Raw genomic sequence first — 57,671 nt, 5'->3', positions numbered from 1 at the left:
GCCATCGCCGCACTGCGTGTAGTAGTAATCATTGATCACCAGCAGGTATTCCTTTTCCAGATCCAACGGCTCGCCGCCGATCAGCACATTGTTCACGCGGTAGTCGCCGTTCTCATAGGAACCATCTACTCCTAAGAACATTCCCTGGCTGTCTTCCGAGACTTTGCTTTCTTTCGACAGATCGATCTGATAGCTCAGATTTCCGCCGATCATGAAGCCGCCGCATTCTTCCGGAGACTTCCGTGCCCCCATCTCCAGGCAGTCGACAATCTGCTGTCCGGTTGCCTTGATTTCCGTCACATGGGTATACCACGGGAAGACCGTGAGCACGCTGGTATAAGTCACATCTCCTGCCAGGATATCTGCGCGGATTGATCCGCCATTGAGCAAAGACAGATCTGCCGGCTCAAACCCATCCAGATTGCTGGATGCCCAGACATAGCCATCGGTCAGGAAGTCTGCCATATTGCAGTCACGGGTTCTGACCAGCCGCACGCTGCTGTCCGATGGATCATAGATCTTCAGATCATAATCCGTATGTCCGACCACTTCCGCCAGATATGCATACTGATCTTCTACTGCAGAAACTTCCGAAGCCATGTTCTGATAAGCTTCGCTGCTCTTCTCCTCATCCGTGATCGTATCAATCAGATGGCTCTCTGCTGCACTGATCTTTCCATCCGCAACCGTCAGCTTCAGGCAGCCGATATTCTCCAGCTTGGTGCCGGTGCTGGTCAGAAGAACTTCCTCGCCATCTTTGTTCTCAATCTGTTCGCCTGCAATGACGGAATGCGCATGACCGTCCAGGAACACATCGATTCCATCTGTATTCTCGATAATTTCCGGACTGGACCAGCCATCCGTGACACCCTCATCGCCGATATGCCCCATGACGATGACATAATCCGCTTCGGTTCTTGCCTGATCAACCGTCTTCTGAATATAGGCATAGAAGTCTTCCGGAGTATCCGCATTGAACGTGTACTTATACGTCTGTCCGTCATCTTCCATGAAGTACGTCGGAGTTCCCTTGGAGATCGACTCCGGAGTATCCAGACCGACAAACGCGATCTTCACGTCGCTTCCGTCCACTTCAAAGTCCTTTACTTCATAGCCTTTGCTTAAGACGAAGTTTCCATCCATATCTGTGAAATTTGCACAGATATACTCGAGACCAGGATGATTCTTCACCTCATCCAGGAACGTATCCACGCCGAAATCAAACTCATGATTGCCCGGTACACACAGATCATAGCCAAGCTTCTCCATCAGATCCATGGACGCAGTGCCATCCGACAGCGTGTCGAACACTGCTCCCTGAATGGAATCGCCATTGTCTACCAGAAGAACTCCAGCCGCCTGTGCCTGTGCCTCTGCCCGGACTGCCGCAATGCCGGCATAGCCAAGCGAAGAAGAAGTTCCGGTCAGACCGGCATTGTCCGAAATTCCTCCATGCACATCATTCGTGTAAAGCACGATGATGTCAGAAGAACCGGCACCGATGTCCCCGAAGGTCGTACCTGCCGCCCGCACCGGCTGCAGACATAATCCGAAAGCCGCAGACAGCGCCAGCAGAAAACCAGCAAATCGTTTCATTATCTTTTCCTCCCATACAGAAATCACTGCAGGCAGAACAGATTTCTTCTCCTTTCTCTATGATGTATGTATTTCTGCACTGCAATTCTGTAAGTTCAGTATAGTTCTTTGTACAGATTTTACAATTGTCCGATCGAGACAGAAAACGCTATCTGTACAGATAGCGCTCAGTTCGTATTCTTCGGTTTGATTCTCAATGGCTTGATCCGCTTCAGCACCAGTCCGGCAATGTATCCGGTCAGAATTCCAGCCGGAATGGATCCTAAGAAAAGATAAGGAAGCAGCACGGCAATTCCTGGCTGCATATAGAACAGCATGACTACGAACANCTGACCGACGGAATGCGCGATCGACATCAGCACCGACGTGAACATCAGCGAGGAATTCAGCCGGTCCAGAAGAATCAGCACCAGGCTCGAAAGCAGCACGCCGCCCGCACTGATCCAGAACGTGCTCCCGAAAATCGTTCCTCTTAACAGATTTCCGATGACTACCCGCATGATGTTGACGATGATCATATCCTTCACGCCAAGCAGGCGGATCGTGATCAGCGCAACAATATTCGCCAGTCCGATTCTCAGCACGCCGATGATCGGTCCGATATAGATGGACTCCACCAGGTTCAGCACGATCGCCATCGCACTGAGCAGAGCCAGATAGGTGAAATGGCGGTTCTTATCGATCGTCATTGTGCAGCCGACTCCTCCGGATAGATGATGATGTTATTCGGCAGGCAGGTGATCGGAATCGGATCATCCACCGATGCCCAGCCCATGCTTGCGCAGATATGGTTCGGGCATTTCTCATTGATGACTCTCCACTTGCCGTCCTTGACTTCCACCTGCAGTCCGCCAGTATCTCCGTCTACGGTATAAATCGCGTCCACATTCGGATCAAATTCCTGAACGATCGTATTTCCGTGCTGGATCGCGACCTTCGTCCCCGATGATTCTGCGGGAGTATTCCGGTTCAGCACGACCAGTGCAATCAGAGCTCCTGCCGCAATCAGGATCAGTATCCACAGTTCTTTTTTCTTCATAGTGAACGCATTATATCATCTCTCCACAAGGGAAACAATGATCGAGCTTCCCCTGAATCAATGCTCGTTTTCTGCCTTCAGAATCGCATCCATGCCCTCTGCATAGCCTGCCCAGCCATGGCCTTTGATCTGGGTGAGGCAATAAGGAGCCTCATAGGAAATATGGCGGAAATCCTCCCGGCTGCTGATATCGGTGATATGAACCTCCACCACCGGAACCGGTGCAATTGCTTTTACCGCATCTGCCAGCGCAATGCTGGTATGCGTATAAGCACCCGGATTGATCACCACTCCGAGCATATGCGAAAAGTAAGCCTCCTGGATCCAGTCCACCAGATCTCCCTCATGATTGGACTGGCGGCAGTCTGCTTCAATGCCTCTCTTCCCGGCTTCTTCTTTCAGAAAGGCAACCAGATCCTCATAGCTCCCTTTCCCATACAGATTCTTTTCCCGGATACCGAGCATATTCAGATTCGGCCCATTCAGAACCATGATCTTCTTCATCTGTCAAAGCACTTCCTTCTCTCGGTAGACTGAATCATCTTCTGCTTCATGCCTTCCGTATCTTCCTCATCAATCATCTTCCGGAACATCTGCAGCTCCCTCTCGAACGCATCAATCTCGGCAATCAGATAATCCTTGTTCAGGATGAACAGCTCCGGCCACATATTCTCATTGATCTTCGCAATCCTGGTCAGATCCCGGAACGAGTCTCCGGTATACTGCGCCAGATGCGTACTGTCATTCGCATTCATCAGGCAGACCGCAATCACATGCGTCAGCTGCGACAGATAGCCGATCATCTGATCATGTTCTTCCGGGCTCAGCACCGCAATATGATGGAACTGCAGAATCTCAGCTAGCTGCTTTGCTGTTTCGATTGCCGATTCCGTATTCTCCTTCGTCGGCACAATCAGAAAATTTGCCTGACGGAAGCGGTTCGCATCACTGTACGCAATTCCTCTGAACTCTCTTCCAGCCATCGGATGGCAGGCAAAATACTCCACATCCTTCCGGAGAATCCGATTCACTGCTTCGATGACCTTTCTCTTGACGCCAGTCACATCCGTGATCAGACAACCCGGCTTCAGTTCCTGCTGGTGCTCTTTGATCCACGAAACAAACACATGCGGATAAAGCGCAAAGATCACCAGATCACTTCCCCGTACCAGCGAAGGATCCGTGCTTCCTTCCTCAATCCATTCTTTCTTTCTTGCATACGCAACGGCTTCAGGGTCTGCATCAATGCCTCTCACCCTGTAACCCTCTCTGGCCAGACCTTCCGCGTAGCTGCCGCCCAGCAAACCAAGACCGACAATCGTAATGACCGTATTCTGTGTGATCATAGCTGTTCCACCTTCGCGCCAGCTTTCTTCAGATCCTTAAAGAAATCAGGATAGCTCTTGCTGACGGCTTCTGCTCCCTCTATTGTAACCGGAGAATCTGCATTGCATGCAAGAACCGCAAGCGCCATCACGATCCGATGATCATTATGACCATTCAGAACGACACCTCCGGAGATCTTCGTCTTCCCGGAGATCTCAGCAGAGTCTTCCTCACTGTGCATGACTGCTCCGAGCTTCGTCAGTTCTTCTTCCATAGCGTCAATCCGATCGCTTTCCTTGATTCTTAAACGTCCGGCATGAATGAACTTCGTCACTCCTTCTGCCTGCGTCGCTGCGGCAAACAATACCGGTCCGAGATCCGGGCAGTTTTCCAGATCAATCACCGTTCCATGCAGAACAGAAGGTTCAGCGATTACAAGACCATCCATTTCCTTCAGACTTCCGCCCATCTTCCTCAGAATGTCCAGCATCGCATGATCCCCCTGCATGCTCTCCAGATTGATACCATGAATACATACCGGTTTTCCGGAAATCACGCCGAGTGCTTCAAAGAATGCCGCCTGGGAATCATCACCTTCTACCGTGCGCTCTGAAGGACGATAGCGCTGATTTCCGGGAATCCGGATCTCGAGTCCTTCATCATGAATCGTGATTCCGGATCCCTTCAGGATCTGCTCCGTGAGCAGCACATAAGAACGGGACTCATAAGGAGGAATGATCCGGATCACGGAGTCCTTCTCCGCGAGCGGCAGCGTGAACAGCAGGCCGGTGATGAACTGCGAAGAGACATCTCCCTTCAGCACATACTCCCCGCCCGGCACAGGTCCCTGCACCCGCAGGAATTCGTCCTTCTTTTCAAACAGCAGTCCTTTTTCACGGAACAGTTCCTCATAGACGGACTGAGGCCGCTGCATCAGCTTGCCATGCCCGGTGAATGTCACGACCTTTCCGGTCATCGCCGCAAGCGGAATCAGAAACCGCAGCGTGCTGCCCGATTCCCCGCAGTCAAGCACAGATCCCTCATACGAAGACCAGTCTCTGATTCCGGTGATATGAAGTCCGTCTGCCGCTTTCTCAGATCCTGCTCCGAGGGCCTTCAGACACCGCAGCGTCGCTTCGGTATCCTGGTTGTCTGCCACATGATGCAGAACGGAAGTTCCTTCTGCTAATGCAGCAGAGATCAGCACCCGATGCGACAGCGACTTGCTCGCCGGGATTGTCACTTCCCCTTCAGAAGTTCTTCCGGGGAAAATCTTCACTCTCATCGGATGCTTCTCCCGACCGCTTCTGCAACCTTCTTCGCACTAGTTACCAGATGTGCGAACTTTTCCGGTTTCAGAGACTGCGCACCATCCGACATTGCCTGATCCGGATGGTTATGGCACTCGATGATCAGACCGTCGCAGCCTGCCGCAATCGCCGCCAGCGATACCGGCTCGATCAGCTTCCAGTCGCCGGAAGAATGAGATGGATCAATTACGATCGGAAGATGCGTCCTCTCCCGGAGAATCGGCACCACGGCAAGATCCATCGTATTGCGCGTGTACTTCTCATACGTGCGGATGCCACGCTCACAGAAGATGACATTCGGGTTGCCGCTGGACATGATGTACTCTGCACTCATGATCCATTCCTCGATCGTTGCCGACATGCCCCGCTTCAGCAGCACCGGTTTCTTCGTATGTCCGACTGCCTTGAGCAGATCGAAGTTCTGCATGTTTCTGGCACCGATCTGCAGCACATCCACATATTCCACGAATTCATCGAGCTTATCTGCAGACATGATCTCCGAGACAATCGGCATTCCGTTCTTCTGTCCTGCTTCATAGAGATCCAGGATGCCTTCATGGCCGAGACCCTGGAAGGAATACGGAGACGTACGCGGCTTATAAGCCCCGCCCCTCAGCACTTTCGCTCCTGCTTCATGGACTTCTTCGGCAATCTCTTCGACTTCCTTTTTTCCTTCGACTGCGCATGGTCCTGCCATCAGCACGATCGGCTGTCCGTTTCCGATCCTGATGCCATGGCCCAGATCCACAATCGTATCCTGAGGATGGAACATGCGGTTGGCAAGCTTGTAAGGAGCCTGCACACGCTGCACATTCTCAACCCATTCGTTTGCCTGGATCAGACGTTCATCCAGTCTTGTCGTATCTCCGACCAATCCCCATACATTCCAGTTTTCTCCCTGGATGATGCTGACCTGCAGTCCTCTGTCTTCGAACTGCTTATGCAGCTTATCAATTTCTCCCTGCGGTGCGTTCTTCTTCAGGGTGATGATCATAATGTTTCCTCCATTGCCTTTCTGATCTGTTTCAAAGTATCTCCGACCGAGCCTGAATTCTCAATTCTGACATCTGCATAGCGTTCATAATAAGGTCTTCGTTCTTGATAGAGCGACAGAATATGTTCCCGATCAGAAGAAAGCGGGCGATCGCTCGATCCGTACAGCAGATCCACAGGACGGTCCAGCCAGAGAATCAGTCCATTCTCGGCTAATGCCTGCATGTTTTCCTTCCGCTTGATGACTCCGCCTCCGCAGGAGATCACACTCCCCATAGCTTCTTTCAGCGAATAGCAGAGACTGCTTTCGAGGTCTCGGAAATACGTCTCTCCGCGTTCCTGGAAGCAGGTGCAGATCTTCATGCCCATCTCTGCTTCAATCACTTCATCCATCTCGATCCGCTTCTTTCCGGTTTCTTCGGCCAGCAGTTCTGCAATCGTCGTCTTGCCGGAAGTCGGCATGCCGATGAGCACGACGCTTCTTCTCTGATCATACAGAGACTTCATGCATGCAAGGATCTCTGCTTCCGGAATATGCTTGTCTGCAAACCAGCGATCAGCAGCTGCCGCCTGGCGGACGAGCATCTCGAAACCCCCGCAGGTCACGCATCCCTTCAGCTTCGCTTCAAACAGGAACTTCGTCCGCAGCGGATTGGCAATCACATCCACGGCATACTTCAGATGGTCAAATACCGAAGGATCCGCCGGCATCAGTTCATCATGCGGCTTCATGCCAAGCGGAGTCGCATTGATCAGGCACGCATACTCCGAGGCATGATCAAGCAGTTCCTGCATCGTGATGGATCCGGGACTGTGCTTGCGGCTCGTCACGCAGAAGTCTGCGCCAAGCTGCTTCAGTGCACACCGGATCGCCTTGGATACTCCCCCATCGCCGATCACGGCAGTCTTTCCGTTCTTCACATCAATGCCATGAGCCATGATCATATCCCGGAAGCCTTCGACATCCGTATTGTGACCGATCAGCCTGCCGTTCTGATTCACGATGGTATTCACTGCTCCGGCTTCCTGTGCAAGCGGATCAAGCTCATCCAGATACGGAATGACTTTCTGTTTGTAAGGGATGGTCACATTCAGACCATCGAATTCTTTCTTTTCCAGAAACGGTCCGAGTTCTTCTTCCTTCAGCTCGATCAGCGAATAGCAGTCCTGCTTCAGAAAGAAGGAATGAATTTCCGGTGACCAGGAATGACCAAGCGGATAGCCAATCAGTCCGAGTTTCATCATTCTTCTCCTTTCAGCCACTGCCGGCCATGGGCCGATGCAAGCATATCGGCCAGCGTGATGGCAGTCATTGCATCCACGACCGCTCTTGCCCGATGGATAATTGCCGGATCATGTCTTCCGTGAATCTCAATTTCCGTATTCTCCATCGTTCTGAAATTCACGGTTTCCTGCTTTCTTGCGATCGAAGGCGTCGGCTTGATCACCGTCCGGAAGCGGATCGGCATGCCATTGGTGATACCACCGTTGATACCGCCATTATGGTTGGTCTTCGTCACGACCTTTCCTTCTCTGATCTCAAAGGCATCATTTGCCTGGCTGCCATAGAGTTCTGCAAACCGGAAACCTTCTCCGAATTCCACGCCCTTGACAGCAGGAATGGAGAACATCGCTGCAGACAGATCACTCTCCGCAGAACAAAACTCCGGCTCGCCGATGCCTGCCTCCATGCCGAGGACCACCGTCTCGAGAATGCCGCCGACTGAATCAAGCGACTCTGCAGCCTTGCGGATCTCCTGCTGCATCTTCTCTCCGGTTGATTCATTCAGTACCGCAAAGGCTCTGCCGTTCAGAAGTTCCATCTGTTCCTTCAGAGATCCTTCTGAAAACGAATCATCTTCAATGCCATGGAGCGAAGCAATATGGGTTGCGATCAGAATGCCGTGACCTGCCAGCATCTGTCTCAGGATCGAGCCCGCTGCCACAATCGGTGCCGTCAGCCTGCCGCTGAAATGACCGCCCCCTCTGGTGTCCTGGAAGCCGTGATAGCGCATCTCTGCGGTATAGTCTGCATGTCCCGGACGAGCAAGATTCTCGAGCGACGAATAGTCTTTCGAACGGACATTCGTATTGGCAATCAGAATTGCCAGCGGCGTTCCTTCCGTAACTCCGTCTTTCACTCCTGAAAGAAACTGCACTTCGTCTGCTTCATGTCTGCCTGTGGAAATCGCACCGACCGCTCTACGCTTGTCCATGTCCTGCTTCAGCTGCTCTTCATCAATGCGGAAGCCGGAAGGAAGTCCATCGATCACGCATCCGATTGCCGGCCCATGTGATTCTCCGAACAGCGTAACGGTCACTTCATTGCCGAATGTATTCTTCATAGTCCGATTCCCTCCCGGATCTCTTCCTGATTCCATTTCTCGAGATGGCCTTTGCCGAGCTCATCGACCTGAACGATCGTGATCGTATCATGATCTGCTTTCTTGTCATTCTGCACGAGCTGACAGATTTCCTCACGATCTGCATCGCAGGACTGCGGCAGATTCAGCCGGGTGAGCACTGCTGATAATCTCTGCTTCAGTTCTGGATTTTTCAGAATCGTCATCATGCCCATGCCGACACATTCCCCATGCAGATAGCGGTTCATCTCGTAGTAGCTTTCATATGCATGTCCGTAGGTATGTCCGAAGTTCAGCAGCATCCGTTCGCCGTTTTCTTCTTCGTCGTGTTCCACGACCTTGCGCTTGACTTCCAGGGAGCGATAGATGATTTCATCGAGGTGATCCATATAATCATCGTGTTCAAACAGAGCAAACAGTCCAGGATCATGCGTCATGCCCATCTTCACTGCTTCGGCCATGCCTTCCGACAGAAGCCGCGGGCTAAGCGACGAAAGTACCTCCGGATCTGCCAGCACCACCGACGGCTGCCAGAATGCACCGACGCAGTTCTTGATGCCATCGAGATCCACTGCCGTCTTCCCGCCGATCGAGCTGTCAACGATCGACAGCATCGTCGTCGGAATATTCACCCAGCGGATTCCTCTCTTATAGGAAGCTGCGCAGAATCCGGCCAGATCTCCGACTACTCCGCCGCCCAGTGCAATCACGACATCCTTTCTGGACACATTCTCTTCCAGCATCCTGGAAAGAATCCCGGACCACTGGGCGATGCTCTTGGACTCCTCGCCATGCGGCACCACGATCATAGGCGATTGCGGATACTGCTGCTGCAGCAGGTTCCGCCATTTCTCCGGAACCCCGGTATCGCTGATCAGCACCGGCTGTCCGCATTCGCCGATCACTTCCTTCGCCCTTGCAAGAACCCCATGTTCCAGAATAATCGGATAATTTCTCTGTCTGGTATGTACTTCAATCTCCATCGTTCGATCTCCCCTGAAAAGAAAAACCACAGGACATTATCCTGTGGTTCAGATTACTGTGTTCTCTTTACCATTCAGATAATGCCTTCACGCAAAACGGGCCATTATCTGAATGACCCTGACTATCTAAAGGTAAAGTAATAGTAACCGTGCATCGTTCTCATAAATATACCGGGAATATCTTACCTCTCCCGAAGCAGGATGTAAAGAGCTGAAAATCAAATGAAAATTATTTCAATATTGTGAATCTGCTGCCCGGTAGCACCCGAGAATCTTCAGATCCAGACTGTGTTCCTTCAGTTTCAGCAGTGCCGTTTTCACAAACGGATCATTGCGATTGCCCTGGAAATCCAGATAGAACCGGTAATGGAAAGGCTCCGAAGGAATCGGCCGCGACTCCAGCTTCGTCACGTTGATATCCGCATAGCTCAGAATCCCGAGCGCATGATATAGCGCACCCGGCTCATGATTCACCGTCAGGATAATCGAGATTTTCGTGCCATCCTCCGGTTCTTCATGAATCGCGCTCATGAGCAGGAATCTCGTCATGTTCGTATGGCTGTCCTGCACATCTTTCTGCAAGGATACCAGCTGATAGTATTCCGCCGCCCGGCACGAACCAAGGGCAGCCTTGGAATGATCGCCGCACTCTGCCACATGATGAACAGCTGCAGAAGTATCCTGCCAGGCAATTGCCTGAATTCCCGGATGAGCTTCAAAGAACCCGCTGCACTGGCTCAGTGCTTCCGGATGGCTGTATACTTCCCGGATCTCTTCGATCTTCGTTCCCGGAACCGCAATCAGATCCTCTCTGATCGGAACAACGGTCTCTCCGACCGCATGAACGTCATGGCTCTGAAACAAGTCATACGTTCTCGCAATGACGCCGGTCGTCGTATTCTCCACCGGCAGCATCCCGTAGTCGAGCACGCCTTTCTCGCAATCTGCGAGAATCTCCGGGAAGCTGCGGTACCCGCAAAGCTCGATGTCTCTTCCTGCAAAATATTTCATCACAGCGATCTCGCTGAACGTTCCGTGATTCCCCTGATACCCGACTCTGACTGTCATTGTGCATCTCCTGTTTCTGAAGCTGGTATAATTCTAATATGCGCCGCAAGTCCGTTCAAGAATCGATCCTTTCGCTCAGCCGCTGGCTTGTGCCGGTCCTGTTCGTGCTGCCATTTCTGCCGGATCGTTTCATTTCCTTCAACTATACCGGGCTCATCAATGATCTCCGATACCGTTCTCTGTTCTTTCTGTGCGAAGTTCCTTGCGGCATCATCGAATTCCTGCTGCTGTATCAGGCGGGTTCAGGCCTCATTCCTCACTGGGGAAGACAATGTCTCTTTTCTCTCTGCCTGATGGTCCTGATGGTATTCACCCCATATCAGAAAGAGGAGAGCACGCTCTCCTCGCTTCATCTGATGCTGGCATGGTGTTTCATGATCCTGCTGAACTGGATGCTTTATCAGACAGGATGGGATCATCCGAAGATCCGCATGCCTTACCTCATCGGGTCCTTTCTTGCCGCAATGATTTCCCTGACAAGCAATTCCATCTGCGGGCTGGCAGAGGTTATTTATGCATGCATGGTAAATCACTGCCTCAGGATCCTTGTCCTGGAACGAACCTGAATTCAGAACTTCCCGCTTCGGACCGTACTTCCATGAGACGTTCCCGAAGAGTCTGAGTTCCGGGAAGGCTTTTCGATCTTCCGCCGGGATACCGTCGTATTCACAAACTGATCCGACTGTCCTCTGAGCGCCAGACTGCCGGCACAATAAGCAGCTGCTGAACGATTCATGGCAACCGACTTCATGCGTTGCTTCAGGATCAGGCAGACTCCGAGGGAGATTCCTGCAGAAATCGCAAACATCAGAAGAATTCCTGTCCAGAGCGGACGTTTCACCGGATGATTCTCTGAAGCCAGGCTCAGATAGCGATCGCACTCCGAGAGATAATCATTGAATCCCGATGCCCACTGGTCCTCCTTCAGATCATCCAGAAACTTCGCTTCCAGCTGATCCAGTCCATAGGAGGTAAACGCATAGTCTGCCTTCGGACCATTCGTCAGCAATGCATATTCCCTCTCCTCCATGCTCAGCAGGAGCAGAATTCCATTCCGATCCGTTCCTTCTCCCAGACCATAACGCTCTTGATAGAGCTCATCCGCCATTTCCTCGACTTCGCCGCCTGAAAGGGAAGGCAGCGTCACAATATAAACTCCGAACTGATAGCGTTCCGAGATGTTTCCGGCATAGTCTTCAAGGGAAGCCAGCTGGCTTTCGCTCAGGAGGCCGGCCTCATCGAAGACATGCATGCCTGCAGCCGGAAGCGGCAGAATCAGGAATACGAATCCTGCCAGAATCATCATCAGCATCTTCTTCATCTGCATCGCCTCCTACCTCAGAAACAGCAGCGACAGGATCGCTGTCAGAGAGAATGTCAGTCCTGCAAAGGTTCCCCAGAACTTCGTCGGACTGATCGAAAGATCGCCGACCATCTTTCCCGTCTGGCCATTCATCATGAACAGATAGTCCTTCCCATTCCACTTCGTATTCAGAATCCATACCGGCAGCAGCGCATAATGAACTTTTCCGCGCTGCAGATGGATGGTTTCAGAAATCCGGGAATAGGAAGAGTAGCCCGTCACGGTCCGTGCCAGTGCATCGGAAAGCGAATTGGTGCAGCGCTGGTCCGCCCGCTTTTCGCATTCTTCTGCAGGAACATCGAACTTATCGGCAAGATAGCCTGGCAGATAGGCATTCGAGAAAGGCTTCAGATCTTCATAGTGGAACGGCTCCACTGATTCCATGTAGTCATCCTGCATCTTCCTGGATCCATCTGAGGGAATCTTCTCAAACGGCAGACTGCCGCTTCGGAAGACGTCATAATGGTCAGTTTCCGTGATTTCATAATCTCCCTGCGTATAGGTTCTGACCCTTCTGCCTTCATAACGGGCGGAGCCTTCTGCAGTTCCGTCAAAAAGCCAGAATGGCACATAGACTCCCTGCACCTTGCTGATATGGTTCCCAGCCGTGAATGCACCCGGCAGAAAAGGCCTTCCCCGGTAATGCTGGCGCAGAGCATTTTCCGCCTCCTTGCGGGCCATCTTGAATGGAATCACATAGTCCGGCTTCAGTCCTCCCGCAAACTGGCCCGGCACGATCGTCGGATTGCCGCAGTACGGGCAGCAGGAAGCAGCCGTCGTCTCATCTGTGACAAGTTCCGCGCCGCAGGATGGGCAGCTGTATGCACGCATGCCGGATGTCTCCGGCCCCCATTCTGTCATTCCGGAAGTATCCCAGCCTGCACTTTCCATGGCTTCTGCTGCTTTTTCATTCTTTTCCGCATACAATGCCTCTATTTCTGAAGGCTCATATGCACATCCGCAGTAGTCGCACTCCAGCTTTCCGGAAGCACCGCTGTAATGCAGCGGTCCGCCGCAGGCAGGACACTGATAGTTTGTAATCTGTGATGCCACCTGGATCCCTCCTTTCTTACATGCTGCGTTCTGCTCCGCACGCCTCGCAGAATTTTCCCTGGTTGACTTTTCCGCAATACGGACAGGTCCAGGAAGGATTTCCAGCCTCTGGCGCTGAAGAAGGAGCGACCGGCTGAGGAACTGCTGCAGAACTTCCTGGCTGTGTGCTCAATGCCTTCCGGATCTCTTCCGCCATCTCTTCGTAATGGCGATAGCGAGGGCTTTCTGAAAGCACATTTCCGGAAAATCTTCTTCCGTTTTCCTGGAACGTCACTTCCTGCTGATTGAGATCGAACTCCATCTCGCTGAAATACGGATTGCTGACATAAATGGTCATTCTGAAATCATAGCTGTATTCATATCTAGGAGGATTGAAGCTGACGCTCTTGTCTCCTACCTTCCTGAACATCTCCCGCTTTGATTCGTCCACGGAAAGATTTGTTCCGGTCACATCAGACAGATTCAGAATGTCCGGATTATCCTTTTCAAGATCCGCGGCAGAAGTCACTGCAAAGGTCCTCGCCGCAGAATCTATCAGCACTTTCTTTCCTTCTCCGATCACGCGATCCGGATGGAAGTTCCTGACCTTCTCCTTGTTCTGTTCCCGCCATTCCAGCTGCTTTCTGATCTCTTCCACGGTTTCATTCTTCCGATCGCGGAACCATGGCGAAAGCTTTGATGCACAATCCTTGCATAGATTTCCATCCGCAAGTTTCCGGTTTCCGAGAAGTCCGATTTTTTCTCCGCAGATATCGCAGTATTTCTTGTCAAATAATCCCATCGCTATTCTCCCCACTTTCCTTCATAAATTACCGGCTGACTGCTGCCACACGGATATGCTTCAATCGCATCCAGATATCCGTCTGTTTGCGGAATGCTTTCCCGCCGGAACAGAAGCCGGGAATACGGTCCGATTTCTCCATCATCCATGGGCAGAATCTCACCGGTTTCAATCACATACCGGACATTCCAGATCCCGATTTCTTTTCCGTCTTCCATGATCTTCACCGTGTCATCTTCAAAGATCAGCTGATCAGAGGAATCAGAATCCTGCTTCACCCAGGTGTAATCAGGCAAGCTCTGATTCCATTCTTTCACCATTCCCGGCCCATCCAGGATGAATGGCTTTGCGCATCCGGTGCTGACAGTCAGAAACAGTCCGGCCAGCATTCCCTTCAGAACGTTCTTGTCAGGTCTTAATGTATGCATTGTTTCAGTCATGAAGCTTGAAACCGCATTCCGGGCAGAACTTCGGCGGGGCAGAAGGATCTTTGATCTTCGCACCGCAGCTCGGGCAATTCGTCAATGCCTCCGGTTTCTTCGTTCCGCACTCCATGCAGAACTTTCCGGTATTCACTGCTCCGCACTGCGGGCATTTCCAGCCATCCTGCAGAACCGGTTTCGGAGTGCCGCATTCCGGGCAGAATTTACCGGAAGCCGTACTGCCGCACTTCGGGCACGTCCAGCTGTCTGAAGACGCTGCTGGTGCAGGTGCGGCCTGCTGCTGTGCAGCGCCCTGCCGGAACAGCTCCGCTGCATTGACTCCTCCGGCTGCTGCAGCCATGTTCACTCCCATGAAGCCCATCGCGGCGCCATTGGCATTTTTCGCCGCATCCTGCATTGCCTGCGCTTGTGCACCGACCAGCGTCGCAGCAGCGAGATTCTGATTCGTATAGGCAGCATTTCTCTGCATCTGCTTGATCATCTGCTCATCTTCTTCATCTGCCTTCACTGACGAAACCCCGAAGGAAACAATCTCCAGGCCGCGCAGCTGCTTCCACTTCTTCGTCAGCACTTCGTTGAGGGCTTCCGAAAGCTCGGTCGTATGCCCAGGCAGTGCAGAATAGCGGATTCCTTCTTCAGAGATCTTCGCGAAGGCAGGCTGCAATGCGGTCAGCAGTTCGCTCTTCAGCTGTCCGTCAATCTGGTCCCTGGTATAATCCTCCGAAACATTTGCGCAGACATTCGTATAGAACAGGACCGGATCCGCAATCCTGTAGCTGTACTCCCCGAAGCACTTGACCGAGATATCAAGATCAATTCCTGCCCGCTGATCCACCACCCGATACGGAACCGGATTCGGCGTTCCGTATTTATTTCCGGTGATTTCCTTGGTATTGAAGAAATAGATGCGCTGGTCTTTCGGTGCTTCGCCGCCGAACGTGAATCGTCTGCCGATGTTTGCAAAGGTATCCTTGACCGCATTGCCAAGATCACCGGTAAACAGGGAAGGCTCAGTGCCGGAATCGTAGACGAACTCTCCTGGCTGGGCGCAGATTTCCGTAACCTGCCCCTGATCTACCAGCAGCATGCACTGGCCATCCGCCACCGCGATCACGGATCCATTCGTGATGATGTTCTCATTGCCCTTGTAATTTGACGATCTGCCAGACACGCGCTTCTTTCCCTTTGTCACAAGAACATTGTTCGGAAGCGACTCGCAATAGAAATAGTCCTTCCAGGAATCTGCCAGAACTCCGCCTGCTGCGCCGATTGCCGCCTGAATTAATCCCATACCCTTTTCTCCTCTCTTTCTCTTTCGGGTAACACTTGATGATCCACCGGCATGCGTATGCCGGAAAGAATACTGGAATACTCATAGAGGTTCCAGGCATTCCCATTCTGTTTCAGAGTCACCGGACGCGGCGAATCCGCTCCGGCCGTAGCAATGAAGAATTTCCTGTATCCTGCTTCGGCAGGATGCGTATCTTCAGTCAGTTCAATCGCATACGGAACCGCACTGATCTGAATTTTCATGATCTGCCTCCATCCGTGACTACGATTCTTCCTTCCACTTCTGCATTGAGTCCCTGATGCGTCGTCATGTATTCTTCAATGATGTGGTTCAGCGATACCGCCACCAGCCGAGGTTCCATATTCCTGCTTACTTCTTTCAGACTGACTGAGAACACCTGATCGAAATTCCGGAGATGATAGTCCTGCAGACCGATGGAGAATTCATCCTGATCGCGGATTTCTGCTCCATGGAAACGGAACTCCTCCAGAACCCTCTTTCTGCGATCCCATAGAATCCGCATTCCCCGGGAATACTGATAGAATTCCGTATGACCGCTCCATGCTTCATCACGGAAGACATAGGAAACCATCCGCCTCAGCTGTTCTCCTTTTACCTTCAGCATCCACAGGCCGTCGTCAAACGGCGTGTTCTCCTTCATATCCTGAAACGTGACAATCGGTCCGAGCTCTTCTTTGCGAATCGAACCAGAGCCAAGCACCATCAGATCAAAGGAGCTGCCTGCCTGCAGAAGATCTGCATACAGATTTCCGAGCTCGGTCTCCTGATTCCTCGAAGGATGTGTCAGCTTGCGTTCAAACGTCGTGATGACCCTGGAATACTTCGCATCTGTAGCACTCTGATACCGATTCAGAAGTTCCTGCATGGCCTCGTCCGGCACCGCCGTTTCCTCATTGATCGGCACACACTCCCATTTCATGTCAGCAATGCTGTTGGTATCCGTATCGCAGATCAGATCAAATCTTCCGATCTGGCCAGTGCCATGCCCGGCTTGGGCAATCCAGATTCCATTCACGAACTCCGGATGTTCCATGCTGGTGTGCGAATGCCCGCCGATAATCAGATCCACGCCATACTGCGGATCCAGCCGCTCGGCAAGTTCGCGGTCTTTCTCAATGCCAATGTGCGTGAGCAGCACCGTCAGATCAATATCGACCGTTCGATAGCTGTCCAGAATCAGTTCAATCTCATGGACTGCCTGTTCCACATCCACAAACGTTCCGACCAGCTTATCCTGACGCGTGACCCGGATCACTTCTTCCGTCAGCAATCCGATGAACAGAATCTTCATTCCATTCACTTCCTTGATGAGATAAGGAAGAAACAGTCTGCTGCTGTTCAGCGTTACGTAGAGATTCGCATTGATGATCGGGAAATTAGCACACTTCTCCAGAAACAATAGATGCGACAATCCGTAATCTACTTCATGATTGCCGATCGTCATCACATCAGGGTTCAGCTGATTGATCAGATCAATCGTGGAAATGCCACGGTATTCCTGATCGATGATCGACCCCTGGAACACATCTCCGGCAATTGCATACAGCACGTTCCGATCCCGTTTCCGCGACTCCTTCACATACCCTGAAAGCAATGCCAGTCCGCCCGTCTTTCTGCCATCCCTGATACCTGGAAGGAAGTCGCCGTGCATGTCATTGCTATGAAGAATTGTCAGGTGTTTTGTTTCCATGCCTCTCCTCCCATTCCATACGCTCCATCCGAAATCCGAATCCATTGGTCTGAATCCATGTCATAGTGATAGATCCGCTGCAAGGAATCCGTGCTCACGGCATACCATTCGATGACAGTCCATCTGTCCCTCCTCATTTCGCCGACTGTGACGATCCGGCAGGTCTGCCCATCAATCACTTCCTCCGGCTCAGAAAAATCCACGCTCCTCTGATCGTTCTGCGCAAGCGCATCCCGGAAGGAAGAATCATCCATATCATAAAGGGCATCAAAGAATGCCTGGTCCATCACGGATCCGCCTGGCTCTTCAGAATCCCTGGTCAGAAAAAATCCTTCATAATCCGCAAGCCCGAACACATCAGGACCGCTGAGGTAGGTAAGGAAAATACTGTTCAGATCGCTGCGCTGGAATCCGTATACCGGGGAATCATATCCTGGTTCGTTTTCTTTCGACGAAGCATAGATCAATCCTTCCGTGCTGACTCCGATCCGTTCCAGCCTGCCTTCATGAGAAGATTCCTGGCCATGATTGCTGCAGTACTCCTGCACATTCCCATCTTCATCAATGCTCAGCGAACCAGACCATGAATCCCAGGAATCTTCCCAGGTCTCTGCAAGAGAAACCGGAATGCTGAAAGGATGAATCTCATCCGCCAGGTCCACCCGGCTTCCATCCTGTCTGACCCCATAGATTCTTCCGTCATCAGGATCTGCCTCCAGVCTCAGAATGTCATTGTGACCATAGAGCGGTCCGCCGCAGATATAGATCCCATACTTCATGCACCGGAACACATCGACGTATTCCACCGTATGGTCCTTCGTCAATAGAAACAGATACGGGATTCCGGAATCCGGTGCATCCTTCTGAAACACCAGATCGGTATATCTGCCGTAGCACCCCTCAACCTTATACTTCTTGTTGTACTCAAACCTATAGAGGGCCTTTGGCTTTCTGCTTCCGAATTCGGAGGAATACCAGATTTCCACGATTCCATCCGGCCTGCAGGAAGCATGGATAAACCCGGCTTCCGCTTCTTCTGCCTGGCAGACCCAGTCCATATCCGGGAAGCATTCCTGTTCCGCCCACATTCCTGCACCAGTGCTGTACACAGGGAGATATGCCCCGATGGTTCCATCTTCATCCAGATAGATCGACAGCAGATAGCGATTCCGGTCATAAGCCATTGCAAGCGTCTCTGCTCTTCTCAGCAGCATCTCGGCAATTCCCTGCTCGCTGTAATCCGGTTCAAACAGCGTGATCTCATCCTGGCAGAGCGCTGCTTCCCGTTCCAGCTCCCGGAAAAAGCGATCGGAAGAAATCCCTGCATACTCATCCAGCACCTCGGATACGGTCATTTCCTGATCTCTGCTGAAATCGAAGAAATAGCTGTAGTGGCTGATATTCCCTTCCCAGTTTTCCTGAATCATGACGAGAGAGAGCAGACTTCCATACCATCTGCTTTCCCAGTCCAGCGAACAGACATAATCGGAAATATAGCCGGAGAATTCATCTTTGCCATACATGGAAAGCAAATGCTCATTGAATGCCTCTGCCCCTGGCTGATCGCTGAGCAGCTCAGGAACCCGATAATGATAATTTCCCTGCTGAAGCGTTCCGTCCATGCTCCAGGCTTCGCCAATCAGGGAATCGTCATATGTTTTTACCGGGTCTGCCGGCGGCAGAACTCTCGCCGTGCTTTCCGATACGAATTGTGAATGCCCTGAGTCAGTGCATCCTGCAATCATCAGAATCCCTGCCATCAGGAAGAGGATCAGACGTTTCATGGCATCAGCCCTCGCCGCCAATCTTATATGGCATCTCACTGCCGCTTTCAATCAGCGGAAGATACCAGTCTTCATAAAAGTACGGACGATCTTCTTTCACGACATCGGACCAGTCAGTGCCCCATCGTCTCAGGATCACATAGTAGTCAATGCCGCCATCATCCACGGTGAACGACCCTCTGATTTCCAGGGTATCCGTATAATCGGACTCTCCCGGATCGATCATCCAGTCTGCATACTGCAGATCCTGATCCATGAAATATCCGCCTTGCGACAGCATCGTGCCATGTTCGCTGGTTCCGGTCATGGCGACACTGACTTCCGCATCTGAAATCGGGTCGGTCAGCGATCCGTCTTCGTCATAGATCACCATGGTCCCCTGCAGGTCCTCATCCACTTCGATCACTGCACTGCAATCCCACCAGCTGCCGATCAGTTCCGTATATGCGCCAGTCGCATCTTCGACCATCCACCAGCCATACCAGCTTCCGTTCCACCATTTCTGCTGATCTGATTCATCCGTGCTCATTCCGTCAAACAACGTGCTCTTCTGGTCCTGATACGGAGTGATATCCTTGGCAAGATACATCAGGAAAGGCTCTTCCGAGCTGTCAGCTGAAACTCTGATCTCCCCATTTCCGAGATCTTCAAACGCCATGTCCATCTCGGCAAAGTCCAGTTTTTTCTTTCCGAGATCAATCCGGAACGTATCCTGGTCCTCGCCCATGTACAAGGTTCCGCTGAGCCCATCCTCATTGATGATCATCCGGTATCCTTCCGTCATCTCAAGCAGACTCAGGTCTCCGTAATTTAGCATGAGCCCTTCTCCCTCAAGCTGATACAGATAATAGGTTCCTGCAAGACTCGCTTTTGGAGCAGCATCCCGGCCAGCAGATCCCTTCTGATAGTGATACGTGGTCCCGGAGGAATCTTTCACGATCAGAGCGTCATCCTCAAGCGTTCCGCCCAGCTTCTGATCAGATCCGAAGGAACGATAACTGCCGCTGAACTGATTGCCATCCAGCTGCCAGGCCAGATCGAATTTCATGTCATCCGCAGAAATGGTTCCGGATCCGTCTTTGACGAGCTCGATATACCCGGATTTTCCATCTGCTCCGGTAAGCTGATAGACGCCAGCCGCCTCGGCATTGCCTGCTGAACTGCCCGTGCAGGCAGCAAGTGTGAATGCAAGCACAGCAGATAAAAGCAGTCCGAGGAAACGAGTAAAGGATTTCATGACGTTCTCCTTTCGATGCAGAATCATGTATGCATCTTCATCAGAAGATGAGAGAAACCGCTTCTTTGTGCTATGATGAATTCAGCAAAAGTGACTCAAGCTTCATTCCCGTTCTTCTGTCTGTACCCGGATTGAAGCATAAGTCCGAAAACTCCGCGCCCCCCGAAACCTTTGAAAAGAGGGGAAAACCGCAAAAAGATCTGTATTTCTCTCAGAATTTTCCAGGAAAGGAGTATTTCATGAAACGCTTGATCAGATTGGTGCTGGCCAGCACATTATGTTTTCCCGCTTCCGCCTGCAGCAAGCCCTTGCTGTCTCCAGATGATCCTGTAACGCTTGTGATGTGGCACGTCTATGGCGAACAGGCAGGTTCTCCGATGGACCAGCTCATTGAAGAGTTCAATGAAACGGAAGGCATGGAGAAAGGCATCATCATCAGCACAGCCCGTCTGAGCAACGCCTACAGCATCGGCCAGGAACTCTCAGAAGCTCTTTCTGATAAACCAGGCGCGCCGGATATGCCGGATCTTTTCACCTGTCATATCAATGATGCGAAAAACATCGGTATGGACAATCTCCTGGACTGGAATGACTGGTTCTCAGAAACCGAACAGGAAGAATTCATTCCAGGCTTTCTCGAAGATGGAAGAATCGGCTCCCAGCTTGCCGTTCTTCCTCTGTCCAAGTCCACGCATGTCCTGATGGTCAACGGATCCGGATTTGCCCGCTTCCAGCAGGATACCGGGATCTCTCTTCAGAGCCTGGAAACCTGGGATGGTTTTTTTGAAGCAGCAGATGCCTACCGCCAATGGTCTGATGGCACTCCGTTCTGCGCTTTTGACTATCTGCTGAGAGCAATCGAGCTCTATGCAGAAGAACAAGGAGCAGAAAACCTGTACTCCGATTCGGAATGGTATGACCCGGGAAATGAAATTCTTCATGAAGCAGTGCTGCGATTTGCCAAGGAAATCGCCAGAGGAACTATTGTCATCTCAGACCGCTACTCCAATACGCAGATCATGACGGGAGAAGTGCTGTGCGGAGTCGGCTCTTCCGCGGCAATCCTTTACTATAACGATACCGTGACCTATCCGGATGGGACCTCGGAACCTATGGACCTTCAGGTGGTTCCCTTCATGCATGCAGAAACAGGCAAACCATTGATGACGATTGCAGGCGTCGGCCTCTGTGCCCGTAAGACTACGGAACAGAAAGCAGAGGCAGCCTCTGTCTTTGCCCACTGGCTGCTGGATCCTGATCGCAATCTCAGCTTTGTGACTTCTGCCGGCTATATGCCCGTGAAGAAGTCTTCTGCAGAAGCGATTCAGAAGGTGCAATTCTCTGACGCTGGCTATGGGAATCTGTATGAAGCCCTCGGGCAGATGACCCAGACCTATCAGGCCTGCTCAGAGCCGTCTTTCAAAGACTATTACTCAAAAGCGGAGCAATTCTACAATGCGGTGCGCAATCTGCAGCAGAGCGTGTCGGAAGAAACAGATCCGGACCAGTTTGCAGAACAGGTCTGGAATATCCTGATCACGATCCGATAGCCTATGTCCTTCTCTTCGATCGGAAAATCCCGGAGGTCTCTCCGCCGTGAGCTCTTTCTGAGCATGATGGTGCTGGCAGCACTTGTTTTATCAATGCTTTTGAGCTGCCTGTTCTTCTTCGGAAAGCTCAGCGATCCGAAAAAGAGAATTGCCGGAACTCTATCTCTCCAGCTCGACTTCTTTGAAAACTCCATGACCTCCTACTGGGAAAACCTGACCGTTATGGGCATCGATCTTTCAGAAGACAGCTCTTATCTGATTCAGTCCTATCTGAACACCCGGAATCTGACTCTCGATCATCTGCGGGGCACCGGCAGAGATGCCTATGATCTGCAGATTCTGCTGATCCGGGAACTCTCTGAAAAACTCCAGCAGACGGAATGCTCTGGCGGCTTCATCCTGCTGGATGATCCTCAGCATCCATCCGAACAAGTTCCCGGTATCTATATCTCAAAGGGACTGAGTGATCGTTCCGATCCTGAGCTTCTGCTGTACCGCGGCATCTCTTCGGCCGGCAAAAGCCAGAATGTCTATCCGCATCGGAAATGGAGAATGTATTTCCAGACGAATTTGATTCCGGATTACAGCAGCCTGATTCGTCCATCCAGCATGGTTGCAGACGAAGCGTACCAGATTTCCGGACCGCTATGCCTGTATGGAACCGATGAAGAAGTATATCTGCTGACGTTCCCGCTCAGGATCAATGATGAGATCTCCGGCTTATGCGGATTCGAAGTCAGCCGGCGTTTCTTCCGTGCTTCCAATCCCCAGCCAACCGAATTCCGCAGGCTGATCTGCACGATTTCCAGCAATGAGAAAAGTTCGCTGGACCTGGATATGGCCCTGGACTGCGGGAAGAATTATGCGATCCCCAATGGCACCTTCCGTGCGAAAAGCCTCCGCCAGGGCTTACATCTCTTCGAGGGCAGAAGCTCCTATGTCGGCATGCAGAGGACCATTTCCCTGGACAGCACCGAGGATCAGTATCTGCTGACCGCGATGATTCCGGAAGCAGACTTCAATTCCGAAGCTGCCAGAAGCTATACGCAGACCGCCATGATCATTTCCCTTCTGATTTTCTTCATCACGGTATCCTGTCTTTTCTTCAGCAAGAGCTATCTGAAACCGCTTCTGAAGGAAATATCCCATCTGAAAGAAACCGTCAGCGAAGAAGCCACCACCAGCTATCGCGAACTGGATGAGCTCTGCGAATTTCTGAGAACCCAGCAGATTAACCACAACTCTGCTCTCAGCAATCTGGAACAGGAAAAGCAGAAAGCCGAAACAGAGGCCGCACGGCTTGCATACCACCGGAAAACTGAGATTGATCCGGATGCCTACGAGATCTTCCTGAAAGGTCTTGCGGAACTGACACCCTCAGAAAAGAGAATTCTGAGCTTGTATATGGAGGATCTGTCAACGGCAGAGATCCTGGAGCAGCTCAGCATCAAGGAGAGTACACTGCGCTTTCATAATAAGAATATCTACAGCAAGCTAGGTGTCTCTTCCAGGAAGCAGGCAGTTCTTTATGCAAGAGTAGCGAAGAAGCAGGCAATGGAAGAAAGTCAGCGCAGAAAGCAATGAAACCGGAAATGAGTCTTTCCTGGTTTCGATCAGACTTCCTTCCCCTTGAGGCAAGCGATCGAAAAAGGTGCCTGGTATTCAGCCGGGCACCTTTGATCTTGTCCGAATGCTTATGCAGACTTCGTGCTCTGACAGAGCTCTTCTGAAAGTTTCTGAAGTATCTCGCGAAGCTCCCAGGCACCGGTTCCATCATGGTAATACCTTGCCAGTTCTGAACCTTCTCTCCAGGTGATCGTGATCGAGCTTCTTGTCTCATCCAGCAAGTCCGGCTGCGAGGTTTTCCAGGCAGGCAGTTCATAACTGCGTAAATAATCAGACAGCTCTTTCCAGCGATCAGACGGAATCAGCCTGCATCCTGATTCACCTTTTCCATCCCCTCAGCTGCTTGATCATGCCTGATAATTCGGCGCATCATAATAACTCCGCCAATCAATGCCGCCGCAAGAAAAGCAGCAGTATTCTCCTGTCACCTGCATGCATATCTGTTCCTTCGCTTCCTGTACCTGTCATGATATCTCTTGCTCATGTTTCTGAATCAGAAACCGCTCAGCCGGTAAATCAGCAGCTCATATGCAGATTCATCTGCCCGTTCTTCGGTCAGAGCAATCAGGATACTGCCATCCGGCATCAGGCATGCAGAACTGATCCATGGATATGCGGTTAAGAACAGCTCTTCATCGTCCACTGTTGCCAAGAGCGTCCCATCCGTTCCGTAGAACAGCAGGTTTCTCATATTGCCATCGAGAACGAGATACCCATTGGGAGTTTCAATCACATCCGTGATTGCCCCCATCCATCCCTCTTCATTCATATCTGTATTGCCGAATTCATACTGCTGATTTCCATCCGTGTCAAAAACCCAGACAGCAACATTTTCCTTATCCTCAGAAGTTCCTGTGATGCAGACATGATTCTCGGAAATGAACCCTTTGGTCGTCTCTTCTGCTGATCTCAGTTCCCAGTCTTCAATCTGCGCAGTTTCTCCATCGATCATGACTTTCCGCAGCGGCTGTCCGAAGAAGGAACTGATGCCCCAGGTTCCGTTTGGATGAACGAGTGCCCGATCCACGTCTTCAATCCTTCCGGTGACCTCTCCCTGTTCCATGATGAGCATCTGTTCCATGAATCCCGAAACATACAGTTTCCCATTACGATCAGAAGACAGTTCCTCGTAGTCGCCTTCGTTGCCGAGTGCCTGCTCGCTGACATAAGTCAGACCATCCTGGCTGTACTGATATTCATAGAGATAATTGTCCAGAAGTACCCAGACTGTATCGCCGGTCATCTCCACTCTGCCAGAGAAGATATCATAAGCAATCAGCGGGTCTTCCAGTTTCATCCAGTCCACGGTCACTGTATAATTTCCCGCATTCAGCGTATGGCGGGCATCGGCCGAGAACGGTTCTCCCTGCCACGGCCATGGCGGATCCACATTGCCGGAATCATTCAGAGTGAACTTCAAGGATCTGATCATGGTCTGAATTCCTGGATCCTCCTGATCTCCGATAATATCAATGGATACGGTTATTCCGGAGGCTTCATCACGGCCAAGATAGATGAGAGAACTGGAATACCAGGATTCTGCCATATATTCGACACATTCTACTCCGCCGACCTGGACCATATCCAGGTTCTTTGTTTCCACCAGATCATAGGCATCTATTCCAGCACCCCTGAGTCGGTCACGATAATTTCTGACATCTGACTTTGATGCAGAAATATTCACTTGAGCAGCAGCTGATTCCTCCCCCGTAAGAGTAAGCTCCATATAGCAGTAACTGCTGCTATCTGAGGTCATGGTCTCGTCAACCGCCCAGCCATCCGGATAGGTAAGGGAGAACAAAGTGGTAGATGCTGCTGTTCCCTCAAATACTTCTTCAGTGGCTGATGATGTACTTGCAGCAGAGGCAGATGCCTCTGCTGCAGCTGCAGAAGCTGAGGATGCCGATCCGCCGGGGCTGCAGGCAGCCAGACTGAATGCAGTCATTGCTGAAAGCATGAAGGATCCCAATCGTTTCAAGTTTGCGTTCATAGTCTTTTCCTTTCCATTTCAAGAGTTTCCAGATCAATCGCTGATTACGGCCTGGCTGAAGCCATCCCCTGCTTCTGATCGAAGAGCAAAGCACCTGTCGCTTGAAGAGACCAGGAAATCCTGCGGAAAGAATCAATCTTCCGCATAGACACTGTCCCCTTTCGCCAGATTCTGAGAAGAATCTATTCATTTCATTGCCAGGAATTCAGAAAAAGGGATTTGTGCTTTTCAGCCTTCTTCCGTCTGTACCTGGATTGAAGCATAACTTCACAGACTCCGCGCCCCCCAAACCGGCTGAAAAGAGGGGAAACCTGAAAAAAGCTTGAAACCAGAGCTTGCTGAACCAGACAATCGATCTGAAGCGTTTCGAAGTACTCATATATGATGCAGAAAGGACATCCCGATCAGGAAGCTTTCTGTCTATAAAGTACTTGCACGCATCACAGATTCCCAGCCGTTTTCTCGTGATCTGATCCAGCTAAGTCAGCGCAGGGACGTCTCCTCAGTTTCCAGTACAGAGACAAGCTCTGCATATTTCGTTTCATCCAGAACATTCTTCTTTGAGGATAAGGTGACGCTGGTCATTGTCCATGGGCTGAACACCATTCAAAATACAGATCAAATCGTCATCCATGGAGACAAGGGAAACATAATGATTGAATGCGCGAAGAACTGCTGCGGAGATTTCCTATCTGCCAGGAATTCATTCTGGAAAGAGAAAGTGCATCCCAGCAGCAGCTGAAAATCGCGGCTGAAGAAGAAATTGCACAAGCCAGCCCGTTGTTAGTTATGTCAAACTATGGTATTCTTTTTAGCAGCAGATTGTCGCTCATCAAATGAATCATGCATGAGCGGAGCGCAGGAAGACCGATCCGCCGCTTATTCTGTCTGGGGAAACAATAATGTCTGTAAAAGTTACCCGTACTTCTGTATTTCCGGAATCTGCAGAGAAAGTATTCGCCAGGCTCCAGAAGCTTTCCATGCTTCAGATGATTGCTTCTCTCTGGGTTTCTTTTACTCCTTCGCAGGCAGAGCAGTCCATCCAATGGAAGAAAGGTGCAGAGAATGACTTCCTCTTTCGTCTCTTTGGTGTCGTACCGTTCGGCACTTCCCATTTCCATGTGATCCGTTTCAGACTCAAGGAAGGAAATAATACACAGGAACAGAACAGCCATGTGCCGATATGGAACCATGAAATCATTTTGCAACCCATTCATGACAATCATTGCTCCTATACAGATCAGGCAGAGATAGATGCCGATTGGAAGACCCTGGCTGTCTGGATATGGGACAATCGATTTTTTGTGCACAGACAGATCCGCTGGATGCAAATGTCAAGAAAAAACCAGATATGGCATCGTACTCTGAAGGAGGATAATGAGCAATGGGATTTATGAAGAACTTTTTCAATCAAACAGGCAGGCCTTCCGGCTTGCTGGGCAAATTCATGCTAAGCACCATGAATTCCGGCCACGCAAAGCCGGCGGATTGGGGGAGGGGACACTTGTCCGAAATCTCACCAAAAGAAATCGTTGAGCTTGGCTGCGGAGCGGGTCGTAACGCAGGAGAACTGCTGAAAAGATATCCGGCCGCCACGCTGACGGCAATTGACCACTCACCGCTTTCAGTTGAAAAAACATCGGAATACAACAAAACGATGATAGGCAGCGGCCGCTGCAAAGTGCAGCAGGGCGATGTATCAGACTTGCAGCTCGAAGAAAACCATTTTGACCTTGCCACCGCCTTTGAGACAATTTACTTCTGGCCAGGGCTTGAAAGATGCTTTGCGCAGGTAGCGAAGATTTTAAAACAGGGAGGATACTTTTTCATCTGCAATGAATCCGATGGCAAAGATGCCGCCGGCAAAAAGTTCGAGCGCATCATCGACGGCATGACCTGTTATACCCCAGGGCAGATCGAAGCGGCGCTGAAAAAGGCAGGCTTTTCAGAGGTCGCTATCGACCATCATCCGAACAAGCCGTGGATCGCGATATTGGCAAGAAAATGAGAAAACCACTTCCTTCTCCGATTATCTGTCTTCGTCTTTCCAGAGCCGTTTTCAGCTGTATTCATGCAGGCAGCCGGTGCCACACCACAGCAGCCTGACGATCCTGACATAAGTCTGAGGGCGCACAAGCCCTTGGACGAAGATGGCCACATCCGAAGAACAGAATCATAATAAAATCCCTGGCAGAGAATCCGCTTTGCCAGGGATATCATGAATGATCGTGAATAATGAGGAACAGTTCAGACCCCCTTTTGAGATCGCTCTGAACCATCCGGATCCGGAAACTATTATCTGTTGACGTCAGACCACTTTCTGCGATCTTCAGCAAGATTATCGCAGTAATAGCGGACAGTCAGCTTGGTATCAGGCTTATCAGTCTGAACGATGAAGGTATCACCTTCCAGCATGCAATCCAGGATTGCATTGCAGCAGGTTTCAATATTGTTGACTCCTGCTTCCAGCTCTGTCATCAGATCACCTGCGTTGACCTCGATGTAAAGCCAGTTCATGTTATGAGCTTCCCACTTCTTCCAGTTGATGACATCCTTATAGGTCTGGAAGCTCTTCTTTTCAACTTCCGGTTTCGGCTCTTCTTTCTTTTCCGTCTTCTTCACAGCAGGCTTCTTCGCTGCTGCCTTCTTTGCCGGGGCCTTCTTCTCAGCAGGTTCCTTCTTTGCTGCAGGCTTCTTCGCCGAAGCTTTCTTTGCTGGTTTCTTCTCGACAGCTGGTTCAGTCTCGACGGCAGTTGCTTCTTTCACAGTTTTCTTTGCTGGCATACTAGCTATCCTCCTATGAGCAATAATCCCTCATAACCGCATTATAACACGGTTTTCTGAATGTGACTTAGCATCTTGCATGGATGCAATTCAAACTGTTACTATAGAAAAAGAAAAGAGGCTTCCATGATCCAAGACAAGGAAGGCATGATCCGTATCGAGCAAAGCTCAGGCAAGACCCCAGGCAGATTGATGGAGATTGCAGGTAAAGCAGTTTCCGAAGCACTTGGCAAGGTACTCAGAGAAGGTTCCAGCATCCTGATCCTGGCCGGAAACGGAAATAACGGCGGCGACGGAGCTGTCGTCTGCCGTATGCTTGCAGGGCGCTTTTCTGTTCAGATTGCCTATGTCTGCGGAGAACCGAAAACCCGCGAAGCCCGTGCTGCATACCGGAAAGTCGATCCTGCATGCATAGTTTCCGTGAATGATCTTTCAGAAGCACTCCGACATGCAGATGCGATCATCGATGCTGTTTACGGATTCAGTTTCCATGGGCCTCTGGATCCGGAGATGAAAAAGCTCTTCCGGGCTGTCAATAACTCCGGGAAGCCTGTTTACAGCATCGATCTCAACAGCGGCTGCGAAGCGGATACCGGACATTGCGATTCTGATGCAGTCCGTTCAAAGATCACATATGCATTAGACTGCTATAAGCCATTCCATCTGCTGCGCAAGGATCATCAGAAATTCCAACAGTGCGAACTGCTTTCTCTTGGTCTTCCGCATGAAGGTCCCTCGCGCTATCGTGAAATGGATGAAGACCTCTTCTTCGCCAACTTTCCCAAGAAAAGTGAAACTGCCTATAAAGGCTCTCTTGGCAAAGCATTGCTCATCAGCGGATGCTATGGCATGGCCGGGGCAGCCGGTCTGAATATTCTTGGTGCAGAAACCGTCGGCATTCCGTATCTTCATGCCGCAATGCCCGAAGAAATCTATGCACCCCTAGCCTCCAGATTTCTCACTCCGGTCATGCACCCATTCGGACACGAATCCTGGTATGAAGTCCTGGAACCTCTGATTCATCAGGCAACTGCAATCGGCTTCGGCAGCGGTGCTGTCTATATGGATCACAAATCGCAGATCCTTGATCTGATCCTGCAGAATAGCAAAGTTCCTGTGGTACTTGATGCAGAGGCACTGCGTCTTCTGCAGCACAATACCTACATCCTCCGCTTTGCTGGTGCACCGGTGATCCTGACTCCGCATATCGGAGAATTCTCAGCAATTTCAAATCTTCCGGAAGATGCGATCCGGGACAATCGTCTGAAGACTGCTCTCGACTTTGCGTCTGATTATAAAGTCATCGTCGTGCTGAAAGGCCCGAATACGATTGTCGCTTCTCCTTCCGGAGAAGTGTATATTAACCAGACCGGAAACCAGGCGCTTTCCCAGGCAGGTTCCGGCGATGTGCTTACCGGCATGATGACAGCGATGCTGGCAATGACCCGCGATGTCTTCACCGCCGTCTGCATGGCTGTCTGGCTCCATGGCTATCTGGCAGAGCTCGGCACGAAGAATCACTCCATGCAGAACTTCCGCCTGGAAACCTATCCGGAACTGATGGATGAATTATTCCGGAAGCACGGACTCTGAGAGCTGATATTCCATGAGAATCGCGGTCTGCTCTCCGATATCTTCGTAGACTACCTTCCGCTTCTCAGCAATCTGAAATCCCATCTTCTCATACAGCCATTCCGCCCGGTCGTTCCCTTCCAGAACGTCCAGGTGTATGGCCTTCTTTTTCTTCTGCTCTGCCAGAAGAATCATTTCCCTCAGCATGAATTCCGAAAGATGCCTGCCGCGGAACTGCGGATGCACTGCAAACAGATGCAGCACCATGACCTCATCTGCCAGCGCATGACTTGGAAAACAGGCATCCAGATACTCCGGATCTTCCCGATCACTCAGCACCATTGCCGAAGCAATTCTTCCTTCTTCTATCAGCAGATACATTTCATGATGCTGAAGATGCTCTGCAAGTCCCTCTCTGGATGGATAGATCCCGATCGTCCAGGAAGGGCCATACTGATCCCTGCTCTGAAATGCGCATACTTCTTCGTAGAACCGGTACAGTTCCTCAAGATCTTCTATTCTGCCTTCTCTGAATTCTGTCATCTCTTCGCCTCAATGGACCAGTCCTTTATCCACGGTCATGCAGGTTGAAGTATTTCCATCCAGCCGGATCGCATTGACTGCTCCGAGTTCTTTCATCAGTTCTGTTTCTGCTTCCCCGCCGCCGAGCTTTCCGGCAATGACCAGAAGCACGGTTCCATCTGCCGTCTCGCCGAATAATGTCACCCAGCTGTCTGCTGATCGGTTCCAGTAAGCAGAATCATTCTTCCCGAGCCATACACGCTTCCCATTTCTCAGCAAGGTATAAGCTCCGCTCAATCCATACTCGGTATTGATCTGATACCCGTAATCCCCGAGATCTTCTTCGTAGGACCAGAATGAATCCGATGCCGGCTTCCATTCCCCGTTTTCCCAGCCATGATAAGCCAGCTTCAGATTGCCGTCGTGACTGAAATAAACCGTGGCATTTCCTTTTCCATATGCAGGGGTCAGCTCCTGGCCTTTCCACTCTGCCCAGCTTCCGTCAATCAGGAGCGCACCGACCGGTCTCCCGTATTCTTCACCGCTGTTCTGAAAGAATCCTCCGTTGATTCCTCCGACATGCCAGCACTCTGAACCATGATCATAGAGTTCATCAAGAGATTCCGGAGTCTCTCCTGCATAGTCGAGCTGAATGAAGGTATGATCATCCGGTTTCACCTTCAGCACATGATACGGAACTCCTTCATAGGTTCCTGATACATACTTCACAGAAGGCCTGGTTCCTTTCCGGCAGTAGACATTGATCGCATCCGCTACCGGCCTCTCAAACGATCCGGAGCCATGATCTGAGATTCTGCTCAGTCCATGCGGAAAAGGAATCACCATGAGAGTCAATGTTGCTGCAATCACTGCCAGAATCAACCATCTCAGTTTCCGCATACGAAAAGTTTATAGAAAACTGCCATTTCTGTACAGAAGCCGTATCCGGGACTACACGCTTCTTTCTGTTCTTCTTGTTATTCTGTTCACATACAGAGATGGCTCTTCTGAGCCGGGAAAGGAAATCATTATGAAGGCATTCAATAATCATTTCGGTATGGTCGTTTCCACGATCATCGCGATCGTCCTGTCTTTCCTGCTGAGCGAATTTGCAATCTCCTGGGATCACATTCCCTGGACCGTGCCCAGAGCAATTCAGAACTGGGGAACCTGCTATCTGATCATCACGCTCACCGGATGGATCTTTCCGTTAACGAAGTGGTCCTTTGCCCTGTGCAGGAAATGGCACATCAAAGAAGGAACTCCTGCCCATGGACTCATCGAGAACCTCGTTGCCACCCTGTTCTTCAATACTTCTGCCACGTTCGTGCTCTCCGCGGTCAACATGTTCGGAAACCCTGATGTCGAAGCAGCCGTTGCAGCAGGAGCTGCACCGAGCGTCGCAAGTCTCTGGTTCCGCAGTGCCTGCGCAGAGTGGCCGATCATGTTTGCAGTTTCCTATGTGATCGCCCTCATCATCACGAAATTTGCAATTGCCGCAGCTTCCAGAGCTGCAAAGATCAACTTCGATAATGAAGTCATGCGTCAGCAGGGACTCGGCGTCAATGCAGCCAACCGGCCAGCTGCCGGAATCCCGCAGGAGCATGAATAGAAAAAACCGGATTCCATCCAGGAAACCCGGTGTCACAGTGCCCCTGGCCGGACTCGAACCGGCACGGTATCGCTACCGGGGGATTTTGAGTCCCCTACGTCTACCAATTCCATCACAAGGGCGTTCAGGCACTGCTTATTTTACCCTGTGAACATCTTGTTTTCAATCTGCTTTATGCACCGGAAAGAATACGTTCTGCCTCCTGCATTGCATGCAGGCCAGACGAATCCCGGGGCGTCTGGAAATCCGGATTGATGATCTGATCTAATGCATGAATGATCTTATGAGACGTATGGCAGATGACTTCCATCGACTTCTTCAGTTCAGCAAGCTCCTGATCCTTGCTCCAGCCGGCAATATAGCCGAAGGAATATTCGCTCGGATCCAGATGATAATGCATGCATACTGCACAGGCGATGCTTTCTGCCTGCACTTCCATGGTTCTGCGATCAATGTCCAGGCCCTTCCCGCTATGCAGCATCGCATGCGATATCTCATGAATCACGGTCTTGACAGTCTGCAGCTGGGAAAGCGTATCATCGATCACGATCTCTTTCCGCTCGAGCGAATAATAGCCATTTGCCCTTCCTTCCAGACTCTCATATCTGATCGGAACCGGAGATACCAGTTCCAGGGCTGCCCGGAAGGAATCATAGTCTTCTACTTCTCCATCAATCTTCTCCTGCAGAAAGGAAGGCAGCGGAGCTCCATCCGTCTGGCTGATATCAAATACCGGAATTGCCCGGTATCCCACGATCACCCGTTTTCCGGAAGAACCGTCCTGGGATTCTGGCTCCCGCACTTTCGTGATCGGGGCCATGATCCGGATGGATTTTTCTCCTTTCCGCACCCATCGGCCGAAACTGCGGTACCATGCCTGATAGCCGGCAATATAAGTCGCGTCCGGCTTCTGCTGGTAAATCAGAATCGTATTATTCAGAGAATAGCTGTGAAACCTGGACATCGTAGCGAGATAGCTGCGATAAGCATCGCTCTCGAATACGCCCTTCACCCCTGCTTCTACCTGTTCGGCAATCTGTCTGATGCTGTCCATAACAAACCTCCTGCTATTCCATTAGCAGAAGAATCAGAAGATTCCCTTCCTCATTGACGACACTTCGGGCCTTTTGTAAACACCTCATGACTGCAGGATCACTCTTCATGCTATAATCGCGGCAGATAAAGGAGATTAGTTTCTGATTATGGAACAGCTTGAATTCAAATTCGATACCCAGCTTCTGATTGACGGCCACGATCTTTCTGAAGATGCGATTCATGACTATATTCTCGAGCACTTCAAGGGAGACTGCCTGCTGGTCGTCGGCGATGATACGCTGATCAAAATTCACTTCCATACCAACGAGCCATGGAAAATCCTGGAATACGGTCAGTCCATCGGCGATATCTATGACGTTGTCGTGGAAAACATGCAGCGTCAGGAAGAAGGCCTCAAGGGCTGAAATCTGAATTCTTCAGCAATGGCATCTGCGGTCTGCAGGTGTCTTTTTCTTTCTGAATTTCAGCAGATATCCTAAGAGCCAGCAGCCAGAATGACCATACCCCCCAGATTCATAAAGAAGCACCTTTCCGCCAAAGACCGCATCAGAAGCTGACAAGCAGCAGAAACACGATCACGAAGAATTCTGCCGTCATGCAGGAAGAAGAAAGCAGAGCGGCCACTTTTCAATTGATACATGTGCTTGTTGCACATGCTGGCGATCCGAAGATGGCAAACCTCATCACTCACTTTTCTGGCAAGCAATCTGTCCGCTTCGGCCTGCATAGAAAAAAACCGTGGTTCATCAGACCACGGGGGAATGATCACTGATCAGATCTGGAATAGCTATTGCGCATGCGGCAGCTGACCAGATACAGTACTTCATTGAGCACCGCATCGGTTTCCTTCTTCGTCATCGCTGCGATCTCGTCGTTTGCTTCGTTCAGAATCTGTTCCGGATGATCAGAAGCTTCTGCAAGCTTCTCATACTTCTGAATCAGGATTCTGCCCTGGATTGCTGTTTTAGCCTGATAGCGCTCGATCGTCTGCACGCAGGCATGATACTGCGAATCTGCCAGTGCGCCGATCAGCCGGCTTGCCCAGTAGAAATTGTCGGTAGATACCGTCTTGGTAGTGTTGCCAAGATATTCCGGAACGGAATCGGTCTGGGTGAAGAATGGAACAAATGCATTGAAGACATTCGATCCGTAGCATACCCATTCAAGAGCCGCTGTTTCTGCCGGATGATCCGGACGGATTTCAGTGCAGGACATGAAGGTTGTCCGGCTGATTCCGATCGGCCGGTACTTGCCCTGCTTTCCATCCAGGTGCTCATACGGATCGTATTCTGTCCCCTGGAAATGGTTGGAAAGCACATACTTCACATCTTCCGGCGTAATCTTATGCTCGGGAACTCTGCACCATGGCAGATCATCGCTCTCCGGTCCGTATGCAGACCAGTCCGCATTCGGGTTGAAGTACTTCTGTCCAATCCAGGCTCTCGGCGTGTTATAGACATGATCGGAATCGGAATGGCTGCCGAAGGATACCCGGGCATTGAACGTCTGGTCCATGGACAGATCCAGATGATTTTCTGCAATGAATTCTCTGAGATCGGAAGAGCAGAGATAATTCTCCTGTTTCCCGAAGGCATCTTCCAGATCGAACGTATCCATGCAGAACTGGTTCGGAAGCACAGCATAGCTGTCGTCCGGGAGCTTTCTGGCAATCCAGTGATGGCCGCCTACCGACTCAAGCCACCATACTTCATCTGCATCATGGAAGGCGATGCCATTGCTTTCATAGGTGCCATACTGCTCCAGCAGGCTTCCTAAGCGAAGCACCCCTTCTCTGGCACTGTGAATATAAGGAAGCACGAGGACGACAATATCTTCTTCGCCGATTCCGCCGGGCACTTCTTCTTTTCCATCCTGGGCAGGAATCAGTCTGACCAGCGGATCTGCCGACAGAACCCGGACATTGCTGGTGATGGTTTCGGTTGCCGTCATGCCGACATTTGCAGCATTGACTCCGGCAGCTGCCCAGATGCCTTCATGTCCGGACACATCCGGCATCGCGGTATAGCGCATCGGGTTGTCCGGCAGCTCCACCTTCACATGAGAAATCACCGACTGGTAATGCCTCGGCTGATCCTCAGGTTTCACGACTTCAAAACGGCATGCAGAAAATTTCCCTGCCGGTGAATCATCATTTCTTGCGATCATTGTCGATCCGTTATAGCTTGCTCTGCGGCCGACAATCAATGTAGTACATGGCATAGATCTTTCACTCTCCTTGTGCCTACATTATATTGCGCTGTGCTCAGAGAATCGAAAAAACCACATTTGCCGCAAACAGAATCACGCAGACAACAATGGAAGGAGTCGTGAACAGGATCTTCCATAGTTTCGCCTCCGTTGCGCCATAACGGACCATATTCGTATCCACCCGCCGCTGGAACAGGAAAAGACCCGCCAGGATATAGACCAGCACGATAAAGATCGTGACAATCATAATGAATTTCGAAGGAACAACCTGCACCGCCCACAGAACCAGGGCAATCACGAGATGAACCGTGATGCCCGGGCGGATCGAGTGATATCTCAGCGTGATCAGCGACAGATACCACCCTACGAAAAAAGCAGGAAATGCCTGGGCAATATTGACCTGAGCAATGGCATACAGCACAGCCGAGCCAAGCACACCGAAATACCTGCCATAATGGCCAAGCTGGCGCTGGATCACGCCGCGGAAGATATACTCGTCGCAGATCGGCTTCACGATCACAAACATCATGAAATACAGGATATTCTCGATGATCGCATCCCGGGTGCTGAAATTGCCGAGGAAGGAATATTCCGCCATATTGGTCGGAAACAGGAAATAAAACAGCGTAGAGACCGAAGTCATGATCAGATCGATGCCGATCCCGATGCATACGAGTGCAAAGATCCGGTCACCGCGCAGATTGGGATCTTTCAGATAATCATGAATATTCAGATGCAGCTTCTGCGCACTTCTGCGAAAAGGCACCATTGTGATGAACAGCATCAGAATCATTGAGACCGCAAGCGAAAAAGCCTGGGGATCCATGCCCATGATAATAGAAGGATTGAAATTCTGCAGCAGCTCTGTCCCGTAGCTGAGAGCCATGAACAGCAGAATATAAAGCGCCAGGGACTTTCCGAAGAAGCCGATCTGCTTCTTCGCCTGCCGGGTTGTAATGACTTTCGGTGCGTGATCCGCCATGAATAAAACTCCTTTATTGAACCTGCAGGATGTTTTCCTGCAGAGCTGTTTCTCTCGGAAACGTTTCTATTATACTCTATTCCCCATGCGACTTTGAAATGTACAGAATTGCGCATTGACGAGTTCATCCGGGAATGAGAGTATCCTTGTCCTGCTCAATCAAGGGGATTTCGGAATTTCTTGCCATCTGGGTTCAGTTCCGGCTTCTCCTCAGATGATCCTTTCTTTCCTGGATGATCGATCTGAGCAGCATAGTGCACTGCAATCTCTTCTTCCTACGGGATCCTTGCAAAAAAAGCAGATACCTGAACGCATGTACTCTTTGCCTGATTCAGAAAAAACGGAATTCTTAAGAAGCCATATGAAAAGCAGGATTGCTCCTGCTTCTCTTTACTGCTATTTCTGATTCTTTGCTTTCTGAGCCGCGATGACTTTTTCAGCCACTTCTTTCGGAGCTGCCTGATAGCGGTCAAACTCGAGCGTGTATGTTCCGCGTCCCTGTGTCATTGAACGCAGCTCATTGGCATATGTCAGCATTTCTGCCATCGGCACTTCTGCCGAGATGACCTGATCGCCGTCTTCATTCATCTGCATATCCAGGATCAGACCTCTGCGCTTCGTGAAGTCGCCCATCAGCGTTCCGGTATATTCTTCTGGTGCGATCGTCGTGACTTTGCAGATCGGTTCCAGCAGAACCGGATCTGCCTTCGGCATCGCCGCATTGTAAGCAAGCCTTGCGGCTTCTTTGAAAGCCACTTCCTTGGAATCTACCGGATGATACGATCCATCATAGAGCGTCGCCTTGACACCGACAACCTTGAAGCCAGCCAGCGGACCATGCTGCATGCAGTCTCTGAGTCCCTGCTCGGTCGGAGGGAAGTACTGCTTCGGAACAGCACCGCCGAATACTTCTTCTGCAAATACCATTTCCTCGCTGTCGCACGGTTCGAAGCGGACCCATACATCGCCATACTGGCCAGCACCGCCATTCTGCTTCTTGTACTTGCCCTGGGCTTCGGCTTTGCCGCGGATCGTTTCCCGATACTGAACGGTAGGAACTGAGGTCGTAACATCAACCTTATACTTGGACTTCAGCTTGGAAAGGATCAGATCGATATGCTGATCACCCATGCCATAAAGCACCTGTTCATGCGTCTCCGCATTCTTGTCCAGGCGGATCGTATGATCTTCCTCGCACATGTTGCGGATGCCGACGGACATCTTGTCTTCGTCTGCCTTGGTCTTCGGCCAGATTGCATAGCCAAGCATCGGCTTCGGGAAGTCGATCGGCGGATAATGCACCACCTTCGACAGCGTGCACAGCGTATCGTTCGTCTGCGTCTGCGAGAGCTTGACGACGCAGCCGATATCGCCGGTAAACAGCTTGCCGACACCCAGCTGATACTTGCCGTTGACGACATAAACCTGAGCTACTTTCTCAGTGATGTCTTTCTGCGCATTGCAGACCTGAGAATCAGAATTCAGAACACCGCTCATCACTTTCAGATAAGAGATCTTTCCGACAAACGGATCGATGATCGTCTTGAATACGAATGCAGAAAGTGCTTCATTCTCATTCGTCTCCATGTCAATCGTCTCACCCTTTGCATTGAGGGCATGCACATGTCCCTTCTCGGCATAGCTCGGGAAGTATTCCGTGATCAGGTCAAGCAGACGCTCAATACCGGTCTGAAGCTCAGCACTGCCGCAGTAGACCGGCCGGATATCACCGGATCTCACGCCGATTCTAAGGCCTTTGGCAAGCTCATGCTGGTCGAACTCTTCTCCGGAGAAGAACTTCTCCATGAGTTCATCATCCGTCATCGCAATGGCCTCTGCCAGTTCCTGATAGTATTCCTCGACTTTGTCTTTCAGTTCATCCGGAACTTCCTGGGCAACATCGCGCTTGTCATAGTACCATGCTTTCTTGCGAAGAATATTGACAGACCCGATGACCTTGCGGTCCTTGATGATCGGAAGCTCGAACAGAATGACGGACTTGCCGAACTTCTCACGCAGCTCATCCACGGTCTTCGAGAAATCCGCATTGTCATCATCCAGCTTGTTCACGAAGAAGATCGTAGGCAGCTTGCGGCGGAGCACTGCATTCTTCCATGCCCGCTCTGTGCCAGCCTCTACGCCGTCTTTCGCACTGACGACAATCAGCGCATTGTCGCCAACGGTGAGCCCGGTAACTTCTTCTCCTTCATAGTCCATGTAGCCTGGCGTATCGATGAAGTTGATCTTCTTGTCTTTCCACTCGACCGGTGCCAGATGGCAATAGCACGAAGTACCGCGCTTGCCTTCTTCCGGATCGAAGTTCAGAACTGTTGTTCCGTCATTATTTTTTCCATAGCGGTCAATTGCCTTCGTGAAATAGAGACAAGCCTCGATCACAGAACTCTTGCCGGCCCCGGAATGGCCCAGCACTGTGACATTGCGTACCGCCGAAGCAAGATAGTCTTTCATCTCTTCACTCCTCCGCCTTCAGAAGACCTTTCAGGTCCGCAAGGCATTCCTTGCGCACGTAATGAATCGGAAGATTTCCGTCATAGTCTTTCTGATTCTTATCTGCACCTTTGCTCAGCAGGTACTTCACCAGCTCCGGATAGCCGATGTACGCAGCCCGCATCAGCGCCGTGCAGCCGCGGTTGTCACCTGCATTGATATCTGCGCCGGCATCGATAAGCGCACTGATGACATCCTGTTTGTATGCATTCACTGCTTCCATCAGAGCAGTTCTTCCCTGTTCATCTCTTGCATTGACATCGGCACCCTTGCCGATCAGATAGTTCACGACATCTGCTTCGCCAAGCAGAGCTGCCCGCATCAGAGAAGTACGTCCTTTATTATCATGGGCATTGACATCAGCACCGGCATGTTCCAGCATCTTGCAGATATCAAGATGGCCTTTCTTTGCGGCCCCCATCAATGCAGTCTTGTTATTCTTGTCCCTGGCTCTCGCATCGGCACCATTATCAATGAGGAACCGGACAATATCCGTATAGCCGCGCTTTGCACTGCGCATCAGTGCCGTGCGTCCATCACCATTGGTGACATTGACATTCGCGCCTTTGGAAACCATGGCGCAGACTTTCTCAAAGTCTCCTCTGGCTGCTGCGTCGAAGAATTCCTGATTCACCTGATCCATATTGAATTACCTCCTCTTTTCTGGATTCGAACGGATCCGATAAAAAAGATGGACCTGCTCAGTCCATCTCAAAAATGATCAGATTACGCACCACAACCCCATCGGTTTCTGCAACTCCATGAGCATTTTCCTGTGCATGAAAATAAGCTCCAGCTTCCATAGGGATCATGATAAGTTCACTCCGTTCTGATAAGAATACTTCTACCCTTATACTAACAGAAGAAACTTTTTCTTCAACCGGTTCTTTATGGAAACTGAGGAAGAATTTTACAAACTATGGAAAAGGGATGAAAGTGCTTTCATCCCTTCAGAATCGTTCTGGTCGGATACGGTATCACGATCTGATTCTCATCAAATTTTTTTAGAATCTCCTTACGGATATTGCTGGCCAGCCAGTATGCTTTGCCAGAATCCATGGCTGCGACCCGGAAGCTCAGTTCGATGCCGCTGTCCTGGAATTCGGTAACTGCTACCTTTACCGCAGGAACACCATCTTCATGATCTTTTTCCGTTCTCTGATCGATGAAGTCCGGTTCCTTCAGTGCAATTTCATTGATCAGCCTGCATGCCAGATCAATATCAGTTCCATAGGCAACCGAGACGGTGATCAGGGGTGTGATGACTTCACTGCCATTGCGCTTGTCTTCGACAACCGCACTGTTCATGGTACTGTTCGGAATCAGGACTCTCGTATTGTCATACGTCAGAAGAACCACATGGCGCATGGTGACTTCCGCAACTGTTCCGGTAATTGACTGCGAGGGAATCGAAACCACATCGCCGATCTGGAATGGCTGCACGATCGCAATCACTGCTCCTGCCACGAAGTTTCCGAACGTTTCCTGTGCAGCTAAGCCGGAAATGACCGCGATGATTGAAGTCGCACCAAGGGCTGTCTTTCCGATGAAGGCCAGCGGCTTGATCATGCTGAGAGTGATGAACGCAGCGATGGTATAGATCACCACCCGCATCACATTGATTCCGAATGAAAGGCTTGTCGTCGCCGCTTTGCCGCGGATTTTTTCCGTCTTTTTCATTCCCCGGTATATGAGCTTGACAAGAAATACCGCAAACGCCCAGCTCACCGCAGAACTGATCAGAAAGTTCAGAAAACCGGATTCAAAGATCGTTGAGCCGAATTCAGCAATTGATGTTTCGTTCATATAAGCCTCTATTTCAGCAGTGCGCTGTATGCCTGATACGCAGGCATGTAATGTTCCACGATCGCATAGAATCGCTTCGAGTGATCCCGTATCAGAAAATGAACATATTCATGAAGGAGGACATACTCCAGTGCTTCTTCGGGATAATGGATCAGTCTGGTGCTCAGAGTGATCCTGCCTTCCGCAGGGTAGCATACCCCCCACCGGCTCGTCATGAAACGATAGCGGATTTCCGGAACCGGAAGGCCATTGGCCATGCAGATCAGAGAATCCCATTGCCCTCTCAGTCCCTGCACTCTGCGTTCAAGTTCCTGATTGGCAGCAGCCCGGAATGCTTTCGTGATCCGCTCATCCGTCTCTTCTCTTAGAACAAAGGTGATGAGTTCGCCATCCACGCTGCACGAGTCTTGTTTTCCTTCCAGATAGCGGGCATACTTCTTCTCGCCCATCCACCAGATCACCGGACCCTCTGTGCCTTCCCGGTTGATGAACTCCGTACGCTGCTGGCTCAGCTGAGTCTTCAGCACCCAGGTTTCCCGTGACCAGATGAATCTGCGGATCTCCTCATCCGTGACCCAGCTTCCGCAGGATACTGCAAGGCTGCCATCCGGATTCACCCGGAGATACATATTCCGGATCCTTTTTGTTGTAACGATTACCGGGGTTTCCCTTCCGCCGATCAGAATACTGAATGTTCTCTTCATGGATGGGATTCATTATAGCGCAAACCAGCCGGATCATCCGGCAAGGAGATCCCTGATTCCGTCACAGTGACAGCAGTGTTCCTCCTGCATAGGTCACCCAGGCAAAGAGCCAGGCAACCAGGCACTGGAAGACGACGATGCCAAACGCCCACTTGCCGCCAAGTTCTCTTCTGACTGCAGCAATTGCAGCAATGCATGGCGTATACAGCAGGCAGAAGACCAGCAGAGATATGCAGGAAAGCGGAGTGAGGATCTGCATCAGTTCAGCAGTATTGCCGATCAGAACCTGCAGCGTTGCAACTACGGATTCCTTCGCCATGAAGCCGGTAATCAGAGCCGTCGAGATCCGCCAGTCTCCGAAGCCCAGCGGCTTGAAGATCGGAGCGATGAAGCCAGCAGCTGAAGCAAGCATGCTTGCGCTGGAATCCGTCACGAGGTTGAAGTGAAGATCGAACGAACGGAGGAACCAGACGACAATCGTTGCCGCGAAGATGACCGTGAATGCTCTCTGCAGGAAGTCTTCTGCTTTCTCCCAGAGCAGCTGGCCGACATTCTTCGGACTCGGCATGCGGTAGTTCGGAAGCTCCATCACAAACGGGACTGCTTCTCCGCGGAAGGCAGTCTTCTTCATGATGACTGCAGTCAGAATGCCGATCAGGATGCCGATGACATAAAGCAGAATCATCACCAGCCAGCCCGTATGCGGAAAAAAGACATTCGTGAAATACGTATAGATCGTAATCTTCGTCGAGCAGCTCATGAACGGCGTCAGAAGAATTGTCATCTTCCGGTCTCGGTCAGAAGGAAGCGTGCGGGAACTCATGACAGCCGGAACCGTGCATCCGAAGCCTACCAGCATCGGAACGATACTGCGGCCGGAGAGACCGATCTTTCTCAGAGGCTTATCCATGACGAAGGCAATGCGGGCCATATAGCCGCTGTCTTCAAGAATGGAAAGAAAGAAGAACAGAACGACGATAATCGGAATGAAGGCAAGCACTGCCCCGACACCATTGAAGATGCCGTCGATGATCAGCGAATGCAGAGCCGGATTCACCTGGGCTGCAGTCAATGCCTGATCTGTGACTGAGGTCAGTGCACTCACTCCTGCCGCAACCAGATTCTGAAGGGCAAGACCGATCACGTTGAAGGTCAGATAGAACACCAGTCCCATGATCACGATGAAGGCAGGAATTGCGGTATACCTTCCGGTCAGGATGCGGTCGATCTTCTCACTGCGCTGGCGCTCCTTGGATTCCCGCGGTTTCACTACCGTCTTTGCACAGAGCTTCCGGATGAAGGAAAAGCGCATATCTGCGATGGCAGCACTGCGGTCAAGACCGCGTTCTTCTTCCATCTGCTTCACGATGTGCTCCACCATCTCTTTTTCGTTCTCTTCCAGCTGCAGGGCATCGATGACCAAATGATCGCCCTCAATCAGCTTGGAAGCCGCAAAGCGCAGCGGAATGCCTGCCCTAGCAGCATGGTCTTCAATCAGATCCATGATGCCATGCATTGCCCGGTGAACAGCTCCGTGATGATCGTTCACATCACAGAAATCCTGGACCAGAGGTTTTTCCTGGTACTTTGCAATATGCACTGCATGGCGCACAAGTTCTTCGATGCCTTCGTTCTTTGCAGCAGAGATCGGAACTACCGGAACGCCAAGCAGGCGCTCCATCTCGTTGATGCGGATCGAGCCGCCATTTCCGCGCATCTCATCCATCATATTCACCGCCACTACTACCGGCACATCAAGCTCCAGCAGCTGCATGGTCAGATAAAGATTGCGTTCAATCGCAGTCGCATCCACGATATTGATAATTGCTTTCGGCTTCTCATTCAGAATGAACTGCCGGGAAACGATCTCTTCGCTCGTATACGGGGACAGGGAATAGATCCCCGGAAGATCAGTGACTTCCGTATTCGGATAGCCACGAATGACACCACTCTTGCGGTCCACTGTGACACCAGGAAAATTTCCTACATGCTGATTGGAACCAGTCAGCTGATTGAACAAAGTCGTCTTGCCTGAATTCTGATTTCCGGCCAGCGCAAACGTCAGCTTTTCTCCCTCCGGAAGCGGATGCTCATTAGCACGGTCATGATATTTCCCGCCTTCGCCAAGACCCGGATGATCAATCGGTTCGAGCTGCTCAACCCTAGGACAAGGCGTCTCATCGATTTCCTTGGCCGGAAGCACTTCAATCTTCTCTGCATCAGCCAGCCGCAGGGTCAGCTCATAGCTGTCGATGCGAAGCTCCATCGGATCACCCATCGGAGCAAGTTTCTTCATCGTCACGGTATTTCCCGGAATGACCCCCATATCCAGAAAATGCTGGCGCAGTTCGCCTTCTCCGCCGACTTTCGTGATGACCGCAGATTCTCCGGCTTTCAGATCTCGCAATGTTGTCATAGTTTCCCCTTCTTAGCTAAGACTAACTTTGTTAGCCTTGAGTACTATAGCTCCCGGGATGAACATCTGTCAATAACAGGCCGGAATGCACTTGCCGGATATGGTTCATCCTCCAGGAAAGCATCAGAAAAGCAACCCTCTCTCTTCAGAAAGGTTCCTGCTTTGCGGATACCGCCTTCAGCTCTATCGTATCCGATTCCAGTTCCTCCCCTTCGGCAGAAAGAGTCAGTGTTCCGCTCTTTGTTCCGGGCTGAATGATGATCAGTGCTTTTCCCGAAAAGGTGCTCCTGGCCACATGCGTCTCATCAGTGCCCTGATAAGAAGAAAGATCCGTCGGATCACCATTGTCCGCTCCGGCAATGATCCCGTTCCCATTCAGCGTGAAGGAAAGCTGCCTGGCTGCTCGGTATACCGGATTACCATCCGCGTCCTGGATCTCTGCGGTCACAAACGCAAGATCCTTTCCATCCGCAGTCAGTACGCTCTCCTCTGAGGTAAGCACGATCTTTGCAGGTTCACCCGACGTCACCACACGGCTGCGTCCGACCGTATCCGTGATCACATTGCCATCTTCATCATAAGCCTTTGCCGAAAGCTCTCCGGAACGATACCAGATCTTCCAGGTCAGATACAGACTCCCTTTATACGTCTGATACGAATATCCATCATCCGTCGTCTGTTTCGTGAAATCCTTTCTGCCTAATGACTTTCCATTGCAGAACAGCTCCACGCTTGCTGCATTGCTGTATACAGCAACCGTCACTCTGCCAAGCCAGTCTTTCTTAAGATCTTCCCGATTCCAGTCAGGAAGAATATGCAGCGTGGTCACAGAATCATTCCACTGACTCTGATAGAAGTAATAAGAATCTTTCTCAAATCCTGCCGTATCGATAACCCCGAAATAAGAAGACTTCGGCCTGGGTCCCTGACCAGTCACCGACCCTGCTCCAAGCCCGTTCCATGGTTCCGGTTCTCCGAGGTAATCCCAGCCGGTCCAGATGAATTCCCCAGCCAGATAATCTCGTTCAATCACATTCTTCCAGGCTTCTTCCGCTGTGCTTCCCCATTCCACATGGGCATGGTCATACGCACTGACCTGAAGATTCTTCTCATCAATTCCCTTGCTGGAATACCAGCCTCTTGTATTCAGCGCACTTGCAGTCTCAGACCCATAGAAACACCAGTCCGGATAAGCTTCATGCATGTCGTCATAGACCTCTGCAGTCGCATAGTTCAGGCCGACCGCACCCTTTGCATCTATGATCTCCTGGTCTATCGCAGTCTGCGTCGCATTGTCTTTTCCGGCCATGTTGTCGCCGATGGTCACAACCGCCGAAGGATCTTCATCCTGGATCCAGGAAATGATCTGTGATGCATACTTCGGGTATTCTGAAGGATCTCCGCCGATATTGCCAAGCAGTTCATTTCCGATCGAATACATGATCACGGCAGGATTATTGCGTGATTCCCGCACCATCTTCCGAGACACATATTCCGCCCAGGTCTCTTCTGCATAGGCCCCTTCAATCTCATTGTCTGATCCCACCGTTTCTGTAAACCAGCTGCTGCCGTCATAGGTATTTCCGTTCTTCGGATAGAGGTAGGTATCAAACCCTTCTTCAAGCAGAAGAAAGCCCTTTTCTGCACAGAGCTCCCGGAGAATTCTGCCTGCTGGATTATGAGCAGATCGGATGGCATTGACTCCCATTTCTTTCAGCTTATTCAGTTGCCGTTCTACAGCAGCTTCATAGCAGGCAGTGCCAAGTGCCCCGTAATCCTGATGCAGGCATACGCCCTTCAGCTTCATCGCTTCTCCATTCAGAGAAAACCCATGATCCGGATCCCATTCTGCATAGCGGAATCCGAACGGGATCGAAACTTCATCTTCATAGGAAGAATTGATTGTGATCTTCCAGGTATACTGTTCCGGATCTGATACTGACCAGAGATCCGGATCACTGATCGCAATGGTCTGAACAAGTTCTGCCTGTCCCCGGGCAGGAATCGTCACCTGTGAAGAAACCGCTTCTCCATAGACCGCCCCTTCCGGATCTGCCATCACGCTCATAACTGAAGCAGACTGCTCTGTATCTGTTTCATTCTGAAGCACGATGGAAGCAGACACCTCGGTATTCCCTGTTTCTTTCAGGGCATCCGGATCATATGAGATCACAGTCCCTTCTTCGTCAATCCGGACAGGATCCGTCACTTTCAGCCATACATCGCGATAAATGCCGCTGCCGGTATACCATCGGCTATTCGGCTGCTGATTTTCCACTCTGACTGCCAGCACATTCTCGGTCTTTCCATCCACAGCCAGGTATGCTGTGAGATCAAAGGAGAAGGAAGTGTATCCATCCGGATGCTCCCCGAGCTTATGACCATTGAGATATACTTCAGCACGCTGATAAGCGCCATCAAAGATCACGGAAATCCGTTTCCCTGAAAGAGATTCCGGCAGAATGAACTTCTTCCGGTACCAGCCCGTGCCGCCTGGAAGAAAGCCGCTCTCCGCTTCGCAGTCTTCAGAATAATCCATCGAGATCGACCAGTCATGCGGAAGCGACAATTCCTCCCATCCGGAATCATCCAGCTGAATATCCTCTCCGCCTGCCTGTTCTCCATACGCAAACAGCCAGTCTCCATCGATGCATGTAAGACGCGAAGAAAGATCCAATACCTTGCTTTCTTCTGCAGATACCGGAACAATCCCCGATACCGCCAACAGAATCATCACCAGTACACAAAAAACACGTTTCATGGGTTCATCTTAACATGCGGAAAGAAACGGATCCATTTTCCTCATAAATTGAGAGGGAATGCTCTGCTGTGGAGGATCGCAGTTATCATTTTCTCTGCTTCCTGCAGAACCTCCTCACGGCCCATGCCTTTTTCCTTGCATACCCGGATGAAATCCCACATTCCTCCGCAAAGAAAAGCAGCCATCAGATTGCAGTATCCCCGGATGGGATCATCTTCCGGATTATTCTTTTTCTGCATGCGTTCCATCTCTTCAGAGGTCCCACGGATTTCGTCCTGGAAGATATCATCCAGAAGCTCGTACTTATCGCCTCCCGCAGAAGTATGATCGATTCCACTGGAAATTGCCTGATACAGATTTCAGAAACCTTAAAACTTCATTCAGATCATTCCGGGAAAGATGCACGAATGCGGTCCAGGATTCTGGCGCAGGCAATCGAATCATCCAGAGACATCTGATCACTGCCGGATGCTTTCTCTGCAATCAGCCGATCGAAGTGACGGATTTCTCCGCTGAAGTCATCTCCTTCATAGGGAATGGATTCTTCCCGCATGCCTTTCGCCATTTTCAGGCAAATATGATCCGGCCGATGCATCGGGAAGACCTCAAGAATCCCGGAAGTTCCCGTAAATACCGCCTGAGAAGGAATGCTCTGATCGAAGGCGACGATCAGCTGACCATCGATCCCGTTTCCTTCCATTCTGGAATTGACATACATTTCTGATGGACCACGACGAATTTCAGTCCTGATGATCCGAAGATCATTTCCCAGATACTTCTGAAGCCAGCTCACCCCATAGCAGCCAATATCAAGAAGACATCCTCCGCCCTGTTCTGGGTTCGTGATATAGCTCGTTCCGTATCTCTCCTTCGCCAGTACGAAGCCATTCCGCACGAGAATGGACTTCAGTTCTCCGATCGCACCGGAGTCCAGCAGCCAAACCGCCCTGTGAAATGCAGGTGTGAAACGGTTCTTCATCGCTTCCATGAAAAGCATATGGGACTCTTCAGAAACTGATCTGATCTCATTCATCTCTGCTTCGTTCAATGCGGCAGGCTTCTCGCAGAGCACTGCCTTTCCATGACGCATTGCCTTGCATGCCCATTCTGCATGCATGAAATTCGGCAGGGAAAGATACACTGCTTCAACCTCAGGATCTTCTATCAGTTCTTCATGCGACAGATAAACTTTCTGACATGGGTGTTCCTCAGCAAATGCTTCCATCTTCCTGATGCTGCGTCCGCTGATCGCATAGAGTTCATCGCCTTCCCTGCTGAGGGAGTCTGCAAACCGATGAGCAATCTTTCCTGCTCCGATGATTCCGTATCTGACCATAAAAAAGAATTTCCTTCCTGATTATCATCATACTAGATGGAGATTCTGAATAAAATCATGAATCGGCTCATCTTTTCTGCAGTATTTCATGCATGCAGATGCCTTCCGGAAACGTGGCCGTCAAGATTTACTCCCAGACCGAATGGTCTTTCCCGGAACCAGCTTCAAAATGATACTTGACGATGCCGAGATCTGTTTTCGTATAGAAGCCAAGTCCTGCTTTTGCATGAACATGGTCGCCATGCCGCTCCAGATAGTACTTCTGCTGATTGATCGCAGTCGGCGCTAAGAGAGCTGCCTTGAGGCCATTCAGGTACCAGTCCGGATCGCCCTCTTTCCAATCGCTGATGTCTGTGAGCTTCTTCTGCTTATGCGCAGTTCCCTGGGTCTTTCCATAACCCAGTGCAATGACCATATACCGCTTTTCTCCGGTTCTGATGTCGCCCTCTGCCTTGCCTTTCCGGTAAGTCATCGCAACCCAGCAGGAATTGATACCAAGCTGCTGTGCCTTCAGAACAAGTCTTTCTCCATAGTACCCGATCTCCTCGTCTTTGCCGCTCGGGCCCGCCAGCACGAAGTAATTCCAGCAGCCGCTGAAGCTTCCGTAATGAGGCTTGCCTGCGTCAAACGCTTCCGGTTCATCGGTGACCAGCTGAATATGCAGCCCGCTTTCCAGATTGACCTGTTCTGTTTCCTGCTTCAGTTCTTTTACTGCCTCTTCTGCCAGGGGCTGATCCGTAAATTCTCTGACCGCATGTCTTGTTTCCATTGCCTGCTTGAGATCCATAGACTATTTCCTCCTGCTCCAGGAAAAATGTCTTCTGCGACTGCTCTGTATCGTGTGTCATCAGCACTGCATCACAATGCGGATCCAGTGCGTAGTCTCTTAATATCTTCAGAGTTTCTGCTTCTTCTTTTCGATTCCACTCTGTTCCCGGCAGCACCTGTCTTTCAGAAGAAGCCCGCCCGTAGCCTGCATCTCCGGCAATCAGCACATAATGATCCGGCTTGCCGATCCGGAAGGCTGTCATGCCAGCGGAATGTCCATGCATCGGAATTGTGGTCAGCGTTCCATCCTGAAAAAAGTCATATTCCTGATCCGGGAAGGTCTCCATACACACATTCTTCCATAACCGCTTCAGCTACCTCGGATTCCTCTTCTGCGCGGCATTCCATTCTGCCCGGCTGCACATGACATGTCCCGCATTGCGCAATTCATCAATCCCGCGTGCATGATCGATATCCAGATGCGCCAGCGGACAGTAATCCAGGTCATCCGTACTGAATCCATACAAAGCCAGCTGATCGATGATTCCTTCGCCATCCGGCAGTAATCCCGATGATGCAAAGTAATTGAAGAAGCCTTCATAAGCCCTTGCATCTTGACGGATGGCATTGTCCCAGCCCGTGTCGATCAGAATCTTTCCCTGCAGATGTTCATCAGATAAGCTCTCACCGGCACCGAACACTGATGTGTCTTTCCGCGGAACAGACCCGTGAAAGCAAGCGGATTGCGGGAACGATCTGAAAACGGCAATGCCTCATCAACTATCGTGCTTCCGCACGCAAGCACATGAACCTTAATCATTACCACTCCGATCCGACAGCTCGCTCATGATCTGCTGCGCATGTTTCAGCATGCCGATGAGCTGATTCATCGCTTCTGCATCCGCGTCAGAATAGTAGTAATTATTCGTTCCTTCTCTGCGCACCCGGATGATGCCCGCATCTTTCAGTATCTGAAGATGATGCGAGACTGCCGGCCGCGAGAGAAAAGTCTTCGCAGCGATGTCATTGACCCGCATGCCGCTTTCCATCATCACCAGGATCAGATGCTGCCGCATCTCATCGCCCAATACTGTCAGAAGCTCCGCTGACTTTCTGATCTCTTCAGAGAGTTTCCTGATCTCGCCCGGAGCTGTCATAGATTCACCTCATCTGTTTAAGTACATGGGCCCATTATGCCATGTTCTTTTTCCGATCATTCAACGGGAAAGAAAATCGAGACGAACGAAAAAACCTTCCAGCAGGTATCTGGAAGGCTTATTCAGAATTTTCATTTCTGGGCAGTATTCTCCGGTTTTGCGATCACTGCTCTTAGACTCGAATACATCGTCGTTTCCACGGTCGCATTGAAGCGGACCTTCTGTCCCTGTCTGGTACGGATGCCCGCAAAGCAGGCCGTGATCTTCCTGCGCACTGCATCTGCAGAATCCGGATTGATCAGCTGAGACAGAATCATGAAACTGCCATTTCCGGAACGAAGCAGCACATTGTTTCTGCCGCAGGTTTCTGCCAGATTCTCTCCCGCAGTCCTGAGCAGTGCTTCTGTTTCTTCCGGTCCGAACTTCTTCTTCAGTTCAGAGAGATTTTCAATCTTTACCAAGATCATCGCAAAATCGATGCCGCGTTTCTGACTTGCCTCGATATACCTGGAAATCGATGGCTTTTCCTGAGAACCGCTGGCAGCAGAATACAGAAGTCCGTGCTTCTTCTNTTCTTCCGTCAGATCGATGAACCACCCGGTGAGGCCGCTGATCTCTCCATCCTGGACAATCGGTCCCTTGGTGCAGGCAATCTCATGTTCTTCCCCCTGCACGATGCAGGTGCCTGGCACGTCATGAACGCTGACCCCATCACGGATCACCCGGATCTCATCATTCCGGTACGGATCCGGATCGGTATGCCAGCCGAGATCCTCATCTGTCTTGCCAAGCACTTCATCCACGCTCTTCATGCCATAGAAATTCAGAAATGCCTGATTGACGCCGAGGAACCTCCGGTCGCGGTCTTTCCAGAACGTTCCGACCGGCAGCAGCTTCAGCAGGCTGTTCAGAATGGAATCTGTTGCAATCGGAAGCGTGCGCTCCGCAGATTGTGTTTCTGCACGCAGAGAAGAAGCTTCTTCGGCAGTGATCGCCTTCGGCATTCCGGAGCTTACTGGTGCCATCATTAATGCAGAAAGAATGATCTGACGTCCTGGTGCGAGGACCGGAATCTGGAACGCATAAGACTCTCCGATTCCATTCCTGGTTTCTCCATGGAAGTCCAGAATCCGGCACGGATTTCTCCCATCGGAAAGATCAGCCTCAACATTCTCCCAGAGATAATAGTTTTCAAACCTCTGCCTGTCTTCCATGGATACATTAGCTTCTGCATATGCCCTGACTGCATCAGAGAGGTTTCCTTCCTGAGTGATATTATTCAGATTTCCAGCGGTCTGATGGATCGTCTTCACCCTGCCGCTTTCATAATCAAGCAGATCAATCCGATCAAACATGGCGACAATCGATCTCAGCGCCTTATCCTGTTCTTCCTGCCTGCCTGAATTTGCAAAACCGCTGAGGTTCAGCGAAGCCACCAGAACCGTCATCGCACCTGATTCCTGATTGACTGCCACCAGCCGAAGCCGATGCGTGCAGTATTCGCCATTGATGACCGTATCGAACTTCACCGGCTTTCCGCTTCTTCTGGCAAGATCTGCCGCCCGCCGATACTGATCGCCGATACCGGCATAATTCTGATTCAGCAGTCCTTCCGCCGTGCCAGCATCTCCAGCTTCCAGGGAATGGAGATAATCATTGAACGAACGGTTGCAGGCAAGACACTTGATGCGATCCGTTCTGATCTCAAACAGACCTCTCGGGATCGCATAATACCAGCCATCTCCTTCGGAGGCAGACTCTTCTCCGGACAGCAGATTGATTCTTCCGGCAACACTTCCGTATCTTGCTTCTTCCATAGTTTCCATAGAAAACCCCTTCTGCAGGAATTCTTCCAGCGGAACTGGTCTGGAATAATAGTATCCCTGAACCATCTCGCAGCCGACCTCCTTCAGAAAGGCGATATGCTCGGCAGTCTCCGCGCCTTCGCACAGCGTCTCGATGCCAAGCCTCTTTGCCATATCAATCGTCGAAGTGATAATCGTCTCTGCCCGTTTCCGGAGCTTTTCATCCGACAGGGAGCGCAGAAACTTCATATCAATCTTCAGCACATCGAAGTCTACTTCCTTCAGGACATTCATCGAAGAATAGCCGCTGCCGAAGTCATCCATCCAGATCCGGTATCCTGCTCTGCGGAACTTCTGAAGCGATTCCTTCATCGCGTCATAGGACTCCGCAAACGCCGACTCCGTCACTTCAATTTCAAGATCTGCAGGCGTCAGTCCGTGTTTCTTCACGATTTCATCCACACCCTGAAAAATATCGCAGAGCTGGAAATCAAACCGGGACAGATTGATCGAAACCGGCACCGTCCGGGCCCCTTTCTTCTTCAGATTCTCAATATCTCTGCATGCACACTCGCAGATATGCAGATCCAGCAGGTGGATGATTCTCGCATTCTCCAGCACATCAATGAATGTTTCCGGAAGCAGAACCGAATAATCCTCTCCGCGCCAGCGGCAAAGTGCCTCTGCTCCGCACAGCTTGCCCGTCAGCAGGCGGATCTGCGGCTGGTAATAAGCCACAAGCTTCCCCTCCCTGATCGCATCCGGAAGCGTATCAATAATCTTCTTGCGGGCAAGCATCCGCTGAATCTCCGAACGATCATACCAGCAGAAGACCTGATCATTCCGATCACGCAGCGATGTTTCCGAGAGATGAGCATTATCAATTGCCGTCAGAATCTCCATGCCAGGTTCCACCCGGCAGATTCCTGCTTTCAGCTCCAGGACGAACTGATTCTGATAATGAGAAACCTCCCGGTGAAGCCGCATAATCGAGGACTCCAGATCCTCTGCCTGATCTGTCATCACCGCAAAATGATCTGCAGTAATCCGGCAGATCAGTGCCTTCGGCCACTGATACCTCAGCAGCCTGGCAAGATACAGAATCAGTCCATCGCCGGCATCTCTCCCGCACGTCGTGTTGAAGAGCTTGAAATGCTCGATATTGAAATATATGACATGATACTTCTTCGGAGGCTCTTTCTTCAGAAGAGTTTCCCCCATTCTTCCGAACGCATCTCTGGTCAGAAGCTTCGTCAGACCGTCATGTTCCTCTTCGGTCCAGCTCTCGGTCTGCGCAATACGCTCCAGGGAATCGCGATTATCTCTCCATTCCTTGCCTGACAGAAGATAATACTGGCGCTTGTCTTCATACATCCCCGTCTCTGCTCTCCGCACAAGATCGTTGAGATCCGGATTTTCTTTTCCAGCCATCGCGTATCCGGCAGACACATGATAGGAATCTTCTTCGGCAAGCTTCTTCATCTGCTCCGTTCTTCTGATCACTTCTTCTTCCGGAAGATCGATTGCAAACGCTATGAATTCATCTCCCCCGATCCGGAAGGTCAGCTCATCCCCGAACTCTTCGCGGACTGCTGCAGCGATGCTCTTGAGCATCTGGTCGCCGGCATCATGTCCTTTCTGCTCATTGATCTCATGAAGCCCATCGGCATCCGCATAGACACAGGCAAGCTTTTCCTGATACTGCCCTGGCAGCACTCCTAAAGCCTTCTGATAAGAATTCCTGCTCTTCAGTCCGGTCAGAAGATCCATGTCTCCGACCAGAAACAGTTCTTTCTCATAAAGCATCTTTCTTGCAAATGACCTGCTCAGATACGCACTGGAAAAAAAGCTGCACACAGAGAACAGGATGGAGTTCAGAATATCGGTGCGCACCATATCTGAATAATCAAACCGGACTGCCATCAGAATGAAGAATGCCAGATTGATGCCGATGCACTTCATGGTTCTGGAAGGACGATCCGGAAAAAACAGAGGAGCCGACAGCACGACCGCCCCGAATGACACCGCCGGATCATCCGGACTGTAAGCCGTTCCAAGCAGCGTACCAGTCACCAGCAGAGCTGTCAGCAGCACATAGCAGGCCAGGAACACCTGCTTCAGCTTTCCGGCAGAAAGTTTCTGAGCATACACATGCACAAGCAGGGAAACAGCCAGAAGGATGCTGACGGCAATTCTCGAATCACGCAAGACGAAGTTCTGTTCAAAAAATGAGATGATCAGCAGAGCCGCAGCATAGAAAACAGAAATCTGAGAAGCCATCACAAGATTCTTCTGATTTTCTGCTGCTGTTTCATTTTCCAGCTGCGAAAGCTGCCTTTCAGTCCATTTCAGCCCAAGAAAACCATCTGACTTCTTATTCTTTCCCATCTGCATCCCCTCGGAAGAGCTGTTCCATTGCGAACATGAAACTCTCATCTCTCTGAGTCCATCATATCATTATATGAATGAAAAAGGCTCTTCTCCCGCAGATGGAAGAAAAGCCATTCATAGCCCGTACAGGTTCAATCATTACTGCCCGACCGTGATGGTAGCACTGTCAAAATCAAAAGTCACAGTCGGATCGGTGGTCGTTTCCTTCACCTGTTCGACCACATCGTCTGCCATGCCTGCATCTGCAGGGGATTCAGCAGTATCCTGAAGCTTAACGTCAAGTGCCTCCTGAGCCGCATCCAGATCTTCCTGGTACTTCTTCAAGACTTCTTCAGCAATCTGTTCTGCTTCTTCCGCATCTGCTGCCTGCTTCTCTGCCTCCGCCTCAGCGATCTTGGCATCCGTGACCTCAGCCTCGGAAGCATAGACATCGGCCTGAGCCTCGTCAACCGCCTCCTTAGCAGCCTTAACCTCTTCTTCTGCCTGCGACTTTTTCGCTTCAGCATCGGCAACCGCACTGTCGCTGGCCCGCGCCTGCTGAGCTTCAGCCTCCTTCTGCGCATAGTCAGCAGCAGCCTTTGCATCAGCGGTATCCTTGGCATCCTGCGCAGCAGACTTCGCTTCCTCGCGTTCTTTCTCCGCCTGTGAAATGCCAGCATCCCGTGTATTCGCCGCCTCAGCTTCGGTTCTGCTGCACTTCTGATCCGCTGCCGCCTTGGCGTCTGCAGCATCCTTTCCAGCTTTTGCTTCAGCCGCCTCCTTCGCGGCCTCTGCGTCCTTGCGGGCTGTCTCGTACTCCTCACCCGCTTTGGCCGTGGCTTCTTCGATATCAGCAGTGCTCTCCGCCTGCTTCAAAGCAGCCTCTTTCTGACGAACCTCCTCTGCCTCCGGAGTCGTGATCCTGGCAAGCTGATCCGTTGTGTCAGTGACCTCCTGATCAGCCTTTGCAAGGGCTTCTTCAGCAGCTTCATCCGCCGTCTTTGCAGTTTCGAGTGCCGTGTTCTTTTCAATGACCGATTCGTCCTTAGCCTCCGCAGTGTTGTTTGCATCAACGAGCTCACTCTGCGCAATCAATGCAGCCTCGCCCTTCGCATTCCATTCAGCCTTTGCGTCATCGACAGCGGTCGTGGCACTGATCATGGCCTCTTCTGCAGCAGTCTGCGTGCTGATTGCAGTCTGCAAAGCTGCACTGGCTGAAGCGTACTTATTCTGAGCTTCTTCCACAGCCGCCTCTGCATCAGCAATTGCCTGTACTTCTTTATCGTTCAGACCGCCATTCTTCTGCAGCCCTGCCAGCGCACTCTGCTTCGCAGCCAGATCCGCCAGTGCATCCGTCAGCGCTTTCGTTACCGAGCTGTAATATGCATCAAAGAGAACACGGTATTCATCAATCGTATAGGACTTCTCACCTGATGCAGGCTGGGCAAAAATCTGCACAGCAGTATCCCCATTGGCATTCAGGGCGGGATTGTTATTGTAGCCAATCCCGGTATATTCGTAGTTACTGTCGATGATGCGCTGATAGTGTGTGGCCTTAACCTTATCAACGCTGATGTTCAGCGCAGATGCCACTTCTTCTACCGTCGGTATAGCACCGTTGTTTTCCCTGATATACTCCGCATAATATTCTAAAACTGCCTTTTCTTCGGTATACCAGCCCTGATACAGGTCTTCACCGATTCCCGTTCCGGAGATTTGTTCCTGAAGCACAAGACCATTGCTGAAGACTTCGTTGTAGGCCTGATACGTGAGAGTATACTCGCCAGCCGCATCCGGTTTCGCGTTCGTGTAAACCTGAGCCGCAGCCATGATCGTATTTGTGACCTTCCATTTCGTAAGATCCGGATGATCCGCGGCCCTCAGCTGACTGCCGGAAGCGAGGAAGTCAAGAGCCTTCTTCATATTCTCAAGCGACGTCGCATCGCCTTCCGCTCCGATCTTCGTCTTCATATTGTCTGACAGCTGATCGTTCACAGATGCCTTGGTCAGGATAGAAACGGCATTAGAAGAACCTGCAGAATCCGATTCTGCCAGAGACTGATAGAAGCCCAATGCACCCTGATTGATCTTTGCCTGCGCCTCTTCCACCGCCTTCTGAGCAGCCTCAGCTGCGGACTGTGCATCCGCAAGCCGAGTATCTGCCGTTTCGAGAGCCTTATTTGCCGCTGTGAGTTCTTTATTTGCAGAATCCAGATTTGCCTTAGCCGTATCAGCTGCACTCTGTGCCTTCGTAACCTCAGCCTGTGCAGTACCATAGTCCGTCGTCCTGGAATCCAGGGCAGCCTGCGCGGCGGTCAGCTTGGCTTCAGCTTCTTTTGCGGCTTTGTCACTTGCATCATACGCAGCCTGCTTCTCGGCAGCGAGCGCATCAGCAGCAGCCTTCTCAGACTGAGCAGTTTCAAGAGCTTCGGTCGCCTCGGACAGCTGCTGCTCTGTCTCCTGCTTTGCAGCGATTGCCTCCTTCTGCGTTGAAAGCGCAGCATCCAGTGCATCACAGGCGTCCTTGTATGCAGGATCCCTTCTTCGCTTCTTCAACAGCAGCCTCATACGCAGCTTTAGCCTCATCCAGTTTCAGGTTGTGCGCTGCAGCAGCGTCCTCGATCGCCTGCTCGCTAGCCTTTCCCGCAGCGATAAGAGCCTGCGTGAATGCTGCCGATGCTTCGCTCTTAGCCTTCTTGATCGTGGCATCCGCTTCTTGATATTCACTATTCCGGAGAAGTCCAGCTTCGCTAATTGTCTTTCCGTATTCAGAGTAAAAAGCGGAAACCTTCTGACCATACGCATTTTCTGCATCCTTAACAGCCTGTGCATAGACAGCAGCACTCTCACCCAGCTCATCATCCCGTTCCTGAGCTGCCTGAGCCATCGTCATCACATATTGAAGCTGTGCAGTCTGAAAAGCTGCATCATACTGTGTCTGAACGTTTTCCAGATTGGTACTGGCAATGGAAAGAAGAGACTCCGCCCGAGCTAGTGCAGCCTTGCGGGATTCCAGCGTCTCCTTCGAAGTCAGAAGCGTAGACTGTGCTTCCTTTAACGCTGCCTTTGCGCTTTCGGCAGATGCTGCTGCATGATCGCGGGCGGCTACGGCATTGGCAAGGGCGGTCGTTGCCTGCTCGACACGATTGCGAAGCAGCTTCAGCTCCTCGGCAACCGGATCAGACGGCGCAGAATCTCCACTCTTGGAAGAGGTGTTCGTTTTGGTACTGGTGCTGGCAGAGGACGGCCATGTGCATCCGGTGCCGTCAATCCATATTCCCCACGTTGCCGAGCATGCATTCTTCTGTTCTGCATAAGGATCGGTTTGTTTCTTTGTGCCGCGAACAGATGCAGCAGCAGAATACGTTTCTGAATTGCTGGCAGGTATCTTGCTGCTCATTCCTGGATTCGAAGCTGCTGAACTGCTGGAGCCGGTCTCTTGGGTGTATTCCGAAGACGCTGCTGGCGATGTAGATGCGGCAGTGTCCATAGAAGGTGCAGGAGATGGTGAAGCGTCTGGAGAAGCGGAAACACTCGCAGATGCGCTTTCTTCCGGTAAAATTGCCGGCGCGGGCTTCCTCCCAAATGAACATGCGCCCATAGCCGCAGCAAGAAGTCCGGTTGTAATTGCAGCTGCAGTATTTCTGAACTTATCTGAAGTCATATTTTTAAAAGCCGTATTTGCACAAGGGGGCTGAAAGGCATACGATTTAAGAGATCCGAGAGGATCTAGAAAGTATGCTTAGGCAGGCAGCCGTGTACTTTGGTGCGTGGTGGCCCTGCATGACTGCCTGCCT

53 protein-coding genes and 1 tRNA gene (1 of these 54 running past the window's edge) are annotated in these 57,671 nt (G+C 51.0%); 10 read left to right on the top strand and 44 right to left on the bottom strand.

Annotation, left to right across the window (positions count from 1 at the left end):
* The 11 genes from FYJ51_RS03485 to pheA all read right to left on the bottom strand — a co-directional run.
* Nucleotides 1-1,596, bottom strand: partial view of a bifunctional metallophosphatase/5'-nucleotidase gene (locus FYJ51_RS03485; RefSeq protein ID WP_154503248.1) — the 5' portion only. Its footprint begins 567 nt before the window's first position; only the first 1,596 of its 2,163 coding nucleotides appear in the window; it begins with the start codon at nt 1,594-1,596; the stop codon falls past the left edge of the window.
* Between the two features lie 167 nt (nt 1,597-1,763).
* Nucleotides 1,764-2,234: a Gx transporter family protein gene (locus tag FYJ51_RS03480; RefSeq protein WP_456243033.1), complete on the bottom strand. Its 471-nt coding sequence runs from the start codon at nt 2,232-2,234 to the stop codon at nt 1,764-1,766.
* Nucleotides 2,235-2,281: 47 nt separating this feature from the next.
* Nucleotides 2,282-2,635: a NusG domain II-containing protein gene (locus tag FYJ51_RS03475; RefSeq protein ID WP_154503242.1), complete on the bottom strand. Its 354-nt coding sequence runs from the start codon at nt 2,633-2,635 to the stop codon at nt 2,282-2,284.
* Between the two features lie 57 nt (nt 2,636-2,692).
* Complete coding sequence (locus FYJ51_RS03470) at nt 2,693-3,139, bottom strand: type II 3-dehydroquinate dehydratase (RefSeq protein ID WP_154503239.1); 447 nt, start codon at nt 3,137-3,139, stop codon at nt 2,693-2,695.
* The gene (locus FYJ51_RS03465; RefSeq protein WP_154503236.1) at nt 3,136-3,981 is read right to left on the bottom strand and encodes a prephenate dehydrogenase; all 846 of its coding nucleotides are present in this window, start codon (nt 3,979-3,981) and stop codon (nt 3,136-3,138) included. The genes FYJ51_RS03470 and FYJ51_RS03465 overlap by 4 nt, the downstream gene beginning before the upstream one ends.
* Nucleotides 3,978-5,246, bottom strand: coding sequence for a 3-phosphoshikimate 1-carboxyvinyltransferase (gene aroA, locus FYJ51_RS03460; protein WP_154503234.1), 1,269 nt, complete (start codon nt 5,244-5,246; stop codon nt 3,978-3,980). Before aroA ends, FYJ51_RS03465 begins: the two co-directional genes overlap by 4 nt.
* Nucleotides 5,243-6,265 (bottom strand): 3-deoxy-7-phosphoheptulonate synthase, encoded by a 1,023-nt coding sequence (gene aroF / locus FYJ51_RS03455; RefSeq protein ID WP_154503231.1) that lies wholly within the window; start codon nt 6,263-6,265, stop codon nt 5,243-5,245. The genes aroA and aroF overlap by 4 nt, the downstream gene beginning before the upstream one ends.
* Nucleotides 6,262-7,509, bottom strand: coding sequence for a shikimate kinase (locus tag FYJ51_RS03450; protein ID WP_105304425.1), 1,248 nt, complete (start codon nt 7,507-7,509; stop codon nt 6,262-6,264). Before FYJ51_RS03450 ends, aroF begins: the two co-directional genes overlap by 4 nt.
* A complete protein-coding gene (gene aroC / locus FYJ51_RS03445; RefSeq protein ID WP_154503228.1) occupies nt 7,506-8,609 on the bottom strand; it encodes a chorismate synthase in 1,104 nt (367 codons plus the stop codon). The genes FYJ51_RS03450 and aroC overlap by 4 nt, the downstream gene beginning before the upstream one ends.
* Nucleotides 8,606-9,610 carry a 3-dehydroquinate synthase gene (gene aroB, locus FYJ51_RS03440; RefSeq protein ID WP_105304427.1) on the bottom strand — a complete coding sequence of 335 codons (1,005 nt, stop codon included), beginning with the start codon at nt 9,608-9,610 and terminating at the stop codon, nt 8,606-8,608. Before aroB ends, aroC begins: the two co-directional genes overlap by 4 nt.
* Before the next feature lie 234 nt (nt 9,611-9,844).
* Nucleotides 9,845-10,678 (bottom strand): prephenate dehydratase, encoded by an 834-nt coding sequence (gene pheA, locus FYJ51_RS03435; RefSeq protein ID WP_105304428.1) that lies wholly within the window; start codon nt 10,676-10,678, stop codon nt 9,845-9,847.
* A 38-nt stretch (nt 10,679-10,716) separates the two neighbouring features.
* Between pheA and FYJ51_RS03430 the strand changes: the two genes are divergently transcribed.
* Nucleotides 10,717-11,244: a hypothetical protein gene (locus FYJ51_RS03430; RefSeq protein WP_105304429.1), complete on the top strand. Its 528-nt coding sequence runs from the start codon at nt 10,717-10,719 to the stop codon at nt 11,242-11,244.
* A gap of 2 nt (nt 11,245-11,246) precedes the next feature.
* Here the strand turns inward: FYJ51_RS03430 and FYJ51_RS03425 are convergent, their stop codons facing one another.
* From FYJ51_RS03425 to FYJ51_RS03385, 9 genes are read right to left on the bottom strand one after another with little or no spacing between them, the layout of a single operon-like run.
* A complete protein-coding gene (locus FYJ51_RS03425; protein ID WP_205946156.1) occupies nt 11,247-11,999 on the bottom strand; it encodes a TPM domain-containing protein in 753 nt (250 codons plus the stop codon).
* 12 nt (nt 12,000-12,011) lie between these two features.
* Nucleotides 12,012-13,094, bottom strand: coding sequence for a hypothetical protein (locus FYJ51_RS03420; protein WP_205946155.1), 1,083 nt, complete (start codon nt 13,092-13,094; stop codon nt 12,012-12,014).
* Between the two features lie 16 nt (nt 13,095-13,110).
* Nucleotides 13,111-13,875 carry a DUF4428 domain-containing protein gene (locus FYJ51_RS03415; protein WP_154503223.1) on the bottom strand — a complete coding sequence of 255 codons (765 nt, stop codon included), beginning with the start codon at nt 13,873-13,875 and terminating at the stop codon, nt 13,111-13,113.
* A 2-nt stretch (nt 13,876-13,877) separates the two neighbouring features.
* A complete protein-coding gene (locus tag FYJ51_RS03410) occupies nt 13,878-14,315 on the bottom strand; it encodes a hypothetical protein (RefSeq protein ID WP_135358216.1) in 438 nt (145 codons plus the stop codon).
* The gene (locus tag FYJ51_RS03405) at nt 14,308-15,609 is read right to left on the bottom strand and encodes an SPFH domain-containing protein (protein ID WP_105304434.1); all 1,302 of its coding nucleotides are present in this window, start codon (nt 15,607-15,609) and stop codon (nt 14,308-14,310) included. The genes FYJ51_RS03410 and FYJ51_RS03405 overlap by 8 nt, the downstream gene beginning before the upstream one ends.
* A complete protein-coding gene (locus FYJ51_RS03400; protein WP_154503220.1) occupies nt 15,600-15,851 on the bottom strand; it encodes a DUF6935 domain-containing protein in 252 nt (83 codons plus the stop codon). The genes FYJ51_RS03405 and FYJ51_RS03400 overlap by 10 nt, the downstream gene beginning before the upstream one ends.
* Entirely contained in the window at nt 15,848-17,320 is a 1,473-nt protein-coding gene (locus tag FYJ51_RS03395; protein ID WP_154503217.1) for a bifunctional metallophosphatase/5'-nucleotidase, read from the bottom strand. Before FYJ51_RS03395 ends, FYJ51_RS03400 begins: the two co-directional genes overlap by 4 nt.
* The gene (locus FYJ51_RS03390; RefSeq protein ID WP_154503214.1) at nt 17,302-19,104 is read right to left on the bottom strand and encodes a hypothetical protein; all 1,803 of its coding nucleotides are present in this window, start codon (nt 19,102-19,104) and stop codon (nt 17,302-17,304) included. Before FYJ51_RS03390 ends, FYJ51_RS03395 begins: the two co-directional genes overlap by 19 nt.
* A 4-nt stretch (nt 19,105-19,108) precedes the next feature.
* The gene (locus tag FYJ51_RS03385) at nt 19,109-20,341 is read right to left on the bottom strand and encodes a hypothetical protein (protein WP_154503211.1); all 1,233 of its coding nucleotides are present in this window, start codon (nt 20,339-20,341) and stop codon (nt 19,109-19,111) included.
* Between the two features lie 239 nt (nt 20,342-20,580).
* Between FYJ51_RS03385 and FYJ51_RS03380 the strand changes: the two genes are divergently transcribed.
* The gene (locus FYJ51_RS03380) at nt 20,581-21,891 is read left to right on the top strand and encodes an ABC transporter substrate-binding protein (RefSeq protein WP_205946154.1); all 1,311 of its coding nucleotides are present in this window, start codon (nt 20,581-20,583) and stop codon (nt 21,889-21,891) included.
* Between the two features lie 63 nt (nt 21,892-21,954).
* Nucleotides 21,955-23,475: a LuxR family transcriptional regulator gene (locus tag FYJ51_RS03375; protein WP_205946153.1), complete on the top strand. Its 1,521-nt coding sequence runs from the start codon at nt 21,955-21,957 to the stop codon at nt 23,473-23,475.
* A gap of 110 nt (nt 23,476-23,585) precedes the next feature.
* Here FYJ51_RS03375 and FYJ51_RS03370 read toward each other — a convergent pair whose 3' ends face one another.
* A complete protein-coding gene (locus FYJ51_RS03370; RefSeq protein ID WP_154503202.1) occupies nt 23,586-23,738 on the bottom strand; it encodes a hypothetical protein in 153 nt (50 codons plus the stop codon).
* 272 nt (nt 23,739-24,010) lie between these two features.
* Nucleotides 24,011-25,507 carry a hypothetical protein gene (locus tag FYJ51_RS03365; protein ID WP_135358218.1) on the bottom strand — a complete coding sequence of 499 codons (1,497 nt, stop codon included), beginning with the start codon at nt 25,505-25,507 and terminating at the stop codon, nt 24,011-24,013.
* Between the two features lie 660 nt (nt 25,508-26,167).
* Between FYJ51_RS03365 and FYJ51_RS03360 the strand changes: the two genes are divergently transcribed.
* The 3 genes from FYJ51_RS03360 (at nt 26,168) to FYJ51_RS03350 (ending at nt 27,515) form a co-directional block, all read left to right on the top strand.
* Nucleotides 26,168-26,347 (top strand): hypothetical protein, encoded by a 180-nt coding sequence (locus FYJ51_RS03360; RefSeq protein WP_135358219.1) that lies wholly within the window; start codon nt 26,168-26,170, stop codon nt 26,345-26,347.
* Nucleotides 26,348-26,487: 140 nt separating this feature from the next.
* Nucleotides 26,488-26,904: a hypothetical protein gene (locus FYJ51_RS03355; RefSeq protein WP_154503199.1), complete on the top strand. Its 417-nt coding sequence runs from the start codon at nt 26,488-26,490 to the stop codon at nt 26,902-26,904.
* Nucleotides 26,892-27,515 (top strand): class I SAM-dependent DNA methyltransferase, encoded by a 624-nt coding sequence (locus tag FYJ51_RS03350; protein WP_154503196.1) that lies wholly within the window; start codon nt 26,892-26,894, stop codon nt 27,513-27,515. Before FYJ51_RS03355 ends, FYJ51_RS03350 begins: the two co-directional genes overlap by 13 nt.
* Before the next feature lie 287 nt (nt 27,516-27,802).
* Here FYJ51_RS03350 and FYJ51_RS13865 read toward each other — a convergent pair whose 3' ends face one another.
* The gene (locus FYJ51_RS13865) at nt 27,803-28,291 is read right to left on the bottom strand and encodes a hypothetical protein (RefSeq protein WP_154503193.1); all 489 of its coding nucleotides are present in this window, start codon (nt 28,289-28,291) and stop codon (nt 27,803-27,805) included.
* 126 nt (nt 28,292-28,417) lie between these two features.
* Here FYJ51_RS13865 and FYJ51_RS03340 point away from each other — a divergent pair, with 126 nt between their 5' ends.
* Complete coding sequence (locus FYJ51_RS03340) at nt 28,418-29,884, top strand: NAD(P)H-hydrate dehydratase (protein WP_154503190.1); 1,467 nt, start codon at nt 28,418-28,420, stop codon at nt 29,882-29,884.
* On the opposite strand, the gene FYJ51_RS03335 is transcribed toward FYJ51_RS03340, so the two are convergent.
* Nucleotides 29,861-30,406 (bottom strand): GNAT family N-acetyltransferase, encoded by a 546-nt coding sequence (locus FYJ51_RS03335; RefSeq protein ID WP_154503187.1) that lies wholly within the window; start codon nt 30,404-30,406, stop codon nt 29,861-29,863. The genes FYJ51_RS03340 and FYJ51_RS03335 overlap by 24 nt on opposite strands.
* A 9-nt stretch (nt 30,407-30,415) precedes the next feature.
* A complete protein-coding gene (locus tag FYJ51_RS03330) occupies nt 30,416-31,285 on the bottom strand; it encodes a phosphodiester glycosidase family protein (RefSeq protein ID WP_105304446.1) in 870 nt (289 codons plus the stop codon).
* A gap of 130 nt (nt 31,286-31,415) precedes the next feature.
* Here FYJ51_RS03330 and FYJ51_RS03325 point away from each other — a divergent pair, with 130 nt between their 5' ends.
* The gene (locus tag FYJ51_RS03325; RefSeq protein ID WP_205946152.1) at nt 31,416-31,997 is read left to right on the top strand and encodes a hypothetical protein; all 582 of its coding nucleotides are present in this window, start codon (nt 31,416-31,418) and stop codon (nt 31,995-31,997) included.
* A 38-nt stretch (nt 31,998-32,035) separates the two neighbouring features.
* Here FYJ51_RS03325 and FYJ51_RS03320 read toward each other — a convergent pair.
* Nucleotides 32,036-32,119 (bottom strand) — tRNA-Leu (locus tag FYJ51_RS03320).
* A gap of 50 nt (nt 32,120-32,169) precedes the next feature.
* Nucleotides 32,170-33,051 carry an ArdC-like ssDNA-binding domain-containing protein gene (locus FYJ51_RS03315; RefSeq protein ID WP_154503184.1) on the bottom strand — a complete coding sequence of 294 codons (882 nt, stop codon included), beginning with the start codon at nt 33,049-33,051 and terminating at the stop codon, nt 32,170-32,172.
* Between the two features lie 148 nt (nt 33,052-33,199).
* Between FYJ51_RS03315 and FYJ51_RS03310 the strand changes: the two genes are divergently transcribed.
* Nucleotides 33,200-33,457, top strand: a complete 258-nt coding sequence (locus FYJ51_RS03310) for a kinase to dihydroxyacetone kinase (protein WP_105304448.1) — start codon at nt 33,200-33,202, stop codon at nt 33,455-33,457.
* Between the two features lie 361 nt (nt 33,458-33,818).
* Here the strand turns inward: FYJ51_RS03310 and FYJ51_RS03305 are convergent, their stop codons facing one another.
* The 17 genes from FYJ51_RS03305 to FYJ51_RS03230 all read right to left on the bottom strand — a co-directional run bounded on the left by FYJ51_RS03305 (nt 33,819) and on the right by FYJ51_RS03230 (nt 57,274).
* Nucleotides 33,819-35,273, bottom strand: a complete 1,455-nt coding sequence (locus FYJ51_RS03305; protein ID WP_154503181.1) for a C69 family dipeptidase — start codon at nt 35,271-35,273, stop codon at nt 33,819-33,821.
* A 43-nt stretch (nt 35,274-35,316) separates the two neighbouring features.
* Nucleotides 35,317-36,243, bottom strand: a complete 927-nt coding sequence (locus FYJ51_RS03300; RefSeq protein ID WP_154503178.1) for a CPBP family intramembrane glutamic endopeptidase — start codon at nt 36,241-36,243, stop codon at nt 35,317-35,319.
* Between the two features lie 396 nt (nt 36,244-36,639).
* A complete protein-coding gene (locus FYJ51_RS03295; protein WP_105304451.1) occupies nt 36,640-38,712 on the bottom strand; it encodes an elongation factor G in 2,073 nt (690 codons plus the stop codon).
* Between the two features lie 4 nt (nt 38,713-38,716).
* Nucleotides 38,717-39,394, bottom strand: coding sequence for an ankyrin repeat domain-containing protein (locus FYJ51_RS03290; RefSeq protein WP_105304452.1), 678 nt, complete (start codon nt 39,392-39,394; stop codon nt 38,717-38,719).
* A gap of 299 nt (nt 39,395-39,693) precedes the next feature.
* Entirely contained in the window at nt 39,694-40,557 is an 864-nt protein-coding gene (locus FYJ51_RS03285; protein ID WP_105304453.1) for a mechanosensitive ion channel family protein, read from the bottom strand.
* A gap of 8 nt (nt 40,558-40,565) precedes the next feature.
* Nucleotides 40,566-41,261 (bottom strand): M48 family metallopeptidase, encoded by a 696-nt coding sequence (locus tag FYJ51_RS03280; protein WP_154503175.1) that lies wholly within the window; start codon nt 41,259-41,261, stop codon nt 40,566-40,568.
* A gap of 61 nt (nt 41,262-41,322) precedes the next feature.
* Entirely contained in the window at nt 41,323-43,677 is a 2,355-nt protein-coding gene (gene feoB / locus FYJ51_RS03275; protein ID WP_154503172.1) for a ferrous iron transport protein B, read from the bottom strand.
* Between the two features lie 145 nt (nt 43,678-43,822).
* Entirely contained in the window at nt 43,823-46,438 is a 2,616-nt protein-coding gene (locus FYJ51_RS03270; RefSeq protein WP_154503169.1) for a sugar-binding domain-containing protein, read from the bottom strand.
* 41 nt (nt 46,439-46,479) lie between these two features.
* A complete protein-coding gene (locus tag FYJ51_RS03265; RefSeq protein ID WP_154503166.1) occupies nt 46,480-46,677 on the bottom strand; it encodes a hypothetical protein in 198 nt (65 codons plus the stop codon).
* A 146-nt stretch (nt 46,678-46,823) separates the two neighbouring features.
* Nucleotides 46,824-47,774, bottom strand: coding sequence for a Gfo/Idh/MocA family protein (locus FYJ51_RS03260; RefSeq protein ID WP_154503163.1), 951 nt, complete (start codon nt 47,772-47,774; stop codon nt 46,824-46,826).
* 127 nt (nt 47,775-47,901) lie between these two features.
* On the bottom strand, nt 47,902-48,501 hold the full coding sequence (locus tag FYJ51_RS03255) for a nitroreductase family protein (protein ID WP_235897213.1): 600 nt from the start codon (nt 48,499-48,501) through the stop codon (nt 47,902-47,904).
* A complete protein-coding gene (locus tag FYJ51_RS13690) occupies nt 48,413-48,889 on the bottom strand; it encodes an MBL fold metallo-hydrolase (RefSeq protein ID WP_235897211.1) in 477 nt (158 codons plus the stop codon). The genes FYJ51_RS03255 and FYJ51_RS13690 overlap by 89 nt, the downstream gene beginning before the upstream one ends.
* Before the next feature lie 27 nt (nt 48,890-48,916).
* Complete coding sequence (locus tag FYJ51_RS03250; protein WP_154503157.1) at nt 48,917-49,243, bottom strand: MBL fold metallo-hydrolase; 327 nt, start codon at nt 49,241-49,243, stop codon at nt 48,917-48,919.
* A 111-nt stretch (nt 49,244-49,354) separates the two neighbouring features.
* Nucleotides 49,355-49,699: an ArsR/SmtB family transcription factor gene (locus tag FYJ51_RS03245; protein WP_154503154.1), complete on the bottom strand. Its 345-nt coding sequence runs from the start codon at nt 49,697-49,699 to the stop codon at nt 49,355-49,357.
* Between the two features lie 131 nt (nt 49,700-49,830).
* Entirely contained in the window at nt 49,831-53,274 is a 3,444-nt protein-coding gene (locus FYJ51_RS03240) for an EAL domain-containing protein (protein ID WP_456243032.1), read from the bottom strand.
* 759 nt (nt 53,275-54,033) lie between these two features.
* Entirely contained in the window at nt 54,034-56,430 is a 2,397-nt protein-coding gene (locus FYJ51_RS03235) for a CAP domain-containing protein (protein WP_205946150.1), read from the bottom strand.
* The gene (locus tag FYJ51_RS03230) at nt 56,387-57,274 is read right to left on the bottom strand and encodes a hypothetical protein (RefSeq protein ID WP_154503145.1); all 888 of its coding nucleotides are present in this window, start codon (nt 57,272-57,274) and stop codon (nt 56,387-56,389) included. Before FYJ51_RS03230 ends, FYJ51_RS03235 begins: the two co-directional genes overlap by 44 nt.
* Here FYJ51_RS03230 and FYJ51_RS03225 point away from each other — a divergent pair.
* On the top strand, nt 57,249-57,572 hold the full coding sequence (locus tag FYJ51_RS03225) for a hypothetical protein (RefSeq protein ID WP_154503142.1): 324 nt from the start codon (nt 57,249-57,251) through the stop codon (nt 57,570-57,572). The genes FYJ51_RS03230 and FYJ51_RS03225 overlap by 26 nt on opposite strands.
* Nucleotides 57,573-57,671: the final 99 nt, after the last annotated feature.

It is taken from the genome of Stecheria intestinalis (assembly GCF_009696165.1).
GTDB classification, from domain to species: domain Bacteria; phylum Bacillota_I; class Bacilli_A; order Erysipelotrichales; family Erysipelotrichaceae; genus Bulleidia; species Bulleidia intestinalis.
This window is presented reverse-complemented; position numbering and strand designations above follow the sequence as displayed.

What these genes read in the sequence shown, in the direction of transcription:
- FYJ51_RS03415 (WP_154503223.1), bottom strand. Translation starts at nt 13,875, where the DNA reads ATGGGATTATTTGACAAGAAATACTGCGATATCTGCGGAGAAAAAATC.
- FYJ51_RS03430 (WP_105304429.1), top strand. Translation starts at nt 10,717, where the DNA reads ATGCGCCGCAAGTCCGTTCAAGAATCGATCCTTTCGCTCAGCCGCTGG.
- FYJ51_RS03450 (WP_105304425.1), bottom strand. Translation starts at nt 7,509, where the DNA reads ATGATGAAACTCGGACTGATTGGCTATCCGCTTGGTCATTCCTGGTCA.
- FYJ51_RS03340 (WP_154503190.1), top strand. Translation starts at nt 28,418, where the DNA reads ATGATCCAAGACAAGGAAGGCATGATCCGTATCGAGCAAAGCTCAGGC.
- feoB (WP_154503172.1), bottom strand. Translation starts at nt 43,677, where the DNA reads ATGACAACATTGCGAGATCTGAAAGCCGGAGAATCTGCGGTCATCACG.
- pheA (WP_105304428.1), bottom strand. Translation starts at nt 10,678, where the DNA reads ATGACAGTCAGAGTCGGGTATCAGGGGAATCACGGAACGTTCAGCGAG.
- FYJ51_RS03285 (WP_105304453.1), bottom strand. Translation starts at nt 40,557, where the DNA reads ATGAACGAAACATCAATTGCTGAATTCGGCTCAACGATCTTTGAATCC.
- FYJ51_RS03260 (WP_154503163.1), bottom strand. Translation starts at nt 47,774, where the DNA reads ATGGTCAGATACGGAATCATCGGAGCAGGAAAGATTGCTCATCGGTTT.
- FYJ51_RS03425 (WP_205946156.1), bottom strand. Translation starts at nt 11,999, where the DNA reads ATGAAGAAGATGCTGATGATGATTCTGGCAGGATTCGTATTCCTGATT.
- FYJ51_RS03360 (WP_135358219.1), top strand. Translation starts at nt 26,168, where the DNA reads ATGCGCGAAGAACTGCTGCGGAGATTTCCTATCTGCCAGGAATTCATT.
- FYJ51_RS03335 (WP_154503187.1), bottom strand. Translation starts at nt 30,406, where the DNA reads ATGACAGAATTCAGAGAAGGCAGAATAGAAGATCTTGAGGAACTGTAC.
- FYJ51_RS03280 (WP_154503175.1), bottom strand. Translation starts at nt 41,261, where the DNA reads ATGAAGAGAACATTCAGTATTCTGATCGGCGGAAGGGAAACCCCGGTA.
- aroC (WP_154503228.1), bottom strand. Translation starts at nt 8,609, where the DNA reads ATGAAGAATACATTCGGCAATGAAGTGACCGTTACGCTGTTCGGAGAA.
- FYJ51_RS03350 (WP_154503196.1), top strand. Translation starts at nt 26,892, where the DNA reads ATGGGATTTATGAAGAACTTTTTCAATCAAACAGGCAGGCCTTCCGGC.
- FYJ51_RS03300 (WP_154503178.1), bottom strand. Translation starts at nt 36,243, where the DNA reads ATGGCGGATCACGCACCGAAAGTCATTACAACCCGGCAGGCGAAGAAG.
- FYJ51_RS03475 (WP_154503242.1), bottom strand. Translation starts at nt 2,635, where the DNA reads ATGAAGAAAAAAGAACTGTGGATACTGATCCTGATTGCGGCAGGAGCT.
- FYJ51_RS03385 (WP_154503211.1), bottom strand. Translation starts at nt 20,341, where the DNA reads ATGAAATCCTTTACTCGTTTCCTCGGACTGCTTTTATCTGCTGTGCTT.
- FYJ51_RS03395 (WP_154503217.1), bottom strand. Translation starts at nt 17,320, where the DNA reads ATGGAAACAAAACACCTGACAATTCTTCATAGCAATGACATGCACGGC.
- FYJ51_RS03410 (WP_135358216.1), bottom strand. Translation starts at nt 14,315, where the DNA reads ATGACTGAAACAATGCATACATTAAGACCTGACAAGAACGTTCTGAAG.
- aroF (WP_154503231.1), bottom strand. Translation starts at nt 6,265, where the DNA reads ATGATCATCACCCTGAAGAAGAACGCACCGCAGGGAGAAATTGATAAG.
- FYJ51_RS03230 (WP_154503145.1), bottom strand. Translation starts at nt 57,274, where the DNA reads ATGAGCAGCAAGATACCTGCCAGCAATTCAGAAACGTATTCTGCTGCT.
- aroB (WP_105304427.1), bottom strand. Translation starts at nt 9,610, where the DNA reads ATGGAGATTGAAGTACATACCAGACAGAGAAATTATCCGATTATTCTG.
- FYJ51_RS03380 (WP_205946154.1), top strand. Translation starts at nt 20,581, where the DNA reads ATGAAACGCTTGATCAGATTGGTGCTGGCCAGCACATTATGTTTTCCC.
- FYJ51_RS03375 (WP_205946153.1), top strand. Translation starts at nt 21,955, where the DNA reads ATGATGGTGCTGGCAGCACTTGTTTTATCAATGCTTTTGAGCTGCCTG.
- FYJ51_RS03310 (WP_105304448.1), top strand. Translation starts at nt 33,200, where the DNA reads ATGGAACAGCTTGAATTCAAATTCGATACCCAGCTTCTGATTGACGGC.
- FYJ51_RS03400 (WP_154503220.1), bottom strand. Translation starts at nt 15,851, where the DNA reads ATGAAAATTCAGATCAGTGCGGTTCCGTATGCGATTGAACTGACTGAA.
- FYJ51_RS03315 (WP_154503184.1), bottom strand. Translation starts at nt 33,051, where the DNA reads ATGGACAGCATCAGACAGATTGCCGAACAGGTAGAAGCAGGGGTGAAG.
- FYJ51_RS03270 (WP_154503169.1), bottom strand. Translation starts at nt 46,438, where the DNA reads ATGAAACGTGTTTTTTGTGTACTGGTGATGATTCTGTTGGCGGTATCG.
- FYJ51_RS03330 (WP_105304446.1), bottom strand. Translation starts at nt 31,285, where the DNA reads ATGCGGAAACTGAGATGGTTGATTCTGGCAGTGATTGCAGCAACATTG.
- FYJ51_RS03290 (WP_105304452.1), bottom strand. Translation starts at nt 39,394, where the DNA reads ATGGATCAGGTGAATCAGGAATTCTTCGACGCAGCAGCCAGAGGAGAC.
- FYJ51_RS03245 (WP_154503154.1), bottom strand. Translation starts at nt 49,699, where the DNA reads ATGACAGCTCCGGGCGAGATCAGGAAACTCTCTGAAGAGATCAGAAAG.
- FYJ51_RS03325 (WP_205946152.1), top strand. Translation starts at nt 31,416, where the DNA reads ATGAAGGCATTCAATAATCATTTCGGTATGGTCGTTTCCACGATCATC.
- FYJ51_RS03405 (WP_105304434.1), bottom strand. Translation starts at nt 15,609, where the DNA reads ATGGGATTAATTCAGGCGGCAATCGGCGCAGCAGGCGGAGTTCTGGCA.
- FYJ51_RS03355 (WP_154503199.1), top strand. Translation starts at nt 26,488, where the DNA reads ATGCTTCAGATGATTGCTTCTCTCTGGGTTTCTTTTACTCCTTCGCAG.
- FYJ51_RS03305 (WP_154503181.1), bottom strand. Translation starts at nt 35,273, where the DNA reads ATGCCATGTACTACATTGATTGTCGGCCGCAGAGCAAGCTATAACGGA.
- aroA (WP_154503234.1), bottom strand. Translation starts at nt 5,246, where the DNA reads ATGAGAGTGAAGATTTTCCCCGGAAGAACTTCTGAAGGGGAAGTGACA.
- FYJ51_RS13690 (WP_235897211.1), bottom strand. Translation starts at nt 48,889, where the DNA reads ATGGAGACCTTCCCGGATCAGGAATATGACTTTTTTCAGGATGGAACG.
- FYJ51_RS03365 (WP_135358218.1), bottom strand. Translation starts at nt 25,507, where the DNA reads ATGAACGCAAACTTGAAACGATTGGGATCCTTCATGCTTTCAGCAATG.
- FYJ51_RS03465 (WP_154503236.1), bottom strand. Translation starts at nt 3,981, where the DNA reads ATGATCACACAGAATACGGTCATTACGATTGTCGGTCTTGGTTTGCTG.
- FYJ51_RS03470 (WP_154503239.1), bottom strand. Translation starts at nt 3,139, where the DNA reads ATGAAGAAGATCATGGTTCTGAATGGGCCGAATCTGAATATGCTCGGT.
- FYJ51_RS03265 (WP_154503166.1), bottom strand. Translation starts at nt 46,677, where the DNA reads ATGCAGAAAAAGAATAATCCGGAAGATGATCCCATCCGGGGATACTGC.
- FYJ51_RS13865 (WP_154503193.1), bottom strand. Translation starts at nt 28,291, where the DNA reads ATGCCAGCAAAGAAAACTGTGAAAGAAGCAACTGCCGTCGAGACTGAA.
- FYJ51_RS03295 (WP_105304451.1), bottom strand. Translation starts at nt 38,712, where the DNA reads ATGAAAGACTATCTTGCTTCGGCGGTACGCAATGTCACAGTGCTGGGC.